Here is a 55,039-nt window from a genome sequence, read left to right as displayed (position 1 = left end):
GCGGTGAGGACCGGCCGCTCCTCGGCATACCGGTGACGGTCAAGGAGTCCTACAACATCGCCGGAGTGCCCACGACTTGGGGCATGTCGCCGCACCGGAACTTCATGCCGGCCGAGGACGCGGTACAGGTGTCGAGGCTCAAGGCTGCGGGCGCGGTGATACTCGGTAAGACCAACGTGCCCGTGGGGCTGCAAGATATCCAGAGCTTCAACGAGATCTACGGCACCACCAACAACCCGTGGGATCACGGTCGCACGTCAGGTGGATCCTCCGGCGGATCGGCGGCGGCCCTGGCGTGCGGATTCGGTGCGCTGTCCATCGGCTCCGACCTCGCCGGCTCGTTGCGCACCCCCGCACATTTCTGCGGTGTCTACGCACACAAGCCGACACTCGGGCTGGCGGCCAACCGCGGTATGGTCCCGCCGTCCGCACCGGCCTTGCCGGTCGACCTCGACCTCGCCGTCGTCGGTCCGATGGCGCGCACCGCCCGCGACCTCACGCTCCTGCTCGACGTCATGGCCGGACCGGATCCGTTGACGCTCGGCGTGGCGCACCACTTGAGGTTGCCGCCCGCGCGCCACGAACGGCTCCGCGACTTCCGGGTCTTGATCCTCGACGAACATCCGCTCATTCCAACCGGGTCGGCGGTGCGGGCGGGCGTGAACCGAGTCGCCGACGCGCTTGTCGACGGCGGCGCCCACGTCGAACGGCACAGTCCGCTGCTACCCGATCTGACCGAGGCCGGGACGCTCTACAGCCAGTTGCTGGTTTCGGGCTCCGTCGCACGTTTTCCCGTCGAACCGTACGATCGGCTGCGGACCCGCGCCGCCGGACTGAGCGCGGACGACCAGAGTCTCGACGCGGCACGGCTGCGCGCCATGGTGTTCAGCCACCGCGACTGGCTCCAGGCGAACAACCGCCGCGAACTGCACCGCCACGGCTGGCGGCAACTGTTCGCCGAGTTCGATGCCGTGGTGTGCCCGATCACGCCCACTCCCGCGTTCCCGCACGACCACAACCCCAATCCGCTGGAACGCCGGATCGACATCGACGGCGTCGAGTACCCGTACTTCGACCAGCTCGTCTGGGCCGGCCTGGCCACCATGCCCGGCCTGCCCGCCACCGCCATACCAGCGGGCCGGGCCCCCGATGGCCTGCCGGTGGGAGTGCAGCTCATCGGTCCGATGTTCGAGGACCGCACCCCGCTGCGGCTGGCCGAACTGCTCGAGCAGAAGATCGGCGGCTTCCAGGTACCGAAGTAGCGTGCACTACCGGGTGTTTGTTGAGGAGGAGGCCTGGAAGCCGGGATTCCCTGCGAAGATCCAAGGGATGGAGTTCTTCTGCTACCACCGCGATCGATCCGGCTCCGTGGCGTTGCGCAACAAGCTGTTGGAAGAGCATTTGTCCTACATGGACCGGTACTCGAAGGAGATGATCGCCCGCGGTCCGACACTCGACGATGACCGCGAGACACCCACCGGCAGCACGCACATCGTCGACGTGCCGGACCCCGCCGCCGCTCGCGCATTCGCCTTCGACGAGCCCGGCTACCAGGCCGGCGTGTACCGGGACGTGTTGCTGCGCCGGTGGCACAACACGCTGGGACGCACCATGTGGGATTTCCCCGGCGGCCGGACCGGCGGCAACCGGTACCTGGTGCTCGGGCTCGGCACGGGACAGGCCGCCGACCTCGCCGAGCCGCCCGGCCAGGAGGAGCTGATCGCGTACGGGCCGCTGCTGTCCGACGACGGCACCACCTGGCTGGGCACGGCGGCGCTGGTCCGGGCGCCTGATCCGGACACGGCACGTGCCGTCCTTACGGCGGACCGGTATGCCGACATCGAGGTCCACAACTGGCAGTTCGGCGGGCGGCAGTGATGAACGGACGTGTCGTCGACCGCTGAAGGTTGGTGACCGCTGAGGCTCGCCCGTCCAGGGTCTCAGTTCCGGTCCTGGGTCCGGGCGTTGAGCACGTGGTCGCGTGAATCGGCGGCCGCCCGGCCAGGGCCGGCAGGTCGACGCCCAGGACCTGGCCGTTCCACTTGCGGACCTGGCCGGCGATGAATACGGCGGTGATGTTGCGGGGGTCGGAGCCCAGGACGACGGTGCCGATCGCGTCGTTGAGGGGCATGGTGTTGATGTCCTCGGCGTCGATGATCAACAGGTCGGCCTGCTTGCCCGGGGTGAGGGAGCCGGTCACCTCCCCGAGGCCGTTGGTCCTGGCGCCCTGGAGGGTCGCGAAGTCGAGCACGTCGTGGGTGCTGATCCGGCGCGGCTGGCCCGGGTCCGGGGTCCCGTAGGCGGCGTTGACCGCCCGCATGCGCTGGATGGCGTGCAGCGCGCGCATCTGGGTGAACATGTCGCTGGCCAGGGCGACCTCGACGTCGATACCGAGGCCCGGCCGGATGCCGGCCGACAGCGCCTCATCGATGGCGGGGATCGCGGAGTCCAGACCGATTTGGGCTTCGGAGGTGGGCGCCAGGGACACGGTGGTTCCGGTGTTTGCCATCGCCTGCCAGGCCTGCTGCGCCAGGCCCGTGCAGTGAATGAGCGTCACCTGTGGCGTCAGCAGGCCCTCCTCGGCCCAGTGGACGATGGCTGTGGAGGCGGTCGCGCCGAAGACCGCATCGATACTGACGCCGAAGCCCAACTCCCTTGCCGCCCGGGCGAGCTGTGGCCCGTAGGCGAGGTCGGGTCCGGCGATCTCATCGGTCGCCAGTGCCGCCAGGCGCAGGCTCAGCAGCGGGTGGTCGCCGGTGAAGTACTGCGCGTGCAGACGTGTGAGGTCACCGGGCCACTGCCGGTCCCAGCCGCCGAAATGCGGTCCCATGGAGGCGTGCACGCCTCGGATGCCGGTGTCCATCAGCGCCTGGACGGCCTGGACGGCCTGGACGGAGTGGGCGGGGGTGCGTGAGTTGTGTGAGAAGTCGAGCATGCAGGTGATGCCGCTGTCGATCGCGGTCAGGGCGGCGAGCCGGGTGCCGACGTACACGTCCTGCGGACGGTAGACGGGGGCCAGACCCGCGAGGGTGGTCAGCACGTATTCGCCGAGGTCGTTCACGTCCGGCATGAGCCGGCGCAGCTGCGCCTCCCAGGCGTGCCGGTGCGTGTCGACGAATCCGGGGGAGAGGATGAAGCCTGACGCGTCGATGACCACGGCGTTCTCGGCCGCGCCCTGGGACAGCAGATCGGGGGCCACTGCGCGGATGACGTCTCCCTCGATCAGGACGTCCGCTGGCGCCAGGATGCCGAGGGCGGGATCCATGGTGACGACGGTGGCCCCGGTGATCAGAGCTCGGCGGTCGGAGTCCGTGGACTGGTTGTTCAGTGCGTCGATCAGTGAGCTTGCATCGCGTCGGAGGTTCACGGGTTGGTCCTTGGTCCCTGTAGGTCTGACTATTGGGGCGGACCAGGCCGACCCCGGCAGCCCCTCCACCCATGCCCTGACCCTCCTGGGCACACTCATCACTGCGCCCCCGCTCCCGCCCAGCGCCGCGACGCCCGACCGGCTGCGCTCCGAGCGCTGATCACGGGCGCTGGAGAGCGATCAATCCGTCGAGGGTGAGGTCGAGGAGGCGTTCGGCCTGCTCGCGCTGCTCGGATTTGCCCGAGGTGAGGGCGATTCCGGTGAGGGCGGCGAACATGTCGGTCGTGCTGATGTCCGACCGGATCGTGCCGGCCGGGATGGCGACTTGCATGAGGGACGCTTCATCGACTACGCCATCGCCAAACGTCCGTCGACGGCGGCATGGCACAGGTCTGACAGCCGCTTCATCGAGGATCGGTCCCCCTCCGAGGATCGGTCCCCTCCGAGGACCGGGCCGCCCCTCCGAGGACCGGGCCGTCCGTCCGAGTCGGCACCCCTCTCTCCGAGTCGGCACCCCTCTCTCCGGGGCGGCACCCCGACTGCGGGGTACCGCCCCGGGGAGTTGACTGGCGGACTACGGTAGTTGGTCGATGATCCAGGAGCCGAGTTCCTCCGTCATCAGCGTGTGGCCCTCGTTCTGGGACGCGAGCTTGTAGTCGTCCAGTCCGCTGTCCTCCGGCGGCAGACTGTCGACGGGCGTGTACAGGTCGTCGTGCGTGGCGATGTCGCGGAGGTCGACCGCGCTGGCCGTCGGCACGAAGCAGTGGTCGCGGATGAGGGCCTCGGAGGCCATGCCGGCGTACGAGGGAAGCGCGTTGAGCGAGTCGGCGAGGATGCCGAAGCCCTCCAGGGTGCCGCCCGGGGCGCCGTCGATGTCGGGCAGGCCCGAGGTGCGGATCGCCGGCTTCTGCAGGGTCACCACCCTCAGTTGCGCGACGAGTTGGTTGTCGCCGGTGGACTGGGCGAAGAGGTTGGTGCCCGTGATGGCGAGGCCCTTGCCCTGGAACGTCTTCACGCCGGGCTGGGTGCCATTGCCCGCGCCGTTGCCCACGCCGGTGGAGACGCCTATCTTCCGGGGGCGCACCGGCCAGTTGCCCATGCGCTCCATCTCGTCGAGGAAGTCGGTGCGTTCCTTGCTCGTCTCGGGGGTGTCCTGCCAGTGGGAGATGTGCTGCCACAGAAGTTGCTGGGCGGCCGGGCTGTTCATCTGGTTCGAGAACCGGTCGTCCAGGTCCTTGGTGTAGTGAGCGAAGGCCTGCAGGGCGATGGGGATCCAGGCGCCGCGGTGCGGGCTGTCGTAGGAGAAGTAGAGCTCGGTGCGGTGGTCCATCCGCTGGCGCTCCAGCTTCAGGAGGGCGTACCGCATGACCAGACCGCCCATGCTGAAGCCGCCGACGGCGAGGCCGTGTTCGCCGCTCATCTCCTGGGTCGCCCGCTGGATTGCCGCGAGCGCGACCTGTGCGTTGTCCTGGATCGCCGCGCTCGCGCTCGTGGAAGCCGAGGATGATGACGTCCCTGCCACGGCGGCGGATTTCGCTGAGGAACGCGTAGTCGCGCCAGTCGAGGCCGTCCCAGAGCATCGCCACGTCACTGGGGCCGGAGTTGAAGCCGTCTGCGATGATCACGGGGCGGGTCAGACACCCCATGTCGTTTGGTGTCAAGCGGTATGGGGGTGGGCGTGGTGTGACCAGGCGGTTGCTTCGTCGTAGTGGGTGAGGGTTTTGAGGCAGCCGTGGAGGATGCCGACGAGGCGGTTGCCGACCTGGCGGAGGGCGGGGTTGTAGCCGACTTCGCGGGCGCGTTGTTTGTCGTAGTACTTGCGGGCGCCGGGTGAGGCGCGCAGGGCGGAGAACGCCTGGGTCTGGAGGGCGTCGGCGAGGCGGTTGTTGCGGACGTAGCGGGCTTGGACGTGGTGGCTTTTGCCGGAGGCCCGGGTGATCGGGCTGGTGCCGGCGTAGTTCTTGCGGGCTTTCGCGCTGTCGTAGCGGGTGGGGTCGTCTCTGAACTCGGCGAGCACCCGGGCGCCGGTGATCTCTGCGATGCCGGGCATCGAGAGGTAGATCTCAGCGTCCGGGTGCGCCAGAAAATGCTTCTTCACCTGTACTTCCATCGCGGTGATCTGCTCGTTCAGCGCGATCAGCAGCCGGGCGTGGGCCGTGGTGGTGGCCGCGTAGGCGGCGGTGACCTGTTCGGGCAGGCCGAGCTGCGGCTCACGCAGGGCGGTTTGGATGGTGGCCGCCTTCGCGTCGCGATGGTGTCGGCGGTGGCGGGCCAGGACTGCGGTGATCTGGGTGCGGGTCAGCTTCACGGCCGCTGCCGGTGTGGGTGCCTTGATCAGCAGTTCCAGCGCGTCAGTGCTGGTCAGCGTCAGATCCGCGTAGGCGTTCAGGGCGGCGGGGAAGTACTCGCGCAGCGCGGTGCGCAACCTGTGGAAGGTGCGGGTGCGTTCCCAGATCAGGGTCTGGTGGGCGCGGGCGACGACCTTGACGGCCTGCGCCTGCTCGCTGTCTCCGGCCACCGGCCGCAGCTGGGCCCGGTCGATGCGGACCATATCGGCCAGCGCATGGGCGTCGCCCGGTGGTTCTGGACGAGGATGTCCAGGACGTTGCCGTCGGTGTCCACGGCCCGCCACAGGTACTTCTGCTCGCCGTTGACCTTGATGAAGACCTCGTCCAGGTGCCACTTGTCGCCGGGCCGCGGGCGCCTGCGGCGCAGCGCGTTCGCGTAGTCCTGCCCGAACTTCAGACACCATCGGCGGATCGTCTCGTGGGAGACGATGACGCCGCGCTCGAGCATCAGTTCCTCGACCTCGCGGAACGACAGCGGGAACCGGAAGTACAGCCACACGCAGTGCGAGATCACCTCCACCGGATACCGGTGATTGCTGTACGACGGCGACCCGGACGACACGAAACGACCCCTCCGACGACAACCAACCACAAGATCATTCCACAGACGCCCGACAACGTGACAGCACCCTGTCGGCAGATCATGAGCACCGTCTGAGCAAATCCGGGTGATCATGAGCACTGGTGACGGTCGGTAGCTGCCCTCGGGAGTCCGTCTCCCGGAACCAGGGCGCTTATCGTCCAATCAGTCCGACGGGCCCGCGTGCCAGATCGTGCCCGACATGCGGGAGATCCGTGCGTCACCTAGGGATTGCCCCCGATGCGCGCATTGAGGTCACTCGCCTACGGTCATGAGTGGTGCTGACTCTCCGGCCAGCCGATCCATTCCGCACTGACCCGCGCGTTACGGAGACCCGATGAAGGCGATCGTTCAGGACCGGTACGGCTCACCTGACGTTCTGGAGCTCAGGGAGGTCGACAAGCCGGTGGCCGCCGACCATGAGGTGCTGGTACGGGTCCACGCGGCCGCGGTCAACGCGCGCGACTGGCACCTCATGCGGGGCGACCCGTACCTGGTGCGCCTGGTGTTCGGGTTCGGCAGGCCGAAGACGAAGATCCGGGGCACGGACTTCGCGGGTCGGGTGGAAGCGGTGGGCATGGACGTGAAACGGTTCCGTCCCGGTGACGAGGTATTCGGCGAAGCCGACGGAGCATTTGCCGAGTACGTGTGTGCCCCGGACAACGTGGTGGAGTCGAAACCGGCCAACCTGACGTTCGAGCAGGCGGCCGCGGTGCCACTGGCGGGGAACACCGCCCTCATGGGCCTGCGCGATCTGGGGCGAGTGCAGCCGGGACAGAAGGTCCTGGTCAATGGTGCTTCAGGTGGCGTGGGGACGTTCGCCGTACAGATCGCCAAGGTGTTCGGCGCGGAAGTGACCGGCGTGTGCAGTACGCGAAACGTGGACCTGGTCCGGTCGATCGGCGCGGACCACGTCATCGACTACACCCGGGAAGACTTCACCCGGAACGGAGAACGGTACGACGTCGTGTTCGACCTGGTGGGCAACCGTTCGCTGACCGAGTGCCGACGCGCGCTGACACCCGCGGGGACGCTCGTGCTGTCTGGCGGGGGCGTGTCCGAAGGCGGCAGTCTGGTCGGGCCGATGGGTCTCATCCTCAGGGGGCAGGCGCTGTCCCGCTTCGCCCGCCATCGGCTGCTCGTACTCACGGCGACGCCGAGCAAGGAGAACCTGGCGGCGCTGAGGGAACTCGCCGAGTCCGGACAGGTCACCCCGGTCATTGACCGGACCTACCCGTTGAGCGAGGTACCCGAGGCCATCCGGTACCTCGAAGTGGACCACGCGCGCGCGAAGGTCGCCATCACCGTGTGACGGTGCCCCTGCCGAAAACCTCATCCGCCCAGTTCACGCGGCGTGTTGGTATTCGTGGAGGATGCCGCCGAGTCGTTCGCGTCTGCGGATGTCGAAGTGGGTGATCTGCTCCGGATCGGTGACCGGAACCGGCAGCAGGTGCAGCGGGCGGGCGTTGGCGATGCCCTGATGGGGCCGGTGGGAGTTGTAGGGTGTTGTCACGTTGTTGGGGGTGGAGGTCTCTGCCGGTGTGTCGGGGTGTGGTTGGCCCGGGTGGTGGGGGTGGGTCAGGCTGCTCTTGCCCTCGCCGTAGTACACCCACGCTGTCCCGTTCGGCAGGTCCCACACGTCGTGAGGCGACGGCGGGACCTGGGTGGGCTGCTCCCTGGGGCCCGGAGCCAGCACGATCGGTCCCGCGGAGTTCAGCGCTTCGCTGATCTGTTGTGCGCTCGGTGTGTTCTGGTCGGCCATGAAAGGTCCCCTCCGAAGGTGACGATTACAGTCGGTGCCCTCTTCGGCACCAGGGGTAGTAGCCGAAAGGGGTGCGGGGTAATCCGAACTGCCGTCTGGACACTTCCGGACATCGGGGCGATGGCTTCTTTGTCTGCATACGTGCGCGCCGGGCCGATGCGGGCTCCTCGGCCGGGTCCTGGCCCGTGTCGGGGGCGGTTGCCGAGCCTGCGGTGCCGGTGAGAAATCCGGGCGTGGCGCCCGTGTCGACGTTCAACTCGGCCAGCATCTGCTCGCTGAGGCGAGGAAGTATGTCGCGAAGATGCCGATCGGCCGCACGCGATCACGTGCGGCCGAGCCACCGTCGCGGCTCGTCAGCCGATCCGCTTCTTCGTACGCGCGTCACCCTCCGGTTCGCCGAACAGCATCCCGGCGGCGACCTCCCATTCCCGGACCAGGTCGACCGTCTCCGGTGCACGCAGCCACTGGATCTGAAGGCCGTCCATCATCGCCACGATGTGCCGGGCGAGTGACTCCGGACGGTCGCTGATGTCTCTGGCCAGGGAGGCGAAGGCAGCCATCGCCTGCTTCTGCCGGTTCGCGAAGTAGGCGTGTGCGGGATGGCTCGGTGTCAGCGACTCGGCCTCCAGCACGGTGAAGAGCCGTACGAATTCCGGCTGCTCCGCGTTGCGCCGCATGGTCGCCGAGCACAACCGCCGCAGGTCGACCCCTTCGGGACCGCCGGCGGACCACTCGTCCGGGACCTCGTCCTCACCGACGCCGAGTTCCGCTCGAAGGGATCGGGCATCCTCGATGTCCCGGTGTTCCAGCACCGCGATGAGCAAGCCTGCCTTGGAGCCGACATGGCGCAGCACGCCGGGAACGGTCAGCCCGCACCCATCTGCCACATCCTGCATCGACAGACCCCAGAAACCGCGCTCGGCGATCAGGACGGAGGACACGTCGGTGATCTGGCGCCGTCGCTCGGCGGCCGGCAGTCGCGGCCGATCGCGCCGGTACGAGGGCGCGCTCTCAGCCATCTTTACCAAGACCCTCCCATCGGGCGCCATCGTCGGCCTGGCCAGCCGGCCGTCCGGCCAGCTCATGTGCGGTCATCGCGCGATCTGCGCTCAGACGGCCGCGACTCGTCTCGCCAGTGGCTACCAGGGCGAAGTAGTTAGTAGCTACTAGCTAATTATTAGTAGCTACTAGCTAATTACTAGTCCGGGACGGCACGGTAGTCCCGGCCCGACCGCCTCGGCAAGACCCACGTCCGCATCGGACAGAGAGCGATGCGGCAACCGAGCCAGTTGCCCGGTCAACGTTTGACTGGTGAATTCATCGTGGCACCGAGGTCGGACGGCTCACGGTGCTCGTCACGTGCCCGCCGGGCACGAAATGACCCGTGCGTTGATGCCCGGCTCCCGCTTACGTGGATGACGAAGTGGCCCATTGCCCTGCCTGTAGGGCCTCAAATCCGATGAAGCGGGTCGCTCGCTCCCCAGCGACAGATGCCGGATCGGCACTCCCGTATTCGAGATCAACCATTCGCGCCTGTCAGGAGCATCCCGCCTTGGCTTCACAAAGTGAACGTACGCACACCGCTTGACAGTGGATCAGCCTCGCTGGCTTCATGTGTCACGGCGTGAACGAGTTGGGCGAACTCACATGCCACGTAACGGTTCTTCTGCCTCGGAGGCGGCTCTGGCGGGCCGCGTTGGCCCGAGTGTCCCCTCATGTCACTTCCGAAGAGACGGCGTTGGTGTTCCCGTGTTCCCGCAAACGGGAGCGCTCCCACGGTTCTTGGCGCCTCCGAGTGCATCCCCCCACCGTCCGGGTGCGGCAGCAGCCCACCCGGCGATCGAAAGGACTCCCATGCTCAGATCCCATCTGAAGCCACATCGCGTGGCTGCGGCACTGGCAGCACTTGTGGCTGCCCTGCTGGTAGCGACCCTCTCGCTGACCAGTGCTTCGTCGGCGTCCGCGAGCACCACCCTGTGCGGCAAGACCGACAGCATGAAGGTGTCGGGCGGCAAGTACGTCGTCCAGAACAACGAGTGGGGCGACTCGATCGAGCAGTGCATCGACGTGAACGATGACGGCTTCAACGTCACCAAGGGCTGGCACAACGTGGGCACCGGCGGCGCCCCCGCCGCATACCCCTCGATCTACGCCGGCTGCCACTACGGCAACTGCTCCACCGGCAACGGCCTGCCGCTGCAGGTGTCGTCCTTCGGCAACCCGCAGTCCAGCGTCAACTTCTCCACCGCCGACGGCCAGTGGGACGCCGCCTACGACATCTGGTTCGACACCAGCTCCAACCCGTCGGGCCAGAACAACGGGGAAGAGATGATGATCTGGGCCAGCCACGCCGGGCCGCCCTCACCGTTCGGAACCAAGGTCGGCACGGTCTGGATCGAGGGCGCCAACTGGGACGTGTGGTACGGCCGTCAGAACAACGGCATCGCCTGGAACACCGTCTCCTACGTCCGCCAGCAGACCACCAATTCGGTCACGGTGAACATCAAGGACTTCACCAACGACTCGATCAGCCGCGGCTACCTCCAGCCGGCCTGGTACATGACCAGCGTGCAGTTCGGATTCGAGCCGTGGGTCGGCGGCCCCGGACTGGCCGTGAACTCCTTCTCGTACGACTCCAACGGCTCGGGCGGCACGGGTGGCAGCACCGGCGGTGGCGGCGGTGGCGGTACGCCGGGCACCATCGTCGGACAGCAGAGCAGCCGTTGCCTGGACTTGAAGGAGTGGGGCACCTACGACGGCACGCCCGTGCAGTTGTGGGACTGCGGCACCGGCTGGAACCAGCAGTGGAAGCGCGACGGCGGCAAGGTCGTGAACCCGCAGAGCGGCAAGTGCCTCGACGTGGCCGCCGGTTCCACGGCCAACGGGGCCCATGTGCAGCTCTGGTCGTGCAACGGATCCGGCGCGCAGCAGTGGCAGTTCAACGCCAACGGCACCGTCACCAATCCCCAGTCCGGCAAGTGCCTGGACGCCGGCGGCTCGTCCAACGGCGCGCTGCTGCAGATCTGGGACTGCCGCGGCGGAGGTACCCAGCCCAACCAGGTCTGGACGCAGAAGTAACACCACCCGGCGCCACAGGATTTGCCCCCGGACACGCCTGACCGGGCTGCCGCCTGGGTTGCCCCCCCGCCGAATTGGTTGAGGGTACCCCAGACGGCGGGTGCCGTCGCCGGGGGTGACTCTTGGGGAGCCGGGCAGCCGATGGTGCTCCGCGCGGCCCGGTTCAAGCATGATGAATGGTGCTGTGATCGAATGGCGGCATGGCACGCCTCACCACTCCGATTCTGCCCGCCGGTTCCCTCAGCGAGACCGAACAGCCTGTGCTGCAGGCTGGTGATCTCCTCCTGCGGCCGTGGGAGGAGGCTGATACGGACGCACTCCTGGCCGCGTTCGGGGACCCGGCGATCCAGCGCTGGGGCGTGCGCAGCGTCGAATCCCCGGCAGAGGCCCAGCGGATGATCGCCTCATACAACGAGGCGTGGCGCAGGGAAACTGCCGCGCATTGGGCCATCACCGGACCGGAGGTCATGGGCCGGGCCGCCCTTCGTGTCATAGACCTGGCCGAGGGGTCCGCCGAGATCGCGTACTGGGTGACGCCCGAGGCCCGTGGTCGTGGCGCAGCGGTCCGCGCGGCCGTCGCGGTCAGCGGGTGGGCTCTGGATGATCTGGGTCTGCATCGGATCGACCTGCAGCATTCCGTGGCGAACGGCCCGTCCTGCCGGGTGGCGGTGAAGGCGGGATTCGCCTATGAGGGAACGAAGCGCAGTGCTCTTCTGCATGCCGATGGCTGGCACGACATGCACCTGCACGCCCGAATTCAGGCCGACGCCTGACCACTTGGTGCTCACCGCCCCTTCAGGCGGCGGCCGCCGGCGCGGCCGGTCGCGGGGTGGGCGGTCGGGTGTGGAAGGCCCGGCGCGGGAGGTCCGGCCATCCGTATGCTCGTGCAAAGCCCTCGCTGTACCGGGCGATGTCACCGTCTCCGCCGACGTGCGCCGCACGGTCGAGGCTGCGGTGCAGCACTTCGGCGCCTGCATGCCGCCTTCAACAACGCCGGCTACGGGACGCTGGAGAGCTCGCTGCACGAAACGGCCGACGAGGTCTACGAGCGGGCGATGGACGTCAACGTCCGCGGGGTCTGGAACTGCATGAAGCACCAACTCCCGGTGATGCTCGCCTCCGGCAGCGGATCGATCGTCAACACCATTAGTACTGCAACCGCATGTGGTGTGACTGTTGGCGGTGTGGCTCGTTGGTCCGTCTGTGTGACGAATCGTTGACGGTGGGGCGGGTCGAGTCGTGGGCTGCGGGTGTAGAAGGGTTGCATGCCCGGTTCGCAGGGCGTTTTGGCAGGTCGGAGCCACGTGAGCGGGCTTTGGACTATCTGATGGGTTTGCTGGCTCCGTTGGAGAAGAAGAATGGGTGGACGCTGGCCGAGCAGGTCGGTCAGCTCCGCCCCGATGGTGTGCAGCGTCTGTTGAATCACTCCGAGTGGGACCAGGACGCGGTCCGTGATGATGTGCGGGACTTCGTCGTGGAGAGCATCGGGTCCCCGGACGGGGTGCTGATCGGTGACGACACCGGCTTCCTGAAGAAGGGCACCAGGTCAGCGGGCGTGCAGCGGCAATATTCCGGCACCGCGGGCCGCACCGAGAATTGCCAGATCGGCACGTTTTTGGCCTACGCCTCAGCCAGGGGGCGGGCGTTGATCGACCGGGAGCTTTATGTTCCGCGGTCCTGGACGGACGACCGGGCACGGTGCCGGGCGGCCGGGATCGGTGACGAGGTGCCGTTCGCCACGAAGACCGAGCACCTCAAGTGGATGCTGCAACGGGCCATCGACGCGGCGGTGCCCTTCGCCTGGGTCACCGCGGACGAGGCATACGGGCAGGTCAAGGACTTCAGGATGTGGCTGGAGGAACGCAAGGTGGCGCATGTGCTGGCCACCAAGCTCAACGACACCGTGACCACGACCGACGGCTGGCAGGTGCGGGTCGAGGATCTGGTGGCCGCGCTGCCCGCGCAGGGGTGGAAGCGGATCTCGGCCGGGGCCGGCGCCCACGGCCAGCGGATCTACCACTGGGCCCGCATCGCGATCCGGCCCGACTGGGCTGATGGGTTCGGACACTGGGTGCTGGCCCGCCGCAGCCTGACCGATCCGACCAAGATCGCCTACTACGTCTGCTACGGGCCCACCGCGACCCGGTTGAAGGACCTGGTCACGGTGGCGGGCGCGCGCTGGCAGGTGGAGGAATGCTTCCAGATCGCGAAGGGCGAATGCGGCCTGGACCACTACCAGGTACGGCTGTTCCGGGCCTGGTACCGGCACATCACCCTGGCGATGGCCGCTCTCGCCTACCTGACCGCCATCCGCGCCACAGAAACCACAAAAGGGGCAGCGCCGGCGACGAGCACGACCTCATACCTCTCAGCGTCCCCGAGATCCGCCGCATGATCGGGCACCTCGTCCTCACGCCCCACCACCTGGACAACGACCATCATCTGCACTGGTCACGCTTCCGACGCCGCAGCCAAGCCCGCGCCCGCAGATGCCACTACCAACGCCGAGGCCACCACCCCCACATGCGGTTGCAGTACTAAGAGCATCAGCGCCGGGATGATTCCTCCTCAGGTAGCCCGTGCTCGACAAGAACGTCGATACCCGCCGCCCGGAGTAGCCCAGCCAAACCGTCTGCACGGCATGGCGAATGAGTTGTCCCTCGCAATCCCCGCACCTGCCCAGGATCTCTGTTTCCTGGACGATCACTGCCAACCTCGCATCCTCATATTGCGGTCGACGGTGTCGTAGAAACGATCGGACGTTCCGGATCCATCACGTGGATGGTGATCCCTCATGCCTCGGCTCCACCAACGATGATGCAGTTCCGGTTGCGCCGCAGCCAGCCGAACCTGCTCGCCCTCAAGCCCACCGACGGCGCAACCCTCTGGAGCCGCCCCACCAGCCTTCCGCCGACGAACAGCCAAATCATCGGCTACGAGGGTTCCTTGACTCTGCGTCAGGGAACCTTGTACTGCTACCCGGGCACCGGAGCCTCGGGTGCGGTCAGCGGACTGCTCGCGGCCTTCGACCCGGCGACGGGGAAAACCCTGTGGAGCGTGCCGACCGCCGCCCGCGGAAGCCGGGGCTACGACCGGTCCGGCGCGACCGTCTGCTACCTCGACTCGACCCTGCACGCCGTCGACGCCCTGACCGGGGCACCCCGCTGGCTACCTCAACGCCGCTCCGATCAACGCCATCGCCGAACGCTGGATCAGCCGCTATGACCAACCGAGGGTCGCCGCCCTGGCCGACCTGAAGAGAGCCTTGGAGGACACTCCCGTGGGCAGCAGACCTGAGTTCGTCTACACGACCTACATCAACACCACCCCGAAGCGGCTCTGGCAGGCCCTGACCGAGCCCGCCTTCACCCAGCGGTACTGGTCAATGGCGTTCGAGACCGACTGGAAGGCCGGGTCGACCATCACCTGGGACCACCACGGCGTGTCGATCACGGACCCGGAGCAGGTCGTGCTCGAGTCCGACCCCTACCGCCGGCTCTCCTACACCTGGCACACCTTCACACCGGAGTTGGCCAAGGTCTTCGGGATCGACGACGAGCAGCTCGCCAAGCTGGCCGCCGAACCCCGGTCCAAGGTCACCTTCGACCTCGAAAAGCACGGCTCCACCGTCAAGCTGACCGTCACCCACGACGGGTTCGACCACGGGAGCACCGTGGCCGAAATGGTCAGCGGAGGCTGGCCGCTGGTGATCTCCGGACTGAAGACACTCCTCGAAACCGGCGACGTCCTCGCAAAAGGAGCATGACATGGCCGACATCCGACACCGCGTGGGCATCTCCACGCCCCAGGCCCGCGTCCACGATGCGCTGACCACACTCGACGGTCTCTCCGGATGGTGGTCCCGGGACGTCTCCGGCAAGCCCGAGCCCGGCGGGATCCTGGAGTTCCGTTTCGGCTCCCCCGACCGCGGCTTCGACATGGAGGTCGTCAGGACCGCGGACCACCAGGTCGCCTGGCGCTGCGTGAAGGGCCCCGAGGAGTGTGGCTTCGTAGGGGAGTTCGGGAGCCACTTTTCGATGACTTTGGGAGCCAGTTGTTGATCTCAGAGGTGAGTTTTGTCGATGAAGGCTGGCGGCACTTGTGGCTCGTTTCGGCTGGTCACCTGAGCCGGCCGACGAGTGCGGAGACTCGGACGTATCCGGTGAAGGGCTGGTCCGTTGGCAATGACTGCCGGATGTGCTCGGCGAACGCCGGTCGGTCGTCCGCTGTGACTGCTTTCAGTTGACGAGAGAGCGCTTCATTGGGGCGGGAGCCGGGCTCAGTGAGGGTCGCTGAGGCCCGTGCCGCCACCGATGGCTTGCCTTGCGCCGGATTGTTGTACCGGGGCCTGCCGCCGAAGGCCTGCTACTGGGGGCCGTTCTTGGTCTGCTCGCCACGGCCTGTCGGGGCCGGGGTGGGCGGCGCGGCGAGCTTGGCGGCCCGGATGGTGAGGTAGTGCCGTTCCGGCAGGCTGGTCGTACGGTTCGCCGCTTCGCGGTAGTTCTCGATCGCCGCCCGGAAGTCGCCGGCCATCTCCAGGAGATGGGCCCTGGCGGCGTACAGGTGGTGGTGCCCCGCCAGGCGTCGGTCCGACTCCAAGGCCCTGAGTATGTCGAGGCCCATCGCCGGGCCGTGCACCATAGCGGCGGCGACGGCGCGGTTGAGCGACACCACGGGAGTGGGAGACATGTGTTCCAGCGCTCCGTACAGTGCGAAGATCTGGGGCCAGTCGGTCTCCTCGACCGTCGCCGCCTCGTCGTGGACGGCGGCTACCGCCGCTTGAACCTGGTAAGGGCCTACGGGGCCCTTGGGCAGGGCTGCGGTGATGAGCTCGACTCCCTCGGCGATGGCGTTGCCGTCCCACACGTTGCGGTCCTGCTCGGCCAGCGAAATCAGCTCGCCGCCCGGGCCGGTGCGCGCCGGGCTTCGGGCATCGGTCAGCAGCATCAGCGCGAGCAGCCCGGTGACCTCGCTGTCGTCGGGGAGCAGGTCGTGCACGGCCCTGGCCAGCCGGATCGCTTCCTTCGAGAGCTCGACGCGTTGCAAGTCCGGGCCGCTACTACTGGTGGATCCCTCGGTGAAGATCAGATATAGGACGTGCAACGCCGCGTCGAGTCGAGGCGCCCAGTCGTCATGGCCGGGCATACCGAAGGGGATCCCGGAGGTCTTGATGCGCTGCTTGGCCCGGCTGATCCGCTGCGCCATGGTCGACTCGGGCACCAGGAAGGCGCGGGCGATCTCGGTCGTGGTCAGGCCTCCCACCGACCGCAGGGTCAGGGCGATCGCGGACGCCAGTGACAGAGCCGGATGGCAGCACATGAACAACACGATCAGCGTGTCGTCCCGGTCCGCAGCTTCGTCGTCGTCCGCTGCTGGCGCCGACTGCCGGTCCAGGGGCGCCAGGCTGGCCGCGAGATTCTCCCGGCGGCGCCGTGCCTGCTCGCTGCGCACCTGCTCGATCATGCGGCGGCTCGCGACCTGGATCAGCCATCCGCGCGGATTGCGGGGCAGACCCTCGTCGCGCCATTGGGTCGCCGCGGCCAGCAAGGCATCCTGGACGGCGTCCTCGGCGGCGTCGAAGTCCCTGAACCGCCGCGTGAGCACGCCGATGACCTGCGGCGCCAGCTCGCGCAGCAGGTCCTCGGCGCTAACGCCCGCGTCAGCCAGTGCTCACATCTCCTCGGGCGGTGCCGACATCACCTGGCGCACCTCGATCGGCATGTTCAGCGGGGCGCCGCCGGGGCCGGGCGCGGCCGAAATGGACGCGGCGATCTCCATCGCCCGCTCGGGCTTGTCGCAGTCGACGATCCAGTAGCCGGCCAGGAACTCCTTGGTCTCGGGGTAGGGGCCCTCGGTGACTACAGGCACGCCGCCGCCGTGGGAGCGGACGATCCGGGCCGTCTCCGGCATCGCCAGCCCCTGGGCGTCGACCAGTTCTCCGGCTTCGGTGAACTTCCTGTTGGTGTCCATCATGAACGCGATGTGCGCCTTGAGTTCCTCCGCGGTCCAGGTCCCGATCCCCGGGAAGTCCGCCGTCTTCTGGCTGAACTGCATCAACAGCATGTACTTCATGGTCGGCTCCTCAAAGCTTCCGCGCCCTGGTCAGGCGCTCTCACCGATAGGTAGAAGCACGCGCGACGATTTCGACATCCTGGGTAAGGATCTGCTGAAGACGTTAGTGGGAAGCCGTGTGGTTCAAGCGCAACGCCGACCATTCGACCCGCACCAGGTCCTGCTGCCGCCGTCGCTGGACGACTGGCTGTCAATCACGGTCGGCCGGTGGGATGCAGGTGCAGCAGTCCAGGGCGGTGGCGCTGTCGGCGGCCAGGGCCCGGGCGAGCACGATCAGGTCGGCGACGCGGGGGTCACCGACGGAGTACCGCAGCTTGCGCCCGTCGCGGCGGGCGACGACGTACCCGCAGTCCACGAGGCAGGACAGGTGGACCGACACGCGCGGCTGGGAGATCCCGGTGTGCTCGACGCACTCGGCGGAGGTGCGCTCGGCGGCGAGGATGAACTCCAGCATCCGCAGCCGGGTGGGGTCGGACAGCGCGCGGAAGAACCGGGCCACTGTGTCGCTGTGGGAACACCTCTCACGTGCTGCGGCCCGCTCGGCGACGGGAGCGGTGGGGTGGTCGGTCACGGCAGGTCCCTCCAAGGACTGGAACTATTCGCCTAACCGCATAGTATGGTGCCATGTGGCTATTCGGCAAGGCACATAGCATCGGCATCGGCATCAGCCCCGGCCGAGCCCGGACCCCGGCGTAGGAGGCAGCGTGGTGAGCGAGACGGTATCCGGCTTCGATCTGGCGATCATCGGCTCGGGCGGTGCGGCGTTCGCCGCCGCCATCGCGGCCCGCACCAAGGGCGCGAGGGTGGTGATGGTCGAGCGCGGCACGGTCGGCGGTACCTGCGTGAACACCGGCTGCGTGCCCTCCAAGGCACTGCTGGCCGCCGCCGAGGCCCGGCACGTCGCACTCTCCCAGCCCTTCCCGGGGATCAGGACCGAGGCCGGCCCGGTGGACTTTTCCGCGCTGATCGGCGGAAAGACCGCGCTGGTGGAGGGCATGCGGGCAGAGAAGTACGTGGAGTTGGCGGCCGAGTACGACTGGCGGATCCTGCACGGTGCGGCCCGCTTCGCCCCCGGCCCGGCCCTGGAGGTCGTCCTGGACGACGGCGGCACCACCATCGAGGCCGGGCACTACCTGATCGCCACCGGCTCGGCCCCGTGGGCGCCGCCGATCGACGGCCTGGACCAGGCCGGCTACCTCACCTCGACCACTGCCATGGAACTCGACCACCTGCCGGAGTCGCTGATCGTGGTGGGCGGCAATGCCATCGGCCTGGAGCAGGGCCAGCTCTTCGCCCGGCTCGGCACGAAGGTGACCGTCGTCGAGACGCTGGACCGGCTCGCCCCCTTCGAGGAACCGGAAGTCTCCGCCGTCATCGAAGACGTCTTCCGCGACGAGGGCATCGGCGTGCACACCGCCGCCACAGTTACCGCCGTGCGCCGCGACCGGGGCGGCTACACCCTCACCGCCGCCCGCGACGGCGAGGTGTTCGAACTGCGCGCCGAGCAGCTGCTGGTGGCCACCGGCCGCCGCCCAGTCACCGACGACCTCGGCCTGGAGAAGGTGGGGGTCAAGACCGGCCCGCGCGGTGAGGTGCTCGTCGATGAGCACCTGCGCACCCACCACCCCAGGATCTGGGCTGCCGGTGACGTCACTGGGCATCCGCAGTTCGTCTACGTCGCCGGCGCTCATGGGGTGGTGGCGGCCGACAATGCCCTCGACGGCGCGGAGCGCACGCTGGACTACCACCACCTGCCCCGGGTCGCCTTCACCACCCCGGCCATCGCCGCTGCCGGGCTGACCGACGCCCAGGCGGTCGCGCAGGGCATCGCCTGCGACTGCCGCGTCCTGCCCCTTCAGTACGTGCCCCGGGCCCTGGTCAACCGCGACACCCGCGGCCTGATCAAGCTCGTCGCCGAGGCCGGCACCGGAAAGCTGCTGGGCGTCCACATCATCGCCGCGAACGCCGGAGAGATGATCGCCACGGCCGTCTACGCCCTCGCGGGCAGGATGACCGTGCAGCAGATCGCCGGCCTGTGGTGCCCCTACCTGACCATGGCCGAGGGGCTGAAACTGGCCGCCCAGACCTACACCCGCGACGTTTCCAAGCTGTCCTGCTGCGCCTCCTGACACCCCGTCCCTTTCCACGGAGCCGACCACCGCGTGTGCGTCGGCGCCGGCGGCCGTTTCTGCCGCCGTATCGACTTCTTCGCCACCTCGCAGGCCGCGGCCCGCTTCGCCGCAGAGCACTCCGCGCTCACCGGGACCGTCCAAACCCAGGAGCAGGCGCTGGCCGCGGCAGGGTTCGGCGACATCCTGGGCTGAAGGCGGACGTGAATGTAAGCGCGATCACCGAATCACGCCGCCGAAGCGGCATAGCTTCGGTACTGGACAGCCCAGTTTGGCGAGAGGACGGATCATGATGCGCGCGGTGTGGAACGGCACGGTGATCGCGGAAGCGGCGCACACCGTGGTCGTCGAGGGCAACCACTACTTCCCGCCCGAGTCCCTGCATCGCGAGTACTTCACCGAGAGCCGGGCGAAGTCACTGTGCCCGTGGAAGGGCATCGCCAGCTACTACACGGTGTGCGTCGGCGATGAGGTCAACCCGAACGCGGCCTGGTACTACCCGCATCCCAGCCCGTTCGCCCGCAGGATCAAGAACCACGTTGCGTTCTGGCACGCGGTGGCCGTCGAGGGCGTACCGGAGACCGCCGAGAGCCATGGCGGGGGCACGTGAACGGCGAAGACGGCCGCCGTCTGTACGGCTTTGGTCGTCGGCGGCCGGACGGCGAGTGTCGGCTGCAGCCGGTTCAGGGCCGCAGGAGGTGGCGTACCGCGACGATGGCCTGCATCGCGGCCGCCGGACGCAACAGCGCCGGCCTGGGCCGCTCGGCCATCTCGCCGCGGGCGAGGCTTGCGGCTGTCACGGCGGCAACCGGCACCACCCATGCGGTGATCGCCGCGGCGCGCACGGCGCGGCTGGGTTCGTGCCGCAGCACCAGCCAGGTCCAGAACCCTGCGTCGGCGAAAGAGTCGGCGTAGTCGCCGAACGGGGAGACGGTCCCCTGACGGCGGGCGAGGTGGCCGTCGGCCAGATCGGAGGCGATCGCCATCACGCCGGCCCAGCGACCCGACCCCGCTGCCAGGGCTGGGAGGTTGCCGCGGACCAGCGTCAGCGCATCGGCGGGCGAGAGCCGGTCGCGGTTCTCCAGCATCCCCAGGTGGAGGGCGCTGAGCGTCCAGCTGGCCGCCACCCATCCGCGCCCTCGTCCCCGGGCCAGCGTGAGCACCGCGCCGTGCAGAGCCGTGATCTCCGCGAGTGCCCGTGGACGCCGGACCGCCTGGCGCACCGAACGGTCGGCGGCCAGGGCGAGGAAACGCGCGACCGCACGCGGACTCCAGCGGCCCTGGCGCAGGATCCCCAGGAGCGCGTCGGTCGCAGCGCGGCTGTCGGTGAGATCGGATACAGGCACGTGGGCCGGCCTTTCTTCGAGCGCGGGTCGTTGTGCCCACGTTAGACGGCCGACCCGTGGGCGGAACGTGAGCGTGATCACCGACGGCCGGGGCGGCAGGCCGTAGCGTCGTGCCCCGGACGGCATGTGGAGTGGATGGGGAACGGACGTGGGCATGGCGTGGGTCAGACGGCTGGCGATGGTGGCGGTGGCGGGTGGCGGTGTTGCGGCCGGGTATGTGGGGCTGGTGACGGGGGCATTGCCGCTCGACCTGGGGGTGGGCCGGCGGACCCGTTCTCTGGGACCGCAGATGATCGACATCAGGGCGCCTCGGGACGTGGTCTTCGATGTGATCGCCCAGCCTTATCTCGGGCGGGCCACCCGGGCGATGCGGGAGAAGGTGCAGGTGCTGGAGCGGGTCGCCGACATGGTGCTCGCCGCGCATTTCACGCCTGTAGCGGGCGGGCGGCTGACCGCGACGACGACGGAGACGGTGCGGTTCACCCGCCCCGGCCGGGTCGACTTCCGCTTGGTGCGCGGACCGGTGCCGGCCGTCGTCGAGTCCTTCCAGCTCATCGAGCAAGGATCGGGGACGCGGCTGGAGTACCGGGGTGAGCTGGGCACCGATGGGTGGGCGCTGGGAGAACGCTGGGGCCGTCTGGTTGCCGCACGGTGGGAGGAGACGGTCGTGGGCTCGCTCCGGTCGGTCAAGGAGGAGGCGGAGCGGCGCGCGCTTCTGCGCTGACGTGCCGCGCGCTCGCCGCGGCCCATCAAGCAGTCGGCCGGGCCCTGCACGCACCGGGCACGTCCGGGTGTCACTTCACGCGCTTCCTGCCGGTGACCAGTTTGGTGATGTACTTTTCTCCGTCGGCGTACGCCAGGTCGTGGGTGTAGTTTTCGGAGATGTACTGGCGTCGGCCGGTTTCTTTGTCGGTGACGAGCACGCGGAACCCCAGGGCGCTGCTCCCGCACCTGAACGGGGCGCCGACGCCCATCAGGCCCTCTGCCACATCAACGGCGAAGCGACCGCGGCTCACCGGGCCGGCCACCGCGCGCTCCCGGCTGCGGCCGGTCCCGAATCTGAACGGTCCGATGCGGATGGTGCGTCGCATGACGCCTCCCTGCCGGTATGAGCCGATTCTACGCGCGATCAGCGGGTACGGGGTCTGCCGATCCCGGTGGGCATCCGCCCTTCGACACGTACCAGAGCGGGCACGTGACCCTCTGTTTCCGAGGCATCCCGCCGGCAGACTTGGCGGCGGGATGCCGTGTTGCTCATGGCCGCGCGGATAAGGTGCCTGTTCGGTGACCGGCCTTACAGTTCTCGGCCCAAACCGGGCGTAGCGTCCACACCATGGTGCTGCGGAGCGTGCTGGGCGCGGTGTACACGGCGATGTCTCTGGGCCAGCTCGTCTCCTTCGGACGCATGCCCTCGATTCTGGCCACGTACAGGCTGGTGGACGGCGCCGCCGCGACCGTGCTCGCGGTGGTCCTGATCGCGGGCGAGCTGGTGTGCGGCATCTGGTTCCTGGCCCGCCCTCGATCGACGGCGCGCGCCCCGGTGTGGGTCTACACAGCCGTCTCGGTGATGTGGGCCGCGCTGGCGGTGCAGGCGTACGCCCGCGGCCTTGCGGTCGCGAACTGCGGCTGCTTCGGGGTCCACCTGTCCCAGCCGTTGTCCTGGATCGTGCTGGTCCAGGACGCACTGACCCTCCTGTACGCGGCTGTGCTGCTGCATGCCGCCGGCCGGGCCCGGACCGACCCTGACCAGGCCCGCACCCGCACCCGCACCCGCACCCGCACCGGTGTAGCCCATGACGATGACCATGTGGAGATGCGATGACAACGGACGAGACGGCACCGGCCACGGACCAGGCGGCGCCGACACCGGCGGCACCGGCGGCACCGGCGGCGCCGGTCAAGCGGGACCGGGACGAGGTGTTCATCGAGTTTACCAAGTCGATCTGCCCGATCTGCAAGACCCCGGTCGACGCGCAGGTCAACATCCGCGAGGGGAAGGTCTACCTGCGTAAACGCTGCAAGGAACACGGCCCGTTCGAGGCCCTGGTCTACGGGGACGCCGAGGAGTACTTGTCCTCGGCCCGGTTCAACAAGCCCGGCACCATCCCCCTCGTCTTCCAGACCGAGGTCAAGGACGGCTGCCCGAGCGACTGCGGACTGTGTCCGGAGCACAAGCAGCACGCGTGTCTGGGCATCATCGAGGTCAACACCGGCTGCAACCTGGACTGCCCGATCTGCTTCGCCGACTCCGGGCACCAGAGCGACGGCTACGCCATCACCCACGCCCAGTGCGCGCGCATGCTCGATGTCTTCGTGGCCTCCGAGGGCGAGGCGGAGGTGGTGATGTTCTCCGGCGGTGAGCCGACCATCCACCAGCACATCGTGGACTTCATCGACCTCGCCCAGGCCCGGCCGATCAAGAACGTCACCCTCAATACGAACGGCATCCGCCTCGCCTCCGACAAACGGTTCGTCACCGAGCTGGGCAAGCGCAACCGGGTGCCGGGCAAGTCGGTGAACATCTATCTGCAGTTCGACGGCTTCGACGAGCGCACCCACCGCGAGATCCGGGGCCGCGACCTGCGGAAGTTCAAGCAGAAGGCACTCGACAACTGCGCCGAGGCGGGGCTGACCGTCACCCTGGTCGCCGCCGTCGAGCGCGGCCTGAACGAGCACGAACTGGGCCCCATCATCACCTTCGGCATCGACCACCCCGCCGTGCGCTCCGTCGCGTTCCAGCCGGTCACCCACTCCGGGCGCCATGTCGCCTTCGACCCGCTGAACCGGCTCACCAACCCCGACGTCATCAAACTCATCAACCAGCAGCTCCCCGACTGGTTCCAGAAGGGCGACTTTTTCCCCGTCCCCTGCTGCTTCCCCACCTGCCGCTCCGTCACCTACCTGATCGTGGACGGTGAGCCGGGCCACCGAACCGTCCTTCCCATCCCCCGGTTGCTCCAGGTCGAGGACTACCTCGACTACGTAACCAACCGCGTCATGCCCGACGCCGGGATCCGCGAGGCCCTGGAGAAGCTGTGGTCGGCCTCCGCGTTCATGGGCACCGCCACCACCGAGGAGAAGCTCCGGGCCACCGCCGAGGCCCTGGACTGCGCGGACGCCTGCGGCATCGACCTCCCCTCGGCCGTCAAGGACCTGGGCGACAAGGCGTTCATGATCGTCGTGCAGGACTTCCAGGACCCGTACACCCTCAACGTCAAACAGCTGATGAAGTGCTGCGTGGAGGAGATCACCCCCGACGGGCGCCTCATCCCCTTCTGCGCCTACAACTCCGTCGGCTACCGCGAGCAGGTCCGCGCGCAGATGTCCGGCGTGCCGGTTGCGGGCGTCGTGCCCAATGCGCTGCCGCTGGCCGACCGGCTCACCGACACCCCCTACGGCTCCAAGACCGCACATGGTGCACAACCCGCCGCCGAATCCAAGCAGGGCCCACGATGACCGCGCCGGAGCCAGCGCCCGACGAGAGCACCCGCCGGCCCGCCGCGGCCGGCGACGAGCTCAAAACATGCTGTGCCGCCGCGTACTCCTCCGACGTGGTCGCGCTGCTGCTCGGCGACTCCTACCATCCCGGCGGCACCGCCCTGACCCGGCGCCTCACGGCCCATCTCGGACTCACCGACACAAGCCGCGTTCTCGATGTGGCCTCCGGCCGCGGCACCACCGCCCTCCTTCTCGCCGACGCCTTCGGCGTGCGCGTGGACGGTGTGGACTACTCCCCGGCCAACACCGCCCTCGCCCAAGGCACGGCCGCCGCCGCGGGACTCACGGAGCGGGCCACCTTCACCACCGGCGATGCCGAGCACCTGCCCTATCCGGACGGCGTGTTCGACGCCGTGGTGTGCGAGTGCGCCCTGTGCACCTTCCCCGACAAGGCCAAAGCCGCAGCCGAGTTCGCCCGCGTCCTTCGGCCCGGTGGACGGGTCGGCATCACCGACGTCACCGCCGACCCCGACCGGCTCCCGCCGGAACTGACCGGTCTCGCCGCGCGGATCGCCTGCATCGCCGATGCCCGCCCGCCGGCCGAGTACGCCGGGATCCTGGCCGCCGCCGGGCTGCGTACGGTCCACACCGAGCGCCACGACGCGGCCATGACCCGCATGATCGACCAGATCGAGGCACGGCTGAACCTGCTGCGCCTGACCGCCGCGGCCAGGCTCGCCGACGCCGGCGTGGACCTGAACGCGGCCCCAGCCGCCCTCGCCGCTTCCCGCGCCTGCGTCGCGGACGGCACCCTCGGCTACACCCTGCTGATCGCCGAGAGATCCCCCTGACGGCCGCACCCTCTACCGGCCCGTACGTAAGCGCCCTCACATACCTGAACAGACTGCCGGTCCTAGCGTCGAGACGAAAGCAGGCACCCGCACCAGGAGAGGACTTCTGATCATGGCAACCGCCGTGCAGGTATCCCCGAGAACCGCCGTCATCCCGGTCCACACAGCGTGGGGCGCCGCGGCCGGTGTGGTCGGAGGCATCGGGATGGGCATCTGGATGTCGGTCTCCAGGCCGATGATGGACACGGCGATGATCACCATGGTCGCCGGTCTCCTCGGCTCGACCAACGCCTTCGCAGGCTGGCTGATCCACCTGTCCATCGCACTGTTCGCCGGCATCACCTTCGGCGCCCTGCTGGGACAGTTCGCCCAGCGCATGGCACCGGGCATCGTCCTCGGCCTTGTCTACGGCGCCGCGTGGTGGTTCATCGGCGCCCTGTGGATCATGCCCGCCAACATGGGCATGCCGGTCTTCGAGTGGAACGACGTCACCAGCTCCAGCCTCGGCGCCCACCTGGTGTTCGGGCTCCTCGCCGGCCTGGCCTTCTCCTGTATCGCCCAGGTGATGGGCAAGCGGACCGGCTCGGACGCCGGATGAGCCGGATACCCCCCGCGTCAACATCCCGCCCCGGCACACCCCTCCGGAGTGCCGCACAGCGTCCCAGCAGCCCGGGCGAGGGTGCCATGCCCTACTGTCTGGCCGAGGGCGCCGACGCGCTGGCCGGCCCGGCGTGGGGCGCCGCGCCCCCGCCCTGGGCCCCGGGACGACGGGAGACCCCCGCTGCTGCCGAAAGGGACGCCCGCGTGAGCGACGCTGGAGCGGGACCGGACGACCGGACCTGGTGCATCGCTGAAGTCGACATCTTCTGTGACCTCAGCGAGCCGGAAATGGACGTCATCGCCGCCGCGGCCCCGATGAAGACCTACACCGCAGGAGAAATCCTGTACTCCCCGCACCAGCCCAGCGAAACGCTGTTCATGCTCAAACGCGGCCGCATCCGCATCTTCCGCGTATCCGCCGACGGCCGGGCCCTCACCACCGCGATCGTCAGCCCCGGCACCATCTTCGGCGAGATGGTCCTGCTCGGACAACGCATGTACGACAACTTCGCCGAAGCCCTCGACGAGGTCATCGTCTGCGTCATGAGCCGCACCGACGTCCGCCGCCACCTGCTCGCCGACGCCCGCATCGCCACCCGCATCACCGAAATCCTCGGCCGCCGCCTCACCGAGATCGAGCAACGCCTGTCCGACAGCGTCTTCAAGAATGTCCCACAGCGCATCGCCACCACACTGACCACTCTCGCCGCCGAAGGCCGTCCACGACCCCTCAGCCCCCGCAAACCCCAGATCGCACTGACCCACCAACAGATCGCCGCCCTGGCCGGCACCTCCCGCGAGACCACCACCAAAGTCCTGCGCGACCTCGCCGACCGCGGCCTGCTCCGCCTCGCCCGCGGCCGCATCACCGTCCTCGACCCCGAACGTCTCAAGGACGAGGCCGGATAGCCAGCCCATCCACAGAATCCGCCATCCGGGCCCGAGGTGTCGACCCCGGGCGGGCCGTCCTCGGCGACGCGGGACCAGTCGATGGGGTAGCGGAGCGTGCCGCGCCAACCGCAGGAGCACGAGCCTTGCAGGTCGGCTGCCGTCGGCGCGCCGAACGTGCCGTTGTACACATGCCAGTCGCTGGTCGTCTGGCCGCTGGAGCCGCTGCTGGCGACGTTGAAGTACATCGGCTTGAGCTCGCTGCCGTCGGCCAGGACCGCTCCCGCGCTGCCCTCATGGAACGACCCGAACTCCTTGGTCTGCCACCCCATGGCACTTCTCCCTCATTGGTCGGGCTCAGCTGGATTCACGTGGCACGCGGATGCCGGCGCAGCGTCCCGCTGTGAGCCGATGTCGGAGTATGGCCGCGGTCCGACCGTGCCCGAGGTGATGGACCGGTGGCCGGGAAATACGCGAATCGGTCACGCCCGTGACGGCGAACGGACATGTAGCGCTGCGTAAGGGATGGGCGCCGCCCTCCCTACGTCGTCAAGGCTGCGGCCGTGCGTTCGTCGTGTTCGCGCAGCATCCGCAGGACCGTAGCGGGGGCTGGGTGTTCCCCCTTCTTCTTACCCTTGGTGATGACGAGGCGGGCGGCGATGTCGCGCAGGATCATCTCCGTGCCGCGGAGGTGGAGGTCCATGGACAGCATGTCGTCGTCGGTGACGTCCGCGCCGCCGATGGTCTTGCCGCGCTTGCGGGCGGACTCGTGGCCTTCGAGAGTGCGGTCGCGGATGTACTCGCGTTCCATGCCGGACATTGCCGCCAGTACGGTGAAACACGATGCCGGAGGGGTCGTGCGAGCCCTTCAGCTCCCCGGTCAGGAATTCAAGGCCGACGTCGTTCGCTTTCAGCTCCTCGGCGAGCATGGCGAGTTCGATGCCGCGACCGAGCCGCTTGTGTTCGTGGACGACGAGAGTGACGCGCACACCGGAGGAACGGATCTCTCCAGCGAGCTTGACGGCAGCCTCCAGCTCTGGGCGCCTGGTGGCACGGGTGGAGATCTTCTCCGAGAAGACCCGGGTCACCCCTGCATCGGCGAGGGAGTCGAGTTGGGCGTCAAGGGACTGCCGGGCGGTGGACGCGCGTGCGTACCCCGGGCGGACGTGCCCGGCGGCCGTCGTCGTGTTTCATAGGCGACCACCAATGAAACAGATGCGGGGCCTTGGCCTCGCGGCACCGGGGCCGGGAACGGTCGTTGTACTCCGTGACACCCCCAGGTCGCGGTCTCCCAAAGCGCATGACCGGCGTCCGAAAGATGATCCCTAACTGGGACCTCTTGGTCTAGTCAGGATACGGCGCCCGGCCCCGGCAGTAGTTCGACGTCGCCGGCGTGCATCGGCTGTCCGCAGTGTGCACAGCGGAGGTCGACACGGCTGACCTCGCCGCACGCGTGGTGGCGGTAGAGGACCGGAGGGCCGGCGTCCCCGGCGAGCCACTTGTCGCCCCAGGCGACCATCACCATCACTACGTCGACGAGCTCGGCTCCCCGCTCGGTCAGGACGTACTCGAACCGTGGGCGCCCGTCGTAGGGCCGGCGCTCGAGCACGCCACGCTCGACGAGGTGGTTCAGCCGCTCGGTCAGCACCTTGCGGGAGATGCCGAGGTCCGCCTGCATCTGCTCGAACCGGGTGAGCCCCACATTCACGTCACGCAGGATCAGTGGCGACCAGGGCTCCCCGATGACGTCGAGGGTGCGCGCGATCGAGCACGCCATCAGGTCGTCGTCACCACGCACCGCCGGACCGAGGTCCCGTCGGTCCTCGCCGGCCGGGTCACCGCGGAACCCCTCGACGTCACCGACCGAGACGCCTTCCTCGCCCTCGCCGACCGCCACGACATCAGCGACATCGTCCACCTCGCCGGCAGCATCCCCGACGAGGACCCGGTCAGCTACTTCCGCACGGACACGACCGGCCTGCTCAACGCGCTGGACGCCGGGCGCGCGATCGCCCTGCGGACGACCGCGGAGACCCTGCGGCACGACACCTACAACGTGTCCAGCGGCCGGCCGTTCACGAACCGCGACTTCGCGAACGCCCTGCAGGCGATCACCCCCGACCTGCGGCTCGAGCTCCTGCCCGGCCGACAGAACGGCCCCGGCGACGACCCCTACCTCGACATCACCCGGCTCACCCACGACACCGGCTTCACCCCGGCCTTCGACGTCCCCGCGGCGGTCGCCGACTACGTCGCATGGCGCGCCGACAACCCCCCCTGAAGGAGCACACATGCTTGACCCCAAGGTGCGCCGCGTACTCGACGGCACCTCGATCGCTCACCTCGCCACCGTCCTCCCGGACGGCTCGCCCCATTGCACTCCCGTCTATGTCGGCGCCCACGGCGACCGAATCGTCTTCTTCACCGGTCCGGGCATGCGCAAAGCGCGCAACCTGCGCCGCGACCCTCGGATGGCGCTGTCCATCGCGCCCGTCGACAACCCGTTCGAGCCCGTTGCCGTCCGTGGGCGGGTCGTCGAGTGGCTCGAGGGCGATGCGGCGTGGGAGATCATCGACGAGCTGGCCACGAAGTACACCGGCGCGCCCTACCCCCGAGGGCAAGAGCGCGTCATGGGCGTGATCGAGCCCGAGCGACAGACCCTCGGCATCGGCTCAGCCGACCGCTCAGCGACTCGCTGACCGTCATCCGGCCGGCGCCGCCGGAGTCGCTGTTTCTCGCTGGAAGCCACCGGCCGGCCAATCCGCCCGAATGTTCCCGAGTACTTCGGCGACCCCCGGACCTGAGCAGGGAGAGCAGGCTGCGCGAGGCGATCGGCCGCTTCGAGGGCGTGTACCAGGACATCTACTAAGGGTTCCGGTTCCCCGTCCAGGAGTGGGACCTCCACCGCTACAGCCATCGGTTGCTGCTCTCCTGCGAGGTGCTGCCCTGGGATGTCGAGCAGTACGACGCCGCCCTGACCCCCGTCGGCTGACGAAGCGACCCCGCTGCACGTCGCCGGGGCTGAACCAGGTATCCCAGCGGCCGGAACGTCGTTGAGGTGAGCATGGACCAATCACCCGTGCTGCAGAGTGAAGCCGCCAAGTCGCGTCGGGACTTGGCGGGCGAGCTGTCTGCACTGGCCGACGGCGAGCGCTCGCTCCACGACACCCCCGGTACCCGGCACGGATCGGCGACGTGCTGACCATCCGCTACGCCGCAACCGCGAGCTCACCGCAGCCCTCGCCCTGGCCACCGCCCAGATCCAGTACGTGGCCCTCGAGAGCGCCCGGGTCAGAGAGGCACTCGAAGCGCAAGAAGGAGTCACTCAGCTCAGCAGCAGGGCCGGCCTCCACTGACGACCTGCCGTCTGCGATGGCGGCCCGGCAAAGCGGTCAATGGCCCGCCCGTTCACAAGTTACGCAACCAGTCGCCGAGGAGGATGAAGTCCGCGTCGGTGAGGCCATGACGGGGATCGACGCGATGGAGCAGGGCTCGCTCGCCATGGCGAGCGGCTACCCAGGCCCGATCCCTGTCAGTGATCTCATCGTCAACCCAGGCGAATGCGCGCCCGGCCGCCCAGCCGAGGAGCGCGCGGGTCTTCCAGTGCAGTCCCGCTCGCGCGTCTCGCTCATCGTCCTCGGAGGGCTCCGGCCAAGTCACTACGGGCAGCTCCGGCAGCCCAAGCCGCGGCGCGATGCACTCGTTGGCGTCTGACATCCACGTTGTCGCCCAGACCAGGGTGCACGGAAGCGCGGCCAATCTGGGCCCGTGCTCAGGGTTGATCCTTGCCAGAAGCGGGTTCGAACCGCCCCCCGATGATTCTTGGCTCGTTTGGTAAGTCGGATACCCACCCACGTGTTGGAGCGTCGCTGCCCCAAACGGGATGAGCGGTCCATCTACATCGAGGAAGAGCAGCGGGCGCTCCGCAGAACCGGTCATCGCTGCAAGATAGCGCCTCATCGTGGTGCCTGCCGCAGCGCGGGCGGGGGCTCTACACGTTCACGAACCACTGGACGCTGTGATTCTCCACCAGCACCCGCCCCCACCTCACCGTTGCTCCGATCTGCCTGGACGCGCATCGGGACAACCGGTTCACCCTCAGCGCTCGCTTGATGAGTGAGGTCCTCACCGAGACGACCACCGCAGAGGAGGTGGTGTCGACCGCCGTGCGCCAGCTGCCCTCCGGCCTTGGCCCTGTCACGTCTGGAGCAGTCTGAAGGATGTTCAACTTCGATGAGATGAACCTGCCAGTGCTCAACCTTCGGTGAGAACAGTCAACCTTCGCTGCGACAGGACATTTCGGCGCGGCTCAGCCCAGCAGCTGCGGCTGTCCCGTCTCAGTCGATCTGGCCCCGGTCTCAGATGATCTGGTCCGATTCGCTCGTTGTCTCACATGATCTGGCCTGTTGGTGCTGGTGTTGTTACTGAGCGTGCCAGGTGGCTCGTTGGACCGACCGCACGATTTCTGGCCCCTGTCCGGGGGCAGCGTGCTGCCGTCGCCCCGCTGGTCCCGTTTGCCGGGAACCCGGCAGGGCGGTCCGTTGCTGGTCAGTCTCCGCGAGCCCCTTGGATGATCCGGTCGATGACGGCTGCGGCCTGCTCCGGGTGCTCCTCCAGCCACCTGCCGAGGTGTTCCTGAACGGCCTGTCCGACGCAGGCGCGCACCATGGCGTTGCCCAGCACGCCACGCTTGGAGCCCTCGAACTCGGGATGCTCCAGCTTCACCGACACGACCGCTGCCAGGCCCTCGCCGATCCGGTCAGTGCTGAGATCGGGGTCCGTCCCTGTTGGCAGCCGCCGCTCCCGCGCGTACGCGTGGACCGCAGCCCCCACCCCGTCATGGAAGCCCAGCACGTGCGTGCCGCCGGCGGGGGTGGGCCGGCTGTTGGCAAAACTCCGGACCCGCTCCTCGCCGGAGCCGTGCCACCGCAAGGCCGCCTCCATCGTCCCCGCCATCCGCGGGTCCTCCCGCTCGAAGCCGATGATGTCCGGGTGAACGGGTGCCGCCGCCTGCTCGTCGAGGAAGGCGACGAAGTCCCGCACACCGCCCGGGAACCGGAACCGGACCAACCGGGACTCGGCCGGGCAGCGCTTGTCGGTGAGCGAGATGTCCAGGTCCCGATTCAGGAAGGCCAGTTCCCTGAAGCGATCCGTCAGCCACCAAGGACATCGGAGAAGCCGGCGGACCGGCAGGCTTCCCACGCCCTCAGTCACCTCGCACAGCCGAAGTCACATCCGCCGCAACCAACCAGCCGCACCACAAGGCAACGGTGGATCCGGGCTTAGTGAATGCCGGCCGTCTTGCAGGCGGCGGCGTAGTCAGCGGTGCAGATCTGGACCACGAGGTACAGGGCGTCCTTGATGACCGTGTCCTTGATGTTGGCCTTGGTCACCGACACCGCGGGGAGCAGCTTCGCGGGGACGGTGGTGCCGGAGCCGCTGGTGGCGGTGATGTCCGCGACGGACTTGATGTCCTCACCGTTGAGCAGCTTGACCGCGATCTCGGCGGTCGCGTCGGCCTCGGGCCTCAAGGGCTTGTAGACGGTGCTGCTCTGCTGGTCCAGCAGGATTCGCTGGACACCGGCGAGCTCGGCGTCCTGACCGGTCAGCGGGACGTTGATGCCCGCGCCCTTGAGGGCGGTGGCGATACCGCCGGCCATGCCGTCGTTGGCGGAGTAGACACCGGCGATGTTCTTGGCGCCGAGCTGGGTGATCGCCGCCGTGACCTTCTGGTTGGCGACGGTGTCCTTCCACAGACCGCTCTGCTCGTACGCGATCTTGACCTTGCCGTCGAGGGCCTTGTGAGCACCGGCCTTGAACTGCGCGGCGTTCGGGTCGGCGTCGTCACCGTTGATCATGACAATCTTGGCAGTCGGGGTCGCCTTGGCGCCCATGGCGTCGAGGAGCGCCTGGCCCTGCAGCTCGCCGACCTTCTCGTTGTCGTAGGAGACGTACGCGGAGACCGGACCCTGGGCGAAGCGGTCGTACGCCACGACCTTGACGCCCTTGTCCACGGCCGCCTGGACCGAGGCCTTGATGCCGACCGCGTCCTGCGGGTCGAGGATCAGGACCTTGACACCCTTGGCGATCATGCTGCTGACCTGCTGCGCCTGCTTGGCCGGGTCGCCCGCCGCGTTGGCGTACTCGATCTTGCAGTCCGGGCAGAGCGACGTAACCTTGCCTTCGATCAGCGGGCGGTCGAACTTCTCGTACCGGGTGGTGGCGTACTCCGGGAGCAGCAGACCGATCGACTTGTCCTTCCTGCTGACCTTGGTGCCGTTTCCCACCTCGCCACAAGCGGCCACGGACAGGGCCATCGATACCGCAAGCGAGCCAATTACGGCACGACGTATCATCGCGTTCATTTGGGTTGTCTCCCTGACGAGGCCGCAACGCTGCGGCCGAGGTTCACGTGAGTCAACTCCGCCGCTCCCATGTCGTCAATAAGTAAACAGTTAACGAGATGGCAACGGCGATGTTAGTTAGCTGTGTGAACTCAGGGTTATGCAGGTCGCTGGGCTGACAGCGCCGGAACGGCGGCCGCCCGTCTATCAACAGACCGGCGCCGACTTCGCTGGCGACCTTGATGTAGGCCAGGTCGCGCACCCCGCGGCCGCCGCCCCCGGCCCAACTCGCCCACCGAGGCCGGTCCCCATCACCTTGTCGACGCCGATGCCGGTCGACTCGATCAGCTGGGCGACCAGCTGCTCGGCCCGGTCGAAGCCCTGCGAGGCGGAGGCGTCCACATCGATCGGCTCCGACTGCTCGGCCAGCCCTGGTGGGGCGAGGTTCCCCACCGCCACCCGCAGGAAGATGGCCCGGTGCAGCGATGACTGCGATCCCGGAGTCTCCACGACCATCCACTGCAGCCTCGGCAGGCGGTACAAACCGCCGCCCGAACGGACGAGGCCGCACCAGTGAGACCCCGTCGTCTACAACATGTGAACCCTAAGACTCGTCGATCGGGGCCGGATCCAAAGCCTCGGCGGCGGGAGGGAAACCCGCAGCATGATCTGCGGGTTACGTCGTGCTTCGCAGGCGACCACCCGTGAAACGTCTTCGGCAACCGCTGCGCCCGTCATGGCGACGACTCGTCTGCGGACCCGCGGTTTTCCCGCCGCCCGGGTGAAGTGCGGGCGGTAGCAAGCAGGCGCAGTCCTCCCGGGCTGATCGCGCCTCCCGCGTGAGGGCGCACGCGGGTGCCTGGCAGAGCCGACAATTTCCAGCGGCTGGTGAGGGTGGCCAGAACCAGGACGGCCTCGATGATGGCAAACTGTTCGCCGATGCACTTGCGGGGGCCGGAACCGAAGGGGAGGAAGGCGTGGCGTGACGGGGACGGGCGCGACGCGCTGTCCCATCGGTCCGGGTCGAACCGTGGAGGGTCTTCGTGGACATCGCTCCGGCGGTGAAGAAGGTAGGGACTGAACAGCATCGTGGAGCCTGCCGAGATGGTGAGGCGACCCCCGGAGAGTGGGACAGGGGGTTCTATGCGAGGAGTGAGAGTTTAGCCTGCTGGTGGTGTTGCTGTTCGAACTCCAGCGGTGAGAGGTAGGACAGCGTGCTGTGACGGCGGCGGGCGTTGTAGTAGGTGAGCCACCGGAATATCTCCAGCCTCGCCTGGCCCATCGTCAAGAACAGCTTCTTGTGCATCACCTCTTGCTTCAGCCCCTGCCACAGACTCTCGGCGAGGGCGTTGTGGTAACTCGAGCCCACTTTGCCCATGCTTCTGCGGATGCCGTACTGGTCGCTGACCTGGGCGAACGCGGCCGAGGTATATTGCGATCCACGATCCGAGTGGAAGATCACCCCGGTCACGTCACCGGCCCGGGCGGCGACCGCGGCCCGCAGGGCGTCGATGACGAGCTCGGCGCGCATGTGCGGGGCCATGGACCAGCCGATCACCCGGCGCGAGCAGATGTCGATGACGCTCGCGACATACAGCCACCAGGCGCCGACCTGCACGTAGGTGATGTCGCCGCACCACTTCTCATCGAGTCGGCGGGCGGTGAATTCCCGCTGGACCAGGTCCGGGGCGGGCGGCGCGAGCCGGTCGGGGACGGTGGTGCGTTTCTTCCTGTGCAGGTGACGGCCGACGATGCCGTTCTCACGCATCAGCCGGGCGACCCGCTTGCGGTTGACCGTGTGCCCGAAGCCGCGCAGTTCGGCGTGGACGCGCAGTGCGCCGTAGTTCTCGCGGTGTTCGGTGTGGATCTCGCGGATCTCGGCGACCGGCGCCTGGTCCTCGGCCCGCCGGGCATCCCGGGCCTCGATACCGGCGAGCCACCGGTAGTAGCCCGAGCGGGAGACCTGGAGCACCCGGCACAGCCGCTGAACGCCGAAGACGCCGGCGTGGGCGGAGACGAAGTCCCAGCATGGGGTCTCCCCTGCTCGAAGAGCTTGGGGAAGGGTCCTCACTTCATCTCTTTCGCGAAATAGGCGGCTGCCCGTCGCAGGATCTCGCGCTCCAGCTGCCACTCTTTCTCGGCCTTCAGCAGCCGGGCGGTCTCCGCCCGCAACCGGGGCCAGCTCCGCCTCCGCATCTCCCGGCGTCACCTTGCCGCCGTCCGCCGGGGGCCCGTCCACGTCGCGCACCCAGACGCGCAGCGTCTCGGGGTTGACGTTCAGATCGGTAGCAACGTCCCGATACGTTCGCCTGCCGGCCGAAGCCCGCCACAACGCGATCGCGTCGGACCGGAACTCCGGACTGAACTTCGAGGGCCTTGCCATGGAGACCTACACCTTCCTGGACCGTCAAGATCCATTCTCAGGTGTGTCCACACCCCGCGGGCCGCCTCAGACGGCACCCACCCCAAGGTCGTCTACAACAAGGACGGCGCCTCAACCCACTTCTTCCGCCTCGCGAACAACCACGACGAACCGCCGGAGAACGTCACCGGCGGCTGGTTCTATCCGCGCCTCGTCAGCTGGAACGGCTACCCGACCGGCCTGCGCGACGAACTCATGAACGCGAACTTCGGCTCGGCCACGATCAAGATCTCGGACAGCACCTTCAACGACACCCTCAACAACTCCAAGCCTGCCGGGATCCCGTTCAACCCCTACACCTGACGTCGGATCAGTCGCCAAGTGAGCCGGGCCGGCATCCCGCTGCCTGGACCTGGAGATCGTTGGCGTTGCGCAAACGTTCGGAGCTTTCCGGCTCATTCTCGGCCAGATTCCCCAGGAACGGTAGCCGTGCGTAGAGCACCCGCGTACGTTCAGTTCCGTTGCACATGGCCAGCAGCGACAGCGGAGGTCCGGCCGTCGTCCCGTGGGGGGAACGACGGCCGGACCTCGGCTAACAGCCCTTGAGGCACGCGTGGCGCTGAACGTGGAGCCGATGGCCCCCATGGCCTCGCCCGCGCACTCCGCGCGGGTTCGGACATCTCGGAGAGCCGCTGCGATAGCACGCAGTCACGCGTCGGCATGATCCCGCGCCGCGTTCTACTCACACCACTCGAACGGCGACATCGTCGGGGGCATCGTCGGGGGCATCGAGAACTCGCCCTCGGGCGGCCAGACGCCGCACACCGTGGGCCACGTATCGCTCGGCAAGACGTGGAGCTGCACGATCGCCGTCTCCGGCGGTCACACGATCGACTTGACGGTCAACGGCAGCACGACGCACTACGCCACCCCGTCGTCCTCCAGCAGCACCACCAAGGGTGCTCGAGTCGCTGACCGTCTCCCACAGCTGAGCGGTCTCCGGCGCAGCTGTCGAAAGGACAGGCGCCCAGGAGGATTCTCCTGGGTCGTTGCAACCCCCCGCCAACACCGGGCCATTCCAGCGCACCCCCGCCTGATCGCAGGGCTTCGCTTCGCGGCAGCGACGGAGCTTGACGAAAGAGCCACAATCGAACAGCACCGATGCCAAAGTCCAGTATGCGAAGAGCGATGGCGGTACTGGCCGCCTCAACGACAGTGGTGCTGGCCGGTTGCAGCGGGGGCGGAGACTCCGACTCCGCGACGGTCGCGTGGACGACCCCGTGCGACTTGCTGCCCGCCGCCGAGGTCGAGCAGGCGATCGGCACCAAGGTCACAGCAGAGTCATCCGAGGGAGTTACGACTATGAGTGCCACTGGCGGCAGCCTCAAGCCCTCGACACCTGGGTGGTATGGCTGAAGGTCAACAAGAGTCGCCCAGTGCGGCGAGCCGGGCACGGGCAGAGCCGACGAACTGGATATCGACGCCTACAAGGGCACGGGCGAGGGGTTCGTGAAGGTCGGCGGCCTGTACAAGGACCATTGCTTGCGTCTGACCAGCTTCGCATCCATCACTCCCGGAGGAACGGTCACCGAGGACAAGGCCGTTGACCTCATGCGCACGATCAGACGTCGACTGGAGTAACCAACGGGCCGGCCCGGACCCGCGCCCGGTGCGGTGCGGTGCGGCGGAGCCGAAGCGGCAGGAAGCTGGCCTGGCCTCTAGAAGGCCGGTGGGCCTTGTTCGATGCGGCGCATCACCGGTGCCAGCTGATCGAGCTCATCGCTGCTCTGGAGCTGTCGTTCGTCCCACCAGGTGGCGCCCGCGTCGATCAGCGGCCCGATCAGGTCGCGTGCCCTGGCGGTGCCGGTCGGGCTGGCGCCGCCGAGGACGATCTCAAAGGGGCTCTCGTCCCGGTCCTAGCGATGCTGCCGGACGTAGGCGACGAGGTCGATGACCTCGTCAACAGGCGGTACCTGTCCGTGTTTGGCAGAGGTGAACAACGGGACCGCACCGTCCCAGTGGGCGGCCCGGCGCATCGGTGGACGGTTCGGCCAGAATCCGGCCACCCAGACGGGCGGACGGGGGCGTTGCACCGTGGCGGGAAGCAATGTCACGTCCCGGACCTGGTAATGCCGCCCGTGATGGTTCACCGGCTCGCCCGACCAATAGCGCTCCAGCAGGTCCAGGCCCTCGTCCAGACGCTCGGCGAGCACGACCGGGTCGGTCGTCTCACCGAAGCTGCCGTACTCGTCCTCGATCGGCCCGCCCAGGCCCGTACCGAAGATCACCCTCCCGCCGCTGAGCGCGTCCAGGGTGGCCACCTGGCGGGCGAGCTGCTGGGGACGCCGACGGGCGACCGGGGTGACCAGTGTGCCGAGCCTGATCCGGGATGTCGCCAACGCCGCAGCGGTCAGCAGCATCCAAGGATCTCCAAAGTCCTGGCCGCGGCGCTGGACTTTGTCATGCACTACGTGATCCCAGACGAACAGCCCGTCCCAGCCTGCCTGCTCCGCCGCTGCGGCGACCGCCGCCACCGTCCGGGCGTCGGCGAAGTCCCCGAAGTTCGGAATGTTGATCGAGAAGCGCATCCCCGCATACTGCTCCGACGCGACCGGCACAGCAATCGGTTAACGGTCAGCTCCCTTTCCGCAGGCTCCGCGAGGCCGCCCCTGAATGAAGACAACCGGAGAACGCAGCGCGCACGTACACCACGCTGGGCCTCACCGTCCTGCCGTTTCCCGTCGCGCTCATCCCGGTGGTCGGCCCGGTCCTTGCCCTGGCCGCGGCGGTCGCCGGTCTCACAAGACTCTGGAAGTCCGCCCAGTGGGTGCGCCTTGAGAAGCGGCAGGCGACGCTGCTTCTGCTGGCCCCGGTGGTCGCGGTTCCCGTCCTCGGCCTCGTGATCTCCCTGGCGTTCGACGGCCTGAGCACCTCTGCGGTGATGGCCGCACTCCTGCTGTCCTGGTGCCTTCCCGCCGTCGCCGCCGCAAGGCTGGCCCGATCGGCCGCGCGACTGCGTGAGCCGACCCACTAGGTTCTGTCCGGCGGATCACACGATGGCCTCGCGTGCACCATTGTTTCGGTTGGGGGCGGGACGATCCTAGCCGGTCTCCCACGACGCCGAGCAGTACAAGGAACGCAACACCGTGGAGCGCTGGGCACCCAGGAACATGACCAGGTCCTTCGGCCGGCACATACACCATCACCGACCTCGCCGAACCGTTCTTCACGTTCTGGCAGGCGGTGTAGACGACATGCCAGGCTCAGACCCCACCGCCGTATCAGTGCCTCATCGTGGTGTGACGGTGGAGGTGATCTGCTCGGGTGTCAACGCTCGAGTCGAGTGGTCGACGTTCTTGTGGAATCCGGCGAGCAGGTAGGTGATGTGGCGTCGCCATGCGTCGGGAGCGGCGTGTGCGCTGGTGTGGATGATGCCTCGCAGGGCCCAGACTGCGGCGGCGATGTCGCCGACGGTGACCTGGGCATCGATGCCGCCGCCGCTTTGCGCTCGTTCGAGGATCCGTCCGGTCTTGGTTTCCAGTTCGGTGACCAGCGTGTGAGGGGCGAGGTCTCCCCAGGCGCCGTGTACGAGTCCGCGGTTGGCCGCCAGTTCCCAGCCGACGGTGACCAGGTACGTGTCCAAGCAGGTCGTCGCAGGCTGGGTGGCCGCCTGCTCGGCCAGGGCGATCAGGCGACTGAAGAACGCGGTCAGCACCTCGGCGACCAGCGCTTCCTTGTTGGGGAAACGTCGGTACAAGGTGGCGGGGCCGACCCCGGCGGCGCGGGCGATGTCTTCCATGCTGACGTCGGTTCCGCGCTCGGCGAAGACCCGCTCCGCGGCCTGGAGTAGGCGCGCACGGTTCTCGGCGGCGTCCCGGCGCAGGCCCGCCGATCCCGTTGCGCGCGCGTCGCGCGGTTTCTGTCCCTGCATCCGCAACGTCACTTCCCGGTTCGTATGGGGTTAGTGTGGTCAGCCGGCCGCGCCTGCGCCCAGCAGGGCGGTGAGCGGCAACACGTCGGTGCTGGTGTCGAGGGCCGCCACCGCTTGGAGAATGGCCTCGGCTGCCTGCTCGGTGATCACGCCGGTGACATTGTCGCGGAACTTGGCTTCGATGTCTGCCCGGGTGGCCGGTGCCACCGGGTGGCCGCGGAACCCGGCCTGGTAGCGGGCGAAGCTGCGCCCGTCCCGCATCGTGATCTCGACCTGGGAGCTCAGGTCGGGATCACCGACCGGGATCGGCATGGCGTAGGGCTCGATGAGGTCGCCGATCCGCAGGATGTCGGGGTCGGTCCACTTCTGCGGGTCGAAGTAGTCCTGGGGCGCGTTGCGGCCGGTGACGAACTGCAGTCCCACTCCGAAGGCCAGGCTGAACTGGGCGGAGATCGGGTCGGTCGGGCGTGTGGTCGATCCGCCGTGCCCGACGGCGTAGTCGACCAGCCCGACGCGGATCCGCTTGATCTGCGGCCAGTTGATGTCGTGCTGCTCGCGCAGGTGGCGGACCGCGTCCAGCGGGGAGTGAACCGTCGCGACGGCAGGGTAGAAGCGGAAGATCGTGTCCAGAACGTGCCAGCGGTGACGCCCTCCGGTTCCCTTTCGGCGGTGTGGCGTCGGCCTCCTTCGCTCGGCCGGCCGGCGCCTGTCGAGGGCGGCGCACGGCGGCAAGCCCCGGGCCTGCTCGGCGACATGACGCGCCGACGGCGCATTCCGGTGTCCCGTTGTGCCGCCCGGGTGAGCAAAGACCCGTCGTATCTCGTCGCCGACCTGGGAGAATCGCTCACTCTTCGAGCGCACGTACGGGAAACGCATGGCGGCAAAGGGGCGAATCGGTTGAGGGTGGTGCGGTAGGGCGGGCTACGTCCCTCTGCACACAGCATTCAGCTACGCGCCGCGGTACGGCGCCGCACATCCCGAGCGTCTCGTCGCGCGAGCGACTTCGCGCGGCACGGACGCGCTCGCCCTGACCGGCCGGGACACCGGGACCGGGACCGCGCGTTTCGCCAAGGCCTGCTCCCAGGCCAGGCCCGGGTACCCGGGCCTGGCGGGCGGCGGCCAGGAGGTTCTCGGCGAGGCGAGGCGAGGCTGCCGTGGACCACCGTGGCAATGCCCTCTCGCCACCCGCCCTCCGTGGCCCGCCCACTCCGCCGGTGTCGGCTTCACCGTGAGGGGCATCATGAGCGCTGCGGGTGTCTTGGTCAGCCTGGCGGGGTCCGCCAGGAACGAAGGCGACCGGCGATGTCGTAGACGTCCAATCGAAGTGCTCGGATTTCTACGATCAGGTCCCGCCACGGCTTGTACGCCGTGTCCACGCTCTCGCCGGATGCCTCCACCTGGGGTTTCACTCCTTCGGCAGGTTGGGCGTGCCGAACGAGCGGCGTCGTAGGGCTCGGCAGTGGACCAGAGTTGTCCGCGTGGGAGTGCGAGGTCGGTTGCGGTGACCATCCGGAAGGCGCTGCCGTGGAGTGGGCTTGATCCGCTGTGACGGGCATGGGAGATCTGGGGTTCGCCCCGGGGAGGATGTCCATCATGGAGAGCGTGACGTGTCGCGAAGCCCCGAACTGTGCCGCCACCTTTGGCGCTGACATCAAACCGGCGGCGGCCCAAGCCGGCGGAAGACGCACCGTCCGCGCCGGGTTACCGTCCCCCAGGCGCCTGGTCTCCTGATCACCCGACGTTGACAGCAATCGTCCACTGATGATCGGGCGCCTCCACCGAGCAGCAGATCATCGAGGCGGGTTCGGCGGTATAGCACTACGCGGCCGTACCGTTGGGCCGTGACGATGCCGGCCGCCCGTAGCGTTCTGAGGTGAACGCTCAACGTGGGTGCGGTGAGGCCCAGTTGGTCGGCCCGTTGTGTGGTGGACATCGGCAAATCGAGGTGGACGAGGATCGCAGCCCGGCTCCGGCCGATCAGATCCGGCAGTGCCGGTGGGCGTTGAGGCGCACTTCGGACCGCTGCGGCAGTTCACCCTCGCGAACTCGAACCACCCCAACCACACCGTCCGGACCCGCGCCCTGCACGCCTACCTGCGCTGGCGCAATGCCAACGCCCGCCACCCCGACGTCCTCGCCGCCCAACGCCGCGAGCGCGCCCGCATCCGCAGCGAGAAAGGCATCCGCTGGGGAGGACGCTCCATCGAGGCCGTGGCCTGAGCCGCCCCGGACATCGACCGGCACGCGGCAAGGCGATCACTTCCCGGGTCACCTCCTGGGGCGGCCGTGATTCTTGTGGGCTTCGGCGAGTTCGACGCGGGGCCGGCCACGCGTGCGCATCAGAATCCGGCCGAGCATGTTCTTGCCGGTCCCGGCTCTGCCCCGACCCCAGTAGTGATCGGTGGTGGTGTCCTCGACGATCTCTTCGTCACCCGTGGACAACAGAATGTCGCGGATATCGGCGTGTGTACGGAACTTGGTGGCCACCGCACGTCGCATCACGTCGTCCTGACCCGCTCCCAGTCCCGGCGCAGCGGTTTGGACGGGTCACGGCCCAGCTCGGCGGCCCGTAGTGGCGTGCGGGCACGGCGGATGAGATCAGCATGGCGCGTGCCGATGAACTTCTGAGCCTGGAAGTAGTGCTCCGAAGTCGCCCACCAGCACCCATCGAGGTCCAGGCCATGGTCAGAGAAGTTGGAGAAGCAGCCGTAAGGAACTTCGTCCGCACCGTAGAAGTAGATCGTCACACGAACCTCGCGGGAGTTACGGAAACCCACACGGTGTCAAGCACTTGATCACCCGCGCAACCGTTTTACTCGCCGAATCCGCGGCCTCCATCACAACTGGCAACCCGGCGAACCTACCCGGTCACAGCATGAGACCTGTGCAGCAGATTCGGGTATTCGTCCACCACACTCCGGGCTACAACCCGACGTTCTACGACCCGGAGATCCTCGACCGGACCGGAGCGATGATCGGCGAGGCGGGCTACGCGGTCGACAACGACCTTCGGCGCAGTCATGCTGACGGGCTCGTCTCCGTCGCAGCAGAGTGCCAGCACTCCCCCGAATGCGCGATCATCCCCATGCCCGAAACCCGCGACCCACGGACCTGACCCGGGCGCCGCGCGTACCCTACGTACTGGAACGGGAGGCCATCCAGTGCAGTGGACAGACCCGAAGTACGCCGACCTGGTCGCGGTGATGAAACAGGCGCAAGCCACCGGCGATGACCAGCCGCCCGTACCCCGCTCGAGTGCCAGGCCGAACACGATCCGCGGGTTCGTCATCCCCGGCACGCCGCCGGCCGCCTAGCGCGGAGTGGGACCAGCGGCGCCATGAAGCCGCGCCCGGGTGTGCATCCCCCGGCGGGGCTTCGTCACAACTTGCCTCACGGGGGACAGAAGGGGCCCCTGGCCAGCGGTGACGCCGGCCAGGGGCCCCTTGACGCGATCGGCCTACGTCAGCCGTCCGACTGCGACGACGGGATGGAGGCGCCCGGCACGTCCGCCGGCGCGAAGATCTTGTCCTCGCCGGGGTACGGCTTCGTCCAATCGTGCGTCTGATACCACGTGAAGTGGTTCATCTGCGCGGGGTTCGCGAAGTCGGGCACGGCGTTAGGCCCGGTCAGCCGCTGGTGCGACTTCCAGTCCTCCCACTTCGCCGCGACCTCCTGCTCGGCCGCCGGCACCTTCGCCGACGGTGCGGCCGCCGCACTGGGGTCCTGTGGCGCCGGGGTGTCCACGCCGCAGGGAGGCGGGGTGCTCAGACCGGCGGTCAGCGAGGTCCGGTTGGGCAGTGCCTTGAACGGCGTGAAGTCCGCCTTCGGAGTGAAGGCCCCACGCATCGGGCTGGCCGCGCTGTCCTTCTGGTTCATCGGGTGGATCCCGAGGATCTGCTCGATGGTCCGGATCATCGTGATCTGCGAGTAGTAGTGGCTGTCGACGACGCCGTGCTGGGCCCAGGGGCTGATGATCTGGATGGGGGCACGGTGGCCGTCGACGTGGTCGAGGCCGGCCTGGGAGTCGTCCTCGACAACGAAGATCGCCGAGTCCTTCCAATACGGGCTGTGCGTGATCTTGTCAATGATTTTGCCGGTCGCGAGGTCGTTGTCCGCGACCTGAGCGGCCGCGTTCGCCGGACCACCGGTGTGGTCGCTGGAGAGCCAGAGCATGTTCAGGTTCGCCGGCCCGTGCTTCTCGAAGTCCTGCTTCCAGATCTCGTACCGGTAGAGGTCCGGGATGCTGGTGTCGAATTTCGGGAATCCAGGCACCGAGACGTTGTTGAGCGACGGGATCGGCGAGGACGAGTGCAGGGGGTAGGCGGTGTTCTGCCCGGTGGCGTCCATGTTCTTGGCGTCGCAGTACAGGTTCTGCCAGCTCGCGCCGGACGGCTTGGTCAGGAACTGCTGGAACTCACCGAAGTCCCGCACGGACTTCCCGCCCGCCTGTGCACCGGTCCACAGGAAGCCGGTCCGCTGGTGGCCGAGAGCGTCGTCCTCGGTGTCGTAGCTGCGCAGGTACTCACCGGCCGAGGACTCGGTGTACTCCGGGTTGTCGGCCTGCATCAGCCAGTTGTGACCCTCGGCGGAGTTCGTGCCGATGTCGTACGTGTTGTCGTACAGCCCGAACTGCCCGGCCAGCGCGTGCTGGTTCGGCGTCACGTTCTTGCCGAACTCCGTCAGCGCCGGTCCGCCGTTGCCGTGCGGTATGTCGCCGAAGACCTGGTCGTAGGTGCGGTTCTCCTTGACGATCAGGAAGACGTGCTTGATCGTCGAGGGGTCGCCGAGCCGTACCGGGACCGGCACCGGCTTCGCCTTGCCCTTGGCGGTGGCCAGCGTGACTGAGCCTCGGGTCCAGCCGTTCTGCTTGAAGACCTTCGCGGTCTCGGACTTGATGACGCGGTCGTTCGGCAGCGTGAAGTGCTGCAGGCTCGACGTCGTGTCGTGGGTGCCGTGTCCGGCTCTGTTGGTGGGGCGGCGGGCGTCGATACCACGGGTGTTGGAGACCACCACCTTGTTGCCGACGGTGGCGATCTGCGCGGGGAAGTAGTCCGTCGGGAGCAGGCCGACGTAGCTGACCGGCTCCTGCGGGGTCCTGTACCGGTAGACGGCGATCGCGTTGGCGCGGCCGAGCGTCACCAGCAGGTGACCGTCGTCGGTGAGCGTCACCGCGTCGGGCTCGTAGCCCACCGACGCCTCCGGCCACGGCTGGGTGGCAATGGTCTGCACGACCTTGTTGCGGGCGGTGTCGATGACCGACACGTCGTTGGTGGCGGTGTTGGTGACGAACACCGCCCCCTTCTTGGCGTACAGGGCGGTCGGGTGCAGACCGACGTTGATGCTCGCGACGGCGGCGGCCGGGTGCGCCAGGTCGATGACGCTGACCGTGCCGGTGGTGGTGGCAGCGGTCACCGGGCTGGCCGGCACCTGGGTGTTGTAGGAATTGATCGTGGTGTCGCCGGGCTTCGCCGGACGCCCGCCCTCGTTGCTGACGTAGAGCTTGGTGCCGGCCTTGACGATGTCACGCGGGGCGTTGCCCACGGCCCAGCTGTGCTGGACGGCCCCGGTCGCCGCGTTGATCGCGACCACCCGGTTCTGGCCGTTGACCGCGGAGTACACAGTGGAGCTGTCGGCCGAGAACACCGCCGCACCCACCAGCGCGTGCTTGGGCCCGTCCGCCGGGATCGGGACGAACGTCGGGTTGGCGAGGCTGCCGTCCGGGTTCACGGTGAACTTGGTGTAGCCGTCGGTCTGGCCCAGCCACAACTGCGAACCATCGGGCGAGTACGCGGGACCTTCCTGGCCCACGTCGTTGCCGCTGATGCGCAGGTTCGCCGACGCGGAGTTGCCGACGAGCTGCTGCACCTTCCACTTCTTCAGGTCCACGATGGACAGCGCCACCCCGCCGTCGGTGACCGAGGCCGCGAGGTGGGTGCCGTCCGGGCTGACCGAGGACGACATGATCTTGCCGTTGTTGATGACGAGGCGGTCACCGTACGGGGCGATGTACTGGTCGCTGGAGATGACCTGGCCCTGATCGGTGATCTGGCCGACCTGCTCGGTGCCGAACTGGTGCGTCTGGGCAAAAGAGGTGCCGGTGACGGCCAGGGCGACAGCGGTGATGCCTGCTGTTACCACCGTGATCCGGCGGCCGATGCGTCTACCGAGAAAGACGAAATGCTCCTCCTCGACGCGTCGACGGCGGCGTGTTACCTGCATGGAGTTATCCCTTCGGGGTGGTGGAGAGCAGTTCGACGTTGCTGTCGAACTGCCATAGCGGGTTCGGTGCGTCCCCGATCGGGGTCCGCACCAGGAAGTAGCCGTTCACTTCCTTCGGTCCGTCGCCGTCGGCCACGAACCGCCCGTCTGAGGTGACGTCGAGCTGGTAGACGGCCGTCCCTGCGGCCTCGACGTCGGGGAGATGCCAGGTGACGACGCAACGCCAGTCGTTGCCCGGCCCCTGGGCGGCGACTTGGCCGTCGCCCTTGTTGCACGCCGCCGTAACCCGCAGCTGCGGCTCGGTGACGTCGGGGCGGTTGAGCTGCTTGGTCTGCATGCGGTAGAGGTGGGCGAATGCCGTGGCGACCGACCGCTGGACCTTGTCCTGCTCGATTCCGGAACCCATCGACGGCGTCGCCACGGCGACGACCGCGACCGTGAGGGCGACCAGTCCGACCAGTGGCAGGAGTCCGGTGGTGATCGCGCGGCGCCCGGTGCCGTCGTAGGTCAGGTTGGTGAAGTCGCGCCGCAGGAAAAGCAGGTACGCCAGCGCTGTCGCGGTCACCGCCCACACCAGACTGACCGAGATGCCGATCAGGAGCGGCCCGACCTGTGCCGGGCTGGTGAACAGACCCTTCCAGACGATGAAGGCGTAGCCGGGCAGGGCGAGGCGTACGGCCGCGGGCAGCGGCAGCATCTGGGCGAACTGCATCGTGAGCGCGACGAGCGCGGGCAGCAGCAGTCCCATCGGCGACCGACCCAGCGCGACCGACCCGAGTAGTCCGATCGCGGCGAGGGCCACCGTCGGGGCGAGCACGCACACCCAGGCGAGGAGGACCTCACCGGCGGCGTCCGAAGGCGTCAACGCATGGCCGTCGAGACCGACCAGCGGCTGGTTGCCGACCGCCACGACCCCGCCGACCGCGCTGGAACACGCCATCCCCGCCACAAGCAGCAGGATGACGGTGAGGCTGGCCAGTGCCTTCGCCACGAAGATCCGTCGAGGCGACCGGACCGCCACCAGCAGGTGGCGCCAGGTGCCGAGCCGGTCCTCGGAGGCGAACACGTCGCCGGCGACCACCGAGGTCAGCAGCGGGAGCGCCCAGGTGCCCGCGAAGCCGAGCACCACCAGCGATCCGGCCCACCCCGTGGCGTGCATCCAGCGACCGAAGAGGGTGTCGGAGGGGAGCGAACTCTGCTGGCTCACCGCGGCGACGAAGAGGGCCGGCGCGGTCCAGCAGGCGAGAACGAGCAGCCGGATACGCCATTGCGAGACCAGTTTGACCAGTTCGAAGCGGTAGCCGCGCGCCACCGAGACGCGGTTGACCCCGGCAACGTGGTCGTCGGCAATGGTCGCGGGCGCGGTCATCGGCCGGCCTCCTGCTGTTCGGTGAGGGCGAGGAACGCCGCCTCGAGCGGCGACACCACGGGTGCGAGCTCGCGCACCGCGATGCCCGCGTGCACGAGCCGCACCACCAGTTCGTCGAGGGCGGGCACCAGCGCGCGCACGACGAGCATCTCGGCGCCGTGCCGTACCCCTGCGTCGTCGACGACGCCGATCCCGGCCGTGTCGACAGCCAACCCGCGGGCGGCCTGCGCGTCGGAGGTGACCAGCCGGTAGTCGAGTTCACGGTTCTCGGCGGCCAGCATGCCCAGGGGGCCGGAGAAGACGACCCGTCCGGTGGCGACGATGGTGACCTCGGAGCACAGTGCCTCGAGGTCGTCCATGCGGTGGCTCGAGAGCACGATGCTGGTTCCGTCCGCCGCGAGCCGGGTGAGGACACCGTGAACGTGTTTTTTCCCGGCCGGGTCGAGACCGTTGGAAGGTTCGTCGAGCACGAGAAGCCGGGGTTCGGTGAGCAGGGCGGCGGCGAGCCCGAGCCGCTGGCGCATGCCGAGGGAGAAGCCGCTGGCCCGGTCGTCGGCGACATCGGTGAGCCCGACCGTCTCGAGCACGTCGTCGATCCCCGTTGTCCGCGCGTCGCGGCCGCGGAGGGCGGCCAGCGCGGCGAGGGTCTGCCTGGCGGTGAGCGAGGGGTAGAGACCGGGCCCGTCCACGAAGCCGGAGACACCGTCAGGTGCGGCGAGCGCCCGCCCGACCGGCGTACCCAGGATTTCGAGGCGGCCGCTGTCGGCGACGGCCAGGCCCAGCAGGAGGCCGAGCAATGTCGTCTTGCCGGCGCCGTTCGGTCCGACCAAGCCGTGGATCTGCCCCTGCGCCACATCTAGATCGATGCCGTCGAGTGCGACGACGTCGCCGAAACACTTGGTGATCCCACGAGCCCGGACTGCGAGCAGTGTGTCCATAGTCCCTTCTTTCAAAACCCCTCAGGAACATAGGGACAGCACACAGCGCAGACAGGGACAGCTGGTTGAACGCTCGTGGAACGGGAGACGACCGGCATCCGCCGCACCGATGCCCCGCCGATAGCCGTCGATATTCGACCGGCACCTTTTCGATGGCCGGATCGCAGAGCTCACAGGGCCATCAGACGCTTGCGATCCCGAACATCGCCGCAGGTTGGATCGTGATCACGACAGGGCATCGGCAAGTCCGTGTGCATTGAGTAGCCTGCATCGAGCCGGACTTGGGCAACGCCTGGACGCACCGAGTCCGTACGAAGTACCATGGCCCGCAATTCGGTGCGCTACCAGCACGAAGCGCGCGCCCTCGGCGCGCTGTGCGGGCACTGCAACAACGCCGAAGGCGGCGGGTTCGGCAACACCCCGGCCTCCAGCCGCACTTGCATGCCTACCGCGAAACCCCACCCGCAGTCGAACAGCAGCCCGCGCCGGCCTCGTGCGGTCCGCCGCGCGGGACGGCCGGGCGCTCGGGGTCGGCACCGCCGCCGATAACCGACAGGCCCCTGAGTCGGACTGCTCCGGGGCTTCATCCTGCGCCGTCGCGTTTCCGGCAGGCCGATGTCGGCGAGTGCGCGCGGCTGCACCTGGTGCTCGATGCCCTCCGCCCACGCCTCGCGGATCGCCCGGCGGACCCGCGACCCGCGAGGCCGGCTCAGCGGTGGTGGTGCCATCGTCGGCCTGGCGGGCGGCCGACAGCTTCTCCCCGGTGCGGCACCAGCGTCCAGCACCCGACCACCTCTTCCGGCGACCACTCCTGCCGCACGTCCCCCCTCTCGCCGCATCCCACGCGATCACCCGACCAGCTCAACAACCCGGCAGCCACCGAGCAACGGGCGCCCAAACGAACTGTGAGTCAGCGGGCGCGAGTTACGTTGCGGTCCCGACGACTGCGCCGGTGCGTGCACCCTGGCCATCAGCAGCTGGCAGGTCACGTACACCGGCGCGGACCGAGCGGTCCTGGACGGCGGCCTCGCCATGGCCTGGACCGCCCTCGCGCTCGCCACCGACGAATCCCACCGCACCGCGCTGCTCGCACGCCTGGCCGGCCGGCATCCGGGAACAACCACGAACTGAGCGCGATACGGCACCAGTCCCTCAGCCTGCTCCCCGACGCCACGACGCCCGTGCGCCTGGCCTGTTGCGACCAGCGGAAGCGGGTCCCCGGAGGAGAAATGTGGGAGGGGCCATGGCCTCCTTTTGGGCACGGTTCCACTGGCTGGGGACCGCAGCATCGCGTAGCCGGGTAAAAAGTGAAGGTGACAGTGCCTCGGCGCCCATCCGGCGCCGAGGCGCTGTCGAAGACGATTGCAGGCGACTAGCACACCGTCACGTTGAAGACCGGGGAGGCGGTGCTCCCGCTGACGATCCGCAGGTCGTTCTTGCCCTTGAGACCGAGCTTGACACCCAGCGAGTAAGCGCCGTTGCGCGCGATGGGGACCGAGGCAGGCAGCGTGACCCACTTGCTGCCCTGCTTCTGCTGCAAGGTCACCTTGGTGCCCGCCTTGAGACCAGTCGTCTTACCTGTGACCCGGAACAGCTGCCATGCCTTGACCGAGTTCACCGACGGCTTCGCGCTGATGCTGGCCTTGGCTGCAAGGGCCTTCTGCGCGACGGAAGCACTGGACGCAGCCGGGGTGGCGGCCATCGCGGCGGTGCCTGCCAGAGCGACGGATGCGGCGGCGATGGCACTGACTGCAGCGATACGCAGGGAGTGCCGCTTGGTGACGATCATGAATGTCCCTTCCAGCGAAGATCTCGGTTTTCACACAAAGGCGAGACAAATGCCATTGGCATGGTTCTCACCTGAAAAGACGTTCCGTCACACCCATACGTTGTAGGCGCAGTGTCACTGTCGTAACAGCCGTTGCACTGAGACTCAGTGAATCTCAGTGCAACGGCTGCGGTCGAAGCTGAAGCGCGGCTGATTGGGGCGCGGGTGACTGATCGAGGACGGGCCAGAACGTCTCGGACGGACACGACGGACCGCAGGGACACAAGATCACCATGCGGCGCCCGGCCGCGCACGCGACAGCAGCGCACGAAAGCACCCCGCGCCCGCGCGCGGCAGCCTGGCTAGAAACGGCGCGACCGCCACCGCCGGCGCCGCGGCCCCCGCCGACTCCGGTTCGGCGAGGCAGTCATCCGGCAGCAAGTCCGGGGCCTCGGCCGTGCGCTCGCAGCTCTCCACCAGCCACTCCAGCGTCTCGATCAAGGCCCCACCCTTTCGGGCCACAGGTGCGCGCTCAGCTGACGGCAGCGCCGAACCACTTGGGCAGCCGGCTGAGCAGATCCTGCTGATCTTCACCGACCCACGCCACGTGGCCGTCCGGCCGCAGCAGCACCGCGGGCACGTCCAGTTCCTCGCTGACGTCGACGACGTGGTCGACCCGGTCTGCCCAGCCCGCCACCGAAAGCCGGCCGGTCTGGTCGAGCAGCAGCCCGCGGCCGCCGTGCATCAGCTCGTAGAGGCGACCCTGCTTCAGTTTCACGTCCCGCAGCCGCCGGCCGAGCAGTTCATGCCCCTCGCCGAAGTCGTAGCGGACCCCGATCGCGATGATCTTCTCGATCAGGTACCGGTTCACCTCCTCGAAGTCCATCAGTTCCGACACCAGCCGGCGCGCAGCCTGGGGACCCGGCTCGGTGGACATCAGCTCCATCTGCGCGCGGGTGTTGTCCAGCACGTCGGAGGCCACCGGGTGCCGTTCGGTGTGGTAGCTGTCCAGCAGGCCCTCCGGTGCCCAGCCGTTGACCGCGGCGGCCAGTTTCCAGCTGAGGTTGAACGCGTCCTGGATGCCGAGGTTGAGGCCCTGCCCGCCCATCGGCGGGTGGATGTGCGCCGCGTCGCCGGCCAGCAGCACCCGGCCGGTCCGGTAGCGCTCGGCCTGCCGGGTGGCATCGCCGAAGCGGGACAGCCAGCGCGGTGAGTGCACGCCGAAGTCGGTGCCGGCGGTCGCCCGCAGCTGCTGCTTGAACTCCTCGAAGGTCGGCGGGACCGTGCGGTCCTCGGCCACCCCCGCGGCGGGCACGACGACGCGGTACACCCCGTCCCCGAGGGGCATGGCGCCGAACCGCAGCTGGGTCTTGCGGACTTCGGTCATCACGGCGGTCAGCGTCTCCTGCGACTCGGCCACCTCCATCTCGCCCAGCAGCGTGTCGACCCTGCTGGGCTCACCGGGAAAGCCGACGCCAAGCAGCTTGCGCACCGTGCTGCGGCCGCCGTCGCAGCCGACGAGGTAGCGCGAGCGCAGCTGCGTGCCGTCGGCCAGCTCGGCGGTCACCCCGTCGTCGTCCTGGCTCAGCCCGACCAGTTCGCAGCCGCGCCGGATCTCGGCGCCCAGCTCGGTGGCGTGCTCGTTCAGGAGCCGCTCGGTGACCGGCTGCAGGATGCTGAGGACGTACGGATGCGCGGTGTCCAGCCGGTCCGGCGACGGCTTGGGGATGCCGGCGAAGAAACCACCGACCGGGTACTGCTTGCCGAGCGCGAGAAACCGCTCCAGCAGACCGCGCTGGTCCATCACCTCGATGCTGCGCGCGTGCAGGCCGAGCGCACGGACAATCCTGGTCGGCTCCGCCTCCTTCTCCAGCACGAGCGCGTGCACGCCGTGCAGCCGCAACTCGCCGGCCAGCATCAAGCCGGTCGGTCCGCCGCCGACCACGATCACGTCAATCATGAAAACCCCCATTTAACGAGATTGAATTTCGGCCAGCCGCTCCGCGCAGTCCGGCGGCGCGCGCACCCGCACCTCCGCGCCGAGTCCCCGCAACCGCACGGCGATTCCCACCGGTGGTTGGGACGTCCCGCGTGATCCATACGTCGACAAAAGCACGTGAACTTCGTGAATACCGGATTTCCGCAGGTTCTGGTCTCGGTCAACCATTCTGCGGCACGACCAGGGCCTTGCCGCAAGGCCCCCCGTGCGCTATACCTTGAGAGTGGCAAGGAGTGCATAACCTCCTTGCCTTTCCTTTTGTCGTCCGCGGTGGGCGGACAACCTCCTCCCGAAGCGGCTACGCGCCGCGTACGGCGGTACCGTCGGTCCAGGAGGACCTCCCATGGACCTGCGGATGCAGCCGCGGAACGTGAGGTCTTCACCCTCTTCAGCAAGGCCAACTCGAACGCCGTCGAAAGCGCCGCCCTTCTCGTGACTCCGCCCCCTCGTAAACGAGGGGGCTTCTCGTTACGCCGGGTTGGCGTTTCGGCGGACCAGCCCGGCCCGTAGAACGTTGGTGGCTCCCACCGTGTCGGCGTGGTCCGTGTGGCCGCAGGCGACGCATTGGAACTTTGCCTGAGTGGTCCGGTTGTCCGCGCTGGTGTGCCCGCATTCGGGGCACCGGCGGGACGTGTTGGGGGGGTCCAGGGCGATCACTTCCCGTCCGGCGCCTTCAGCCTTTGCGTGCAGGATCGTCAGGAACACCCCCCATCCGGCATCCGAGATCGAACGGTTGAGACCCGTCTTGGCGGCTGCGCCGTTGGGCAGGAACGCGCCCGGCTGGTCGGGTCCGGCTTCGGCGCGGCTCCACGGCCCGGCGCTGGTTGGCCGACCGGCTTGTCACGGCGGACACGCGGGAAGTGGCTCAGGGCCTGCTGTGCGGCTTCGAGCCTGGCTGCGTTGGCGCGCCCGTGGCGCGGGTTGGGCACGAAGGCGCCGTTGGAGTGCCGGTCGCGTTGGCAGCCTCGAGGATCACGGGTCAGCGCGTCAAGGCGCCGAGCCATGCCGCCGATCCCGAAGCTCCTGATGATCCACCAGAGTTTCAGGGCCTTGAAGCTGCGTCCCAGTTCCAGGGAGCGGTTCATGAAGTCGGTCGGCGTGCCGCACGGATCGGTGCGCAAGATCTCGGGCACCAGACGAAACGCATCGTCCAGGGCACCTGGGCGCCGGCAGTACAGGGCGCCGGCGTGCAGAGGTGTGGAGAGCACCTTGTGCGGGTTCACCACGACGTGGCTGTGCGGAGTTCGGGGGCGAGGCCTGCCGGCCAGTTCTTCCCGCGGTGCGCGGCAGCTCATGCTCCGAGGGCGCGGGTGAGCAGCGTTCTGCGGTTGTGCGTGGAGGTCTTGGCGAAGATCGATTTGAGGTGGTCTTGCACGGTGTGCTCGGAGAGGAACATCTGACGAGCCACGGTGTGGCTGTCGCCGCCCTTCGCCAGGTGGCCGAGCAGATCGCCCTCCCGCGGACTCAGGGCGAATGCCCTGGTGAACACGGCGAGCCGCTCGGTCGGTGAGGTCTCCTCGATGGTGACGGCGATGTCGCGCCGGTCCAGTGGAGCCGCGTCGCCGATCCGGGCGGCTCGCAGGGTCAGCCACAGGCCGTCCGCCAGGTGGACCCGGGAACGCGGCGGGTTCGCATCGACGCGTGCCTCGACGGCCAGCAGCTGGGCGGCGACGTTGTAGGCGCTCGCGGGCACCGGCGGGCGGCCGTGCTCGGGCGGCACCAGCAGGCTCAGATATGCGTGGGTTTCCAGGGTCTGGCCGAGTACCCGCAGGTCGGGAGAGAGCAGCAGCACCAGAGGGCCCGGGCGGGGCGCGTCGGATGGCCGTACGACAAAGGTTTCCGCCTGACTGCGGCGCAGCGCGGTGGTCACGGGTGCGGTGAGGTGGGCAAGGTACGAGGCTTCCGCGCGGGTGAAGTCCTGGTGGTACCGGTAGAGGTCGAGGAAGCCCCAGCAGCCGAAGCGGTCCTTGAACACCATCGAGGCGATGTCCCGCACGCCGTGGGCGTGCAGCAGTTCGCGCCACAGCAGGCTGCGGGCGGGATCGGGGTATGCGCCCAGCAGGGCGACGTCGTCGAGTGCCGTCCAGCGGTTGACTTCGGTCAAGTACTTGAGGCGGATCAGTTCGGGCAGGCACGGGACGTCGGCGATCGGTGAGCAGCCCACCGAGGTCTCCGGGTCGGTGAGCAGGACGCGAAAGCGTCGAATCCGGCGGCCCGGCGCAGTTCGTCGATGAGCCGAAGACGCAGGGTTCGGGGGTCGCCGCCGGCCTCGCAGAGGCGGACGACTCGCTCGTGCGAACGCGTGTACGCGGCGGGGTCGGCCATCGTTCGAGCGTATGCCGCGATTCCCCACATTTCTGGGATGTGCCGTGCCCATGAGTGCTGTCCAGGCTGGAGGTATCAGGCCGAGGAGGAGTCATGTGCACACTGCACATCGAGCATGCAATCACCGACTTCGCCGTGTGGAAGGGCGCGTTCGACCGGTTCGCGCCCGTGCGGAAGGAGGCGGGCGTACGGCGGTACCGGGTGCAGCGTCCGGTGGACGACCCGGCGTATGTAGTTGTCGGCCTCGACTTCGATACTGCGGAGCAGGCCGAAGAGTTCCTCGGTTTCCTCCGGACCCGGGTGTAGGCGTCGCCCGGCAACGCGCCGGCGCTTGCCGGGGTGCCCAGGACCCGGATTCTCGAGACGGCGGAGGAGACGTGAGTCGGATCGAATCGCTCAAGGGCGCCGCCGTACTGGATCGAACCCGACACATTCGTGATCACGAACAGGGAAGAGGGTGTTTTCACATGGGGGCAAGGTCTGCACGATCGAGGCCGTGAGGCTTTTCCGAGGTCCGCCCGGGAGCGGCGGGTACGCGAGCCGGGCCGGCTCCCGGCTGGCCGCGATCACCGCCCAGCGCTGCGTCCTCCTGCACCACGAACCCGGCAACTACAAGGGAGCCACCCGTGAGTAACAACCCCACCCCCCTGCGACGGGCGTCCGCAGCAACGATCCGCCGCGCCACCGCCGGGCCTGGCACGCTCGGCGCCGGTTCGGAGCCAGCGCCGCCTGGCGCGCGATCGTAGTCACCACCGCGCTCGCTACTGCGGCCGCGCTCGGCACCGCCGCCCCGGTTCGGGCTCAGCTCGGCTACCCGGCCCAGGCGGGTCAGCTGTATGCGTGGATCAGCGACGGATGGGGCGGCGGAACCGTCATGAGCAAGCCGGCCGGGATCAACTGCCGCCAGGTAGCATTCGACCCGGAGGGGACCACACCACAAGCGCCCCCAACCGGCACGTGCTCCGCAAGCTTCCCAAGCGGAACATCTGTCACCCTGACCGCCACCCCCGACCAAGGATCTCTTCTCAACGGCGGTCCCGACCCGAATCCTGCGACCGTGTCGCCTGGCTACAACAGTGTGTGGGTCATGTTCTGCCCGAAAAACGGCTTCTGCTCGAGCTGGGATTAAGAGCAATGTCAGACTGAGGTTCCCCCGCTGTGCGGGAGTGGTTGATTAGCTGGTCAGAGCGGGTCGACGGGGTTTCAGGTTCGCTTGTTCGGCCGTCGCCTGTTCGGTGTAGTGCTTCTCCTCGAATTCGACGGGGCTGAGGTAGCCGAGGCGTTTTTGGATGCGGCGGGGGTTGTAGAAGCCGTCGATGTACTCG

General features: G+C 68.3%; 55 protein-coding genes and 12 pseudogenes (1 of these 67 cut by a window edge). 31 read left to right on the top strand and 36 right to left on the bottom strand.

Features of this window, described 5'->3' with window-relative positions; translation table 11 throughout:
* On the top strand, nt 1-1,262 hold the 3' portion of the coding sequence (locus QMK24_RS28880) for an amidase (RefSeq protein ID WP_283469739.1). 190 nt of this gene lie to the left of the window's left edge; the window shows 1,262 of its 1,452 coding nt (coding positions 191-1,452); its start codon lies off the left edge, out of view; the stop codon is at nt 1,260-1,262.
* Between the two features lie 67 nt (nt 1,263-1,329).
* A complete protein-coding gene (locus tag QMK24_RS28875) occupies nt 1,330-1,878 on the top strand; it encodes a YciI family protein (RefSeq protein WP_283469747.1) in 549 nt (182 codons plus the stop codon).
* On the opposite strand, the gene QMK24_RS28870 is transcribed toward QMK24_RS28875, so the two are convergent.
* The 5 genes and pseudogenes from QMK24_RS28870 to QMK24_RS28850 all read right to left on the bottom strand — a co-directional run.
* Complete coding sequence (locus QMK24_RS28870) at nt 1,817-3,367, bottom strand: amidohydrolase family protein (protein ID WP_283469738.1); 1,551 nt, start codon at nt 3,365-3,367, stop codon at nt 1,817-1,819. The genes QMK24_RS28875 and QMK24_RS28870 overlap by 62 nt on opposite strands.
* A gap of 160 nt (nt 3,368-3,527) precedes the next feature.
* Nucleotides 3,528-3,701, bottom strand: a pseudogene (locus QMK24_RS28865) (SbtR family transcriptional regulator); the annotation flags it as partial.
* Between the two features lie 240 nt (nt 3,702-3,941).
* The gene (locus QMK24_RS28860) at nt 3,942-4,889 is read right to left on the bottom strand and encodes a hypothetical protein (RefSeq protein ID WP_283469737.1); all 948 of its coding nucleotides are present in this window, start codon (nt 4,887-4,889) and stop codon (nt 3,942-3,944) included.
* A gap of 135 nt (nt 4,890-5,024) precedes the next feature.
* A complete protein-coding gene (locus QMK24_RS28855) occupies nt 5,025-5,918 on the bottom strand; it encodes a transposase (RefSeq protein ID WP_283469736.1) in 894 nt (297 codons plus the stop codon).
* Between the two features lie 23 nt (nt 5,919-5,941).
* A pseudogene (locus QMK24_RS28850) lies at nt 5,942-6,277 on the bottom strand (IS6 family transposase); the annotation flags it as partial.
* A gap of 355 nt (nt 6,278-6,632) precedes the next feature.
* Between QMK24_RS28850 and QMK24_RS28845 the strand changes: the two are divergent.
* Complete coding sequence (locus QMK24_RS28845; protein WP_283469735.1) at nt 6,633-7,607, top strand: NAD(P)-dependent alcohol dehydrogenase; 975 nt, start codon at nt 6,633-6,635, stop codon at nt 7,605-7,607.
* A 33-nt stretch (nt 7,608-7,640) separates the two neighbouring features.
* Here the strand turns inward: QMK24_RS28845 and QMK24_RS28840 are convergent, their stop codons facing one another.
* On the bottom strand, nt 7,641-8,057 hold the full coding sequence (locus tag QMK24_RS28840) for a hypothetical protein (RefSeq protein ID WP_283469734.1): 417 nt from the start codon (nt 8,055-8,057) through the stop codon (nt 7,641-7,643).
* Between the two features lie 353 nt (nt 8,058-8,410).
* Nucleotides 8,411-9,076 carry a TetR/AcrR family transcriptional regulator gene (locus QMK24_RS28835; protein WP_283469733.1) on the bottom strand — a complete coding sequence of 222 codons (666 nt, stop codon included), beginning with the start codon at nt 9,074-9,076 and terminating at the stop codon, nt 8,411-8,413.
* An 865-nt stretch (nt 9,077-9,941) separates the two neighbouring features.
* On the opposite strand from QMK24_RS28835, the gene QMK24_RS28830 reads away from it, so the two are divergent.
* The 4 genes from QMK24_RS28830 to QMK24_RS28815 all read left to right on the top strand — a co-directional run bounded on the left by QMK24_RS28830 (nt 9,942) and on the right by QMK24_RS28815 (nt 13,530).
* The gene (locus tag QMK24_RS28830; protein ID WP_283469732.1) at nt 9,942-11,135 is read left to right on the top strand and encodes a GH12 family glycosyl hydrolase domain-containing protein; all 1,194 of its coding nucleotides are present in this window, start codon (nt 9,942-9,944) and stop codon (nt 11,133-11,135) included.
* 200 nt (nt 11,136-11,335) lie between these two features.
* Complete coding sequence (locus tag QMK24_RS28825) at nt 11,336-11,908, top strand: GNAT family N-acetyltransferase (protein WP_283469731.1); 573 nt, start codon at nt 11,336-11,338, stop codon at nt 11,906-11,908.
* A gap of 105 nt (nt 11,909-12,013) precedes the next feature.
* Nucleotides 12,014-12,355, top strand: a complete 342-nt coding sequence (locus tag QMK24_RS28820; RefSeq protein ID WP_283469730.1) for an SDR family NAD(P)-dependent oxidoreductase — start codon at nt 12,014-12,016, stop codon at nt 12,353-12,355.
* Between the two features lie 2 nt (nt 12,356-12,357).
* Nucleotides 12,358-13,530, top strand: coding sequence for an IS701 family transposase (locus tag QMK24_RS28815; RefSeq protein ID WP_502989166.1), 1,173 nt, complete (start codon nt 12,358-12,360; stop codon nt 13,528-13,530).
* Nucleotides 13,531-13,838: 308 nt separating this feature from the next.
* Here QMK24_RS28815 and QMK24_RS41960 read toward each other — a convergent pair whose 3' ends face one another.
* Nucleotides 13,839-13,931 (bottom strand): hypothetical protein, encoded by a 93-nt coding sequence (locus tag QMK24_RS41960; protein WP_502962573.1) that lies wholly within the window; start codon nt 13,929-13,931, stop codon nt 13,839-13,841.
* Between QMK24_RS41960 and QMK24_RS28810 the strand changes: the two genes are divergently transcribed.
* The 3 genes from QMK24_RS28810 to QMK24_RS28800 are packed head-to-tail and all read left to right on the top strand — an operon-like array spanning nt 13,917 to nt 15,196.
* A complete protein-coding gene (locus tag QMK24_RS28810; protein WP_283469728.1) occupies nt 13,917-14,360 on the top strand; it encodes an outer membrane protein assembly factor BamB family protein in 444 nt (147 codons plus the stop codon). The two genes, QMK24_RS41960 and QMK24_RS28810, sit on opposite strands and share 15 nt — an antisense overlap.
* A gap of 55 nt (nt 14,361-14,415) precedes the next feature.
* Nucleotides 14,416-14,901, top strand: coding sequence for an SRPBCC family protein (locus QMK24_RS28805; protein ID WP_283469727.1), 486 nt, complete (start codon nt 14,416-14,418; stop codon nt 14,899-14,901).
* Between the two features lies 1 nt (nt 14,902).
* Nucleotides 14,903-15,196: an SRPBCC family protein gene (locus tag QMK24_RS28800; RefSeq protein ID WP_283469726.1), complete on the top strand. Its 294-nt coding sequence runs from the start codon at nt 14,903-14,905 to the stop codon at nt 15,194-15,196.
* Nucleotides 15,197-15,500: 304 nt separating this feature from the next.
* Here the strand turns inward: QMK24_RS28800 and QMK24_RS28795 are convergent, their stop codons facing one another.
* The 3 genes from QMK24_RS28795 to QMK24_RS28785 form a co-directional block, all read right to left on the bottom strand.
* Nucleotides 15,501-16,802: an RNA polymerase sigma factor gene (locus tag QMK24_RS28795; protein WP_283469746.1), complete on the bottom strand. Its 1,302-nt coding sequence runs from the start codon at nt 16,800-16,802 to the stop codon at nt 15,501-15,503.
* Nucleotides 16,803-16,805: 3 nt separating this feature from the next.
* Complete coding sequence (locus QMK24_RS28790) at nt 16,806-17,207, bottom strand: YciI family protein (protein ID WP_283469725.1); 402 nt, start codon at nt 17,205-17,207, stop codon at nt 16,806-16,808.
* Nucleotides 17,208-17,397: 190 nt separating this feature from the next.
* Entirely contained in the window at nt 17,398-17,778 is a 381-nt protein-coding gene (locus tag QMK24_RS28785; RefSeq protein ID WP_283469724.1) for an ArsR/SmtB family transcription factor, read from the bottom strand.
* 136 nt (nt 17,779-17,914) lie between these two features.
* Here QMK24_RS28785 and merA point away from each other — a divergent pair, with 136 nt between their 5' ends.
* From merA to QMK24_RS28770, 3 genes are all read left to right on the top strand, one after another.
* Nucleotides 17,915-19,336 (top strand): mercury(II) reductase, encoded by a 1,422-nt coding sequence (merA, locus tag QMK24_RS28780; RefSeq protein ID WP_283469723.1) that lies wholly within the window; start codon nt 17,915-17,917, stop codon nt 19,334-19,336.
* 33 nt (nt 19,337-19,369) lie between these two features.
* Nucleotides 19,370-19,531 (top strand): organomercurial lyase, encoded by a 162-nt coding sequence (locus QMK24_RS28775; RefSeq protein WP_283469722.1) that lies wholly within the window; start codon nt 19,370-19,372, stop codon nt 19,529-19,531.
* Between the two features lie 94 nt (nt 19,532-19,625).
* The gene (locus tag QMK24_RS28770; protein WP_283469721.1) at nt 19,626-19,946 is read left to right on the top strand and encodes a DUF427 domain-containing protein; all 321 of its coding nucleotides are present in this window, start codon (nt 19,626-19,628) and stop codon (nt 19,944-19,946) included.
* 73 nt (nt 19,947-20,019) lie between these two features.
* Here QMK24_RS28770 and QMK24_RS28765 read toward each other — a convergent pair whose 3' ends face one another.
* Nucleotides 20,020-20,682 (bottom strand): CDP-alcohol phosphatidyltransferase family protein, encoded by a 663-nt coding sequence (locus QMK24_RS28765; RefSeq protein WP_283469720.1) that lies wholly within the window; start codon nt 20,680-20,682, stop codon nt 20,020-20,022.
* Between the two features lie 154 nt (nt 20,683-20,836).
* Here QMK24_RS28765 and QMK24_RS28760 point away from each other — a divergent pair, with 154 nt between their 5' ends.
* Nucleotides 20,837-21,406, top strand: a complete 570-nt coding sequence (locus tag QMK24_RS28760) for an SRPBCC family protein (protein WP_283469719.1) — start codon at nt 20,837-20,839, stop codon at nt 21,404-21,406.
* 70 nt (nt 21,407-21,476) lie between these two features.
* Here QMK24_RS28760 and QMK24_RS28755 read toward each other — a convergent pair whose 3' ends face one another.
* The gene (locus QMK24_RS28755) at nt 21,477-21,773 is read right to left on the bottom strand and encodes a hypothetical protein (protein WP_283469718.1); all 297 of its coding nucleotides are present in this window, start codon (nt 21,771-21,773) and stop codon (nt 21,477-21,479) included.
* Nucleotides 21,774-22,015: 242 nt separating this feature from the next.
* On the opposite strand from QMK24_RS28755, the gene QMK24_RS28750 reads away from it, so the two are divergent.
* From QMK24_RS28750 to QMK24_RS28730, 5 genes are all read left to right on the top strand, one after another.
* Nucleotides 22,016-22,504: a MauE/DoxX family redox-associated membrane protein gene (locus QMK24_RS28750; RefSeq protein WP_283469717.1), complete on the top strand. Its 489-nt coding sequence runs from the start codon at nt 22,016-22,018 to the stop codon at nt 22,502-22,504.
* Entirely contained in the window at nt 22,501-24,138 is a 1,638-nt protein-coding gene (locus QMK24_RS28745) for a radical SAM protein (RefSeq protein ID WP_283469716.1), read from the top strand. Before QMK24_RS28750 ends, QMK24_RS28745 begins: the two co-directional genes overlap by 4 nt.
* Nucleotides 24,135-24,971: a class I SAM-dependent methyltransferase gene (locus QMK24_RS28740; RefSeq protein WP_283469715.1), complete on the top strand. Its 837-nt coding sequence runs from the start codon at nt 24,135-24,137 to the stop codon at nt 24,969-24,971. Before QMK24_RS28745 ends, QMK24_RS28740 begins: the two co-directional genes overlap by 4 nt.
* A gap of 112 nt (nt 24,972-25,083) precedes the next feature.
* Nucleotides 25,084-25,569: a hypothetical protein gene (locus QMK24_RS28735; protein ID WP_283469714.1), complete on the top strand. Its 486-nt coding sequence runs from the start codon at nt 25,084-25,086 to the stop codon at nt 25,567-25,569.
* An 86-nt stretch (nt 25,570-25,655) separates the two neighbouring features.
* On the top strand, nt 25,656-26,480 hold the full coding sequence (locus tag QMK24_RS28730; RefSeq protein WP_283469713.1) for a Crp/Fnr family transcriptional regulator: 825 nt from the start codon (nt 25,656-25,658) through the stop codon (nt 26,478-26,480).
* A gap of 520 nt (nt 26,481-27,000) precedes the next feature.
* On the opposite strand, the gene QMK24_RS28725 is transcribed toward QMK24_RS28730, so the two are convergent.
* The 3 genes and pseudogenes from QMK24_RS28725 to QMK24_RS28715 form a co-directional block, all read right to left on the bottom strand.
* Nucleotides 27,001-27,270, bottom strand: a complete 270-nt coding sequence (locus QMK24_RS28725) for a hypothetical protein (RefSeq protein WP_283469712.1) — start codon at nt 27,268-27,270, stop codon at nt 27,001-27,003.
* Between the two features lie 91 nt (nt 27,271-27,361).
* Nucleotides 27,362-27,556: pseudogene (locus QMK24_RS28720) on the bottom strand (recombinase family protein); the annotation flags it as partial.
* 251 nt (nt 27,557-27,807) lie between these two features.
* Nucleotides 27,808-28,161 (bottom strand): winged helix-turn-helix transcriptional regulator, encoded by a 354-nt coding sequence (locus QMK24_RS28715; protein ID WP_283469745.1) that lies wholly within the window; start codon nt 28,159-28,161, stop codon nt 27,808-27,810.
* Here QMK24_RS28715 and QMK24_RS28710 point away from each other — a divergent pair.
* The 3 genes from QMK24_RS28710 to QMK24_RS28700 all read left to right on the top strand — a co-directional run bounded on the left by QMK24_RS28710 (nt 28,084) and on the right by QMK24_RS28700 (nt 29,661).
* On the top strand, nt 28,084-28,740 hold the full coding sequence (locus QMK24_RS28710) for an NAD-dependent epimerase/dehydratase family protein (RefSeq protein WP_283469711.1): 657 nt from the start codon (nt 28,084-28,086) through the stop codon (nt 28,738-28,740). The genes QMK24_RS28715 and QMK24_RS28710 overlap by 78 nt on opposite strands.
* A 10-nt stretch (nt 28,741-28,750) precedes the next feature.
* Nucleotides 28,751-29,158 carry a PPOX class F420-dependent oxidoreductase gene (locus QMK24_RS28705; RefSeq protein WP_283469710.1) on the top strand — a complete coding sequence of 136 codons (408 nt, stop codon included), beginning with the start codon at nt 28,751-28,753 and terminating at the stop codon, nt 29,156-29,158.
* 365 nt (nt 29,159-29,523) lie between these two features.
* Entirely contained in the window at nt 29,524-29,661 is a 138-nt protein-coding gene (locus tag QMK24_RS28700; protein ID WP_283469709.1) for a hypothetical protein, read from the top strand.
* A 206-nt stretch (nt 29,662-29,867) separates the two neighbouring features.
* Here the strand turns inward: QMK24_RS28700 and QMK24_RS28695 are convergent, their stop codons facing one another.
* The gene (locus tag QMK24_RS28695) at nt 29,868-30,398 is read right to left on the bottom strand and encodes an HAD domain-containing protein (RefSeq protein WP_283469708.1); all 531 of its coding nucleotides are present in this window, start codon (nt 30,396-30,398) and stop codon (nt 29,868-29,870) included.
* 95 nt (nt 30,399-30,493) lie between these two features.
* Here QMK24_RS28695 and QMK24_RS41955 point away from each other — a divergent pair.
* A pseudogene (locus tag QMK24_RS41955) lies at nt 30,494-30,676 on the top strand (DUF6193 family natural product biosynthesis protein); the annotation flags it as partial.
* A gap of 331 nt (nt 30,677-31,007) precedes the next feature.
* On the opposite strand, the gene QMK24_RS28690 reads toward QMK24_RS41955, so the two are convergent.
* The 5 genes and pseudogenes from QMK24_RS28690 to QMK24_RS28670 all read right to left on the bottom strand — a co-directional run bounded on the left by QMK24_RS28690 (nt 31,008) and on the right by QMK24_RS28670 (nt 35,186).
* The gene (locus QMK24_RS28690) at nt 31,008-31,661 is read right to left on the bottom strand and encodes a DNA topoisomerase subunit B (RefSeq protein WP_283469707.1); all 654 of its coding nucleotides are present in this window, start codon (nt 31,659-31,661) and stop codon (nt 31,008-31,010) included.
* Between the two features lie 80 nt (nt 31,662-31,741).
* Nucleotides 31,742-32,824: a sugar ABC transporter substrate-binding protein gene (locus QMK24_RS28685; protein WP_283469706.1), complete on the bottom strand. Its 1,083-nt coding sequence runs from the start codon at nt 32,822-32,824 to the stop codon at nt 31,742-31,744.
* A gap of 175 nt (nt 32,825-32,999) precedes the next feature.
* A pseudogene (locus QMK24_RS28680) lies at nt 33,000-33,392 on the bottom strand (ROK family transcriptional regulator); the annotation flags it as partial.
* Nucleotides 33,393-33,537: 145 nt separating this feature from the next.
* Nucleotides 33,538-33,948 carry a cytochrome P450 gene (locus QMK24_RS28675; protein WP_283469744.1) on the bottom strand — a complete coding sequence of 137 codons (411 nt, stop codon included), beginning with the start codon at nt 33,946-33,948 and terminating at the stop codon, nt 33,538-33,540.
* Entirely contained in the window at nt 33,945-35,186 is a 1,242-nt protein-coding gene (locus QMK24_RS28670) for an IS3 family transposase (protein WP_283469705.1), read from the bottom strand. Before QMK24_RS28670 ends, QMK24_RS28675 begins: the two co-directional genes overlap by 4 nt.
* 69 nt (nt 35,187-35,255) lie before the next feature.
* On the opposite strand from QMK24_RS28670, the pseudogene QMK24_RS28665 reads away from it, so the two are divergent.
* Nucleotides 35,256-35,528, top strand: a pseudogene (locus QMK24_RS28665) (NPP1 family protein); the annotation flags it as partial.
* Nucleotides 35,529-35,934: 406 nt separating this feature from the next.
* Nucleotides 35,935-36,138, top strand: a pseudogene (locus tag QMK24_RS28660) (polysaccharide lyase family 7 protein); the annotation flags it as partial.
* Between the two features lie 745 nt (nt 36,139-36,883).
* On the opposite strand, the pseudogene QMK24_RS28655 reads toward QMK24_RS28660, so the two are convergent.
* Nucleotides 36,884-37,753 (bottom strand): annotated as a pseudogene (locus QMK24_RS28655) (LLM class flavin-dependent oxidoreductase).
* Nucleotides 37,754-37,920: 167 nt separating this feature from the next.
* Between QMK24_RS28655 and QMK24_RS28650 the strand changes: the two are divergent.
* The gene (locus tag QMK24_RS28650; RefSeq protein WP_283469704.1) at nt 37,921-38,199 is read left to right on the top strand and encodes a hypothetical protein; all 279 of its coding nucleotides are present in this window, start codon (nt 37,921-37,923) and stop codon (nt 38,197-38,199) included.
* Between the two features lie 255 nt (nt 38,200-38,454).
* Here the strand turns inward: QMK24_RS28650 and QMK24_RS28645 are convergent, their stop codons facing one another.
* The 3 genes from QMK24_RS28645 to QMK24_RS41950 all read right to left on the bottom strand — a co-directional run bounded on the left by QMK24_RS28645 (nt 38,455) and on the right by QMK24_RS41950 (nt 41,053).
* Complete coding sequence (locus QMK24_RS28645; protein ID WP_283469703.1) at nt 38,455-39,108, bottom strand: TetR/AcrR family transcriptional regulator; 654 nt, start codon at nt 39,106-39,108, stop codon at nt 38,455-38,457.
* A 27-nt stretch (nt 39,109-39,135) separates the two neighbouring features.
* Nucleotides 39,136-39,828 (bottom strand): MmgE/PrpD family protein, encoded by a 693-nt coding sequence (locus QMK24_RS28640; RefSeq protein ID WP_283469702.1) that lies wholly within the window; start codon nt 39,826-39,828, stop codon nt 39,136-39,138.
* Nucleotides 39,829-40,747: 919 nt separating this feature from the next.
* Nucleotides 40,748-41,053 (bottom strand): helix-turn-helix domain-containing protein, encoded by a 306-nt coding sequence (locus QMK24_RS41950; RefSeq protein ID WP_502962574.1) that lies wholly within the window; start codon nt 41,051-41,053, stop codon nt 40,748-40,750.
* Between the two features lie 44 nt (nt 41,054-41,097).
* On the opposite strand from QMK24_RS41950, the pseudogene QMK24_RS28635 reads away from it, so the two are divergent.
* Nucleotides 41,098-41,316, top strand: a pseudogene (locus QMK24_RS28635) (IS630 family transposase); the annotation flags it as partial.
* 48 nt (nt 41,317-41,364) lie between these two features.
* Here QMK24_RS28635 and ybiA read toward each other — a convergent pair.
* A pseudogene (ybiA, locus tag QMK24_RS28630) lies at nt 41,365-41,843 on the bottom strand (riboflavin biosynthesis intermediates N-glycosidase).
* A gap of 137 nt (nt 41,844-41,980) precedes the next feature.
* Between ybiA and QMK24_RS28625 the strand changes: the two are divergent.
* Nucleotides 41,981-42,211, top strand: coding sequence for a hypothetical protein (locus tag QMK24_RS28625; RefSeq protein WP_283469701.1), 231 nt, complete (start codon nt 41,981-41,983; stop codon nt 42,209-42,211).
* A 46-nt stretch (nt 42,212-42,257) separates the two neighbouring features.
* A complete protein-coding gene (locus QMK24_RS28620) occupies nt 42,258-42,410 on the top strand; it encodes a hypothetical protein (RefSeq protein ID WP_283469700.1) in 153 nt (50 codons plus the stop codon).
* A gap of 148 nt (nt 42,411-42,558) precedes the next feature.
* Here the strand turns inward: QMK24_RS28620 and QMK24_RS28615 are convergent, their stop codons facing one another.
* The 9 genes and pseudogenes from QMK24_RS28615 to QMK24_RS28570 all read right to left on the bottom strand — a co-directional run bounded on the left by QMK24_RS28615 (nt 42,559) and on the right by QMK24_RS28570 (nt 53,553).
* Nucleotides 42,559-45,315 carry a bifunctional YncE family protein/alkaline phosphatase family protein gene (locus QMK24_RS28615; RefSeq protein WP_283469699.1) on the bottom strand — a complete coding sequence of 919 codons (2,757 nt, stop codon included), beginning with the start codon at nt 45,313-45,315 and terminating at the stop codon, nt 42,559-42,561.
* A 4-nt stretch (nt 45,316-45,319) separates the two neighbouring features.
* Complete coding sequence (locus QMK24_RS28610) at nt 45,320-46,684, bottom strand: ABC transporter permease (protein ID WP_283469698.1); 1,365 nt, start codon at nt 46,682-46,684, stop codon at nt 45,320-45,322.
* Nucleotides 46,681-47,622, bottom strand: coding sequence for an ABC transporter ATP-binding protein (locus QMK24_RS28605; RefSeq protein WP_283469697.1), 942 nt, complete (start codon nt 47,620-47,622; stop codon nt 46,681-46,683). The genes QMK24_RS28610 and QMK24_RS28605 overlap by 4 nt, the downstream gene beginning before the upstream one ends.
* Before the next feature lie 1,372 nt (nt 47,623-48,994).
* On the bottom strand, nt 48,995-49,411 hold the full coding sequence (locus QMK24_RS28600) for a hypothetical protein (RefSeq protein ID WP_283469696.1): 417 nt from the start codon (nt 49,409-49,411) through the stop codon (nt 48,995-48,997).
* Nucleotides 49,412-49,678: 267 nt separating this feature from the next.
* Nucleotides 49,679-49,891: a hypothetical protein gene (locus QMK24_RS28595; RefSeq protein ID WP_283469695.1), complete on the bottom strand. Its 213-nt coding sequence runs from the start codon at nt 49,889-49,891 to the stop codon at nt 49,679-49,681.
* 31 nt (nt 49,892-49,922) lie between these two features.
* Nucleotides 49,923-51,350, bottom strand: a complete 1,428-nt coding sequence (gene rox, locus QMK24_RS28590; protein WP_283469694.1) for a rifampin monooxygenase — start codon at nt 51,348-51,350, stop codon at nt 49,923-49,925.
* A 507-nt stretch (nt 51,351-51,857) separates the two neighbouring features.
* Nucleotides 51,858-52,333: pseudogene (locus QMK24_RS28580) on the bottom strand (zinc ribbon domain-containing protein); the annotation flags it as partial.
* Nucleotides 52,334-52,381: 48 nt separating this feature from the next.
* Nucleotides 52,382-52,684, bottom strand: a pseudogene (locus tag QMK24_RS28575) (pyridoxal-dependent decarboxylase); the annotation flags it as partial.
* On the bottom strand, nt 52,681-53,553 hold the full coding sequence (locus QMK24_RS28570; protein ID WP_283469693.1) for a helix-turn-helix transcriptional regulator: 873 nt from the start codon (nt 53,551-53,553) through the stop codon (nt 52,681-52,683). The pseudogene QMK24_RS28575 and the gene QMK24_RS28570, both read right to left, overlap by 4 nt.
* A 254-nt stretch (nt 53,554-53,807) precedes the next feature.
* On the opposite strand from QMK24_RS28570, the gene QMK24_RS28565 reads away from it, so the two are divergent.
* Nucleotides 53,808-54,020 carry a hypothetical protein gene (locus QMK24_RS28565; RefSeq protein ID WP_283469692.1) on the top strand — a complete coding sequence of 71 codons (213 nt, stop codon included), beginning with the start codon at nt 53,808-53,810 and terminating at the stop codon, nt 54,018-54,020.
* 190 nt (nt 54,021-54,210) lie between these two features.
* Nucleotides 54,211-54,348, top strand: coding sequence for a hypothetical protein (locus tag QMK24_RS28560; protein WP_283469691.1), 138 nt, complete (start codon nt 54,211-54,213; stop codon nt 54,346-54,348).
* Nucleotides 54,349-55,039 lie beyond the last annotated feature (691 nt).

Origin of the sequence: Streptomyces sp. PH10-H1 (assembly GCF_030063355.1) — a bacterium.
Lineage (GTDB): Bacteria > Actinomycetota > Actinomycetes > Streptomycetales > Streptomycetaceae > Actinacidiphila.
This window is presented reverse-complemented; position numbering and strand designations above follow the sequence as displayed.

Bases quoted from the DNA above. Each gene is read 5' to 3' on its own strand.
- QMK24_RS28875 (WP_283469747.1), top strand. From the start codon at position 1,330: ATGGAGTTCTTCTGCTACCACCGCGATCGATCCGGCTCCGTGGCGTTG.
- QMK24_RS28855 (WP_283469736.1), bottom strand. From the start codon at position 5,918: ATGGTCCGCATCGACCGGGCCCAGCTGCGGCCGGTGGCCGGAGACAGC.
- QMK24_RS28845 (WP_283469735.1), top strand. From the start codon at position 6,633: ATGAAGGCGATCGTTCAGGACCGGTACGGCTCACCTGACGTTCTGGAG.
- QMK24_RS28840 (WP_283469734.1), bottom strand. From the start codon at position 8,057: ATGGCCGACCAGAACACACCGAGCGCACAACAGATCAGCGAAGCGCTG.
- QMK24_RS28835 (WP_283469733.1), bottom strand. From the start codon at position 9,076: ATGGCTGAGAGCGCGCCCTCGTACCGGCGCGATCGGCCGCGACTGCCG.
- QMK24_RS28825 (WP_283469731.1), top strand. From the start codon at position 11,336: ATGGCACGCCTCACCACTCCGATTCTGCCCGCCGGTTCCCTCAGCGAG.
- QMK24_RS28820 (WP_283469730.1), top strand. From the start codon at position 12,014: ATGCTCGTGCAAAGCCCTCGCTGTACCGGGCGATGTCACCGTCTCCGC.
- QMK24_RS28810 (WP_283469728.1), top strand. From the start codon at position 13,917: ATGGTGATCCCTCATGCCTCGGCTCCACCAACGATGATGCAGTTCCGG.
- QMK24_RS41960 (WP_502962573.1), bottom strand. From the start codon at position 13,931: ATGAGGGATCACCATCCACGTGATGGATCCGGAACGTCCGATCGTTTC.
- QMK24_RS28800 (WP_283469726.1), top strand. From the start codon at position 14,903: ATGGCCGACATCCGACACCGCGTGGGCATCTCCACGCCCCAGGCCCGC.
- QMK24_RS28790 (WP_283469725.1), bottom strand. From the start codon at position 17,207: ATGAAGTACATGCTGTTGATGCAGTTCAGCCAGAAGACGGCGGACTTC.
- QMK24_RS28770 (WP_283469721.1), top strand. From the start codon at position 19,626: ATGATGCGCGCGGTGTGGAACGGCACGGTGATCGCGGAAGCGGCGCAC.
- QMK24_RS28760 (WP_283469719.1), top strand. From the start codon at position 20,837: ATGGCGTGGGTCAGACGGCTGGCGATGGTGGCGGTGGCGGGTGGCGGT.
- QMK24_RS28755 (WP_283469718.1), bottom strand. From the start codon at position 21,773: ATGCGACGCACCATCCGCATCGGACCGTTCAGATTCGGGACCGGCCGC.
- QMK24_RS28750 (WP_283469717.1), top strand. From the start codon at position 22,016: ATGGTGCTGCGGAGCGTGCTGGGCGCGGTGTACACGGCGATGTCTCTG.
- QMK24_RS28745 (WP_283469716.1), top strand. From the start codon at position 22,501: ATGACAACGGACGAGACGGCACCGGCCACGGACCAGGCGGCGCCGACA.
- QMK24_RS28740 (WP_283469715.1), top strand. From the start codon at position 24,135: ATGACCGCGCCGGAGCCAGCGCCCGACGAGAGCACCCGCCGGCCCGCC.
- QMK24_RS28735 (WP_283469714.1), top strand. From the start codon at position 25,084: ATGGCAACCGCCGTGCAGGTATCCCCGAGAACCGCCGTCATCCCGGTC.
- QMK24_RS28730 (WP_283469713.1), top strand. From the start codon at position 25,656: ATGCCCTACTGTCTGGCCGAGGGCGCCGACGCGCTGGCCGGCCCGGCG.
- QMK24_RS28725 (WP_283469712.1), bottom strand. From the start codon at position 27,270: ATGGAACGCGAGTACATCCGCGACCGCACTCTCGAAGGCCACGAGTCC.
- QMK24_RS28705 (WP_283469710.1), top strand. From the start codon at position 28,751: ATGCTTGACCCCAAGGTGCGCCGCGTACTCGACGGCACCTCGATCGCT.
- QMK24_RS28700 (WP_283469709.1), top strand. From the start codon at position 29,524: ATGGACCAATCACCCGTGCTGCAGAGTGAAGCCGCCAAGTCGCGTCGG.
- QMK24_RS28695 (WP_283469708.1), bottom strand. From the start codon at position 30,398: ATGACCGGTTCTGCGGAGCGCCCGCTGCTCTTCCTCGATGTAGATGGA.
- QMK24_RS28685 (WP_283469706.1), bottom strand. From the start codon at position 32,824: ATGAACGCGATGATACGTCGTGCCGTAATTGGCTCGCTTGCGGTATCG.
- QMK24_RS28670 (WP_283469705.1), bottom strand. From the start codon at position 35,186: ATGGCAAGGCCCTCGAAGTTCAGTCCGGAGTTCCGGTCCGACGCGATC.
- QMK24_RS28615 (WP_283469699.1), bottom strand. From the start codon at position 45,315: ATGCAGGTAACACGCCGCCGTCGACGCGTCGAGGAGGAGCATTTCGTC.
- QMK24_RS28610 (WP_283469698.1), bottom strand. From the start codon at position 46,684: ATGACCGCGCCCGCGACCATTGCCGACGACCACGTTGCCGGGGTCAAC.
- QMK24_RS28605 (WP_283469697.1), bottom strand. From the start codon at position 47,622: ATGGACACACTGCTCGCAGTCCGGGCTCGTGGGATCACCAAGTGTTTC.
- QMK24_RS28600 (WP_283469696.1), bottom strand. From the start codon at position 49,411: ATGATCGTCACCAAGCGGCACTCCCTGCGTATCGCTGCAGTCAGTGCC.
- rox (WP_283469694.1), bottom strand. From the start codon at position 51,350: ATGATTGACGTGATCGTGGTCGGCGGCGGACCGACCGGCTTGATGCTG.
- QMK24_RS28565 (WP_283469692.1), top strand. From the start codon at position 53,808: ATGTGCACACTGCACATCGAGCATGCAATCACCGACTTCGCCGTGTGG.